Source organism: Bartonella sp. HY038, assembly GCF_014117425.1.
Lineage (GTDB): Bacteria > Pseudomonadota > Alphaproteobacteria > Rhizobiales > Rhizobiaceae > HY038.
The window spans coordinates 3,305,001-3,362,671 of record NZ_CP059725.1; the positions used below are offsets into that span (position 1 = coordinate 3,305,001).

Below are 57,671 nucleotides of genomic sequence, written 5' to 3' on the forward strand. Positions count from 1 at the left end.
CGTGCACCTTTACTATAGCTTTACACTGGCATTCGTGTCGACATGTGTAGGATAGGTGGTAGACTTTGAAGCAGTGGCGCCAGCCATTGTGGAGTCTTCCTTGAAATACCACCCTTATCTACATGGATGTCTAACTGCGTTCCGTTATCCGGAACCAGGACCGTGTATGGTGGGTAGTTTGACTGGGGCGGTCGCCTCCTAAAGAGTAACGGAGGCGCGCGATGGTGGGCTCAGAACGGTCGGAAATCGTTCGCTGAGTGCAATGGCATAAGCCTGCCTGACTGTAAGACTGACAAGTCGAGCAGAGTCGAAAGACGGTCATAGTGATCCGGTGGTCCCGTGTGGAAGGGCCATCGCTCAACGGATAAAAGGTACGCCGGGGATAACAGGCTGATGACCCCCAAGAGTCCATATCGACGGGGTTGTTTGGCACCTCGATGTCGACTCATCGCATCCTGGGGCTGGAGCAGGTCCCAAGGGTATGGCTGTTCGCCATTTAAAGCGGTACGTGAGTTGGGTTCAGAACGTCGTGAGACAGTTCGGTCCCTATCTGCCGTGGGTGTAGGAATATTGATAGGATCTGTCCCTAGTACGAGAGGACCGGGATGGACGTATCTCTGGTGGACCTGTTGTGGCGCCAGCCGCATAGCAGGGTAGCTATATACGGAAGGGATAACCGCTGAAGGCATCTAAGCGGGAAACCCACCTAAAAACGAGTATTCCCATGAGAACCGTGGAAGACGACCACGTTGATAGGTCAGGTGTGGAAGTGTGGTAACACATGAAGCTTACTGATACTAATCGTTCAATCGGCTTGATCGTTCCCATTACCTATATCCAGTTAATAAAAAAGCAGAAAATAATCCAGCTTCAATTCGTTCATGCCTTTCGCCGACCTGGTGGTTATGGCGGAGCGGCTGCACCCGATCCCATTCCGAACTCGGCCGTGAAACGCTCCAGCGCCAATGGTACTTTGTCTTAAGACACGGGAGAGTAGGTCGCTGCCAGGTCTGCAAAATGCATGTATGAATATTTTCTCTTCACCATCAAAACACCCTATTAATCTATCTGATCATGCTTATATAACAACCCAAATACATCAATCAGATAATGACTTTGCTCGATTATCAATAATACTTCTAGCAAAGACTATAGGTGACGCGGGGTGGAGCAGCCCGGTAGCTCGTCAGGCTCATAACCTGAAGGTCGTAGGTTCAAATCCTGCCCCCGCAACCAAATCCCCCCTCAGCAAAATAATAGACACATTGTTAATGCGAGTTATTTTATAATAACGTCAAAATGGCTATATGTTAACATTGATTGGCGCTGAGGTGCTGCTAATATGCTGACACGTACTCCTTCGCAACCAAAGAAAATCATAACCAAGATGTGTAAGTAATATCTCAGCAATAAAACAAGTCAACTAACACCAAGTTATACAATAACCGACAAAGGGGGCTCTTGGCGTTCTTACGATTATGAAAAAGCGGTACATGCACGAAAATGAGTACTGCATGGTTATGACGTAGCTAAATGAACGATGTAGATAGAGCTAAGTTCCAAATTCATTGATGGTAGAGATAAGCTCTTCCTAAAGTCAAAAGCTTTATAAAATAGGTGTAACAGCCTCAAGACATTAATCCTGCGTGTGGTCTCGGTTATTTGGCGTGATAACCTAACCCTAAATTTATTCTATTCTTAATCACCGTAGAATTAAAAGACATTTAAACTAGTTTTTGGTGATCTTAATACGGTGTTGGTGGTCGTTTTTTACGAGATATTTTTAGGTGATATAACGGCGTAAACATTGCGAAATAACCTTAATACAAATTTTTATATCTAATTTTGTTTTTGCACGATGGTGTAAATTTTTGCTTGTTTCATTCAACTTCCTTTGTAGTTTTAAAAGGCAAAGCCAACAAACCGTTTAAAATTGTTTCTACATCTGCATCAAGTTTAAGGTCACGCGTAGTGTGCACGCAATATAACCCCGCACCAACTACAATTTGATTTTTAGGATTGCCAAAAAAACGCGGAGCGAGCTCACATAAATAACGTGGTTCAAGTATATTCTGTTGCTTAGTTTGTCTATCGACGCATTTATATAGCGCATGAGCAACAAGGTCAGCTAACTCTAATAGAGGTTCCTCGCTCTTCTTCTTTACTGTTATTTTTTTAATGTCAATATATTGTAATTTTTGCGTATTTTCATGTCTCGGATTTGATTGGCATGATCGTAGCAAATTACGCATTTTATTGTAGTCCACGTTGGCATCTTCAAAAACAATATCAAGATTTTCCGGCGGAATTTGTCGTGACTCCATAAACCAACCTACGCGCTCCAACACATATTGGACACATTTATTATAGTACATTTTACTATTATCATCAATGCGACTTTTATAAACACCCAAAGTTTCTTTGCGTGATATAACCCCGAATAGGCGCATATTCTGTTTAATAATTTGCCTAGCGAAGTGAATTATTTGGTAATGTTTTAGATCTGAACAGTGAAGAGTTTTTTTTCGTAATTGGGTTCGAACCTCTACTAAAGTATTTTCAATGGCTTCTCGATCACGATTAGCGATAAGGCAAGCGCCTAATGTCATATAAGGGGATGCACCGCTGGAAGATTCAGAGCGAATTTTTTGAATGCCGGCCTCGCCACTTTCATCAATAAAAATTGTATATCTTTCTTCCATAATGAAGACCTTATAAAATTTTGAAATCGATACAAATTATACTACAAATTTGAATTTGTGCGAATATTTAATCTAGATGATTTACTTATATTTAACATGTATTCATTGTGATACGGCTGTGTGTTTCTTTCATGAATTATGGTGTTCCTGATATCTAGATAATCATGCTTGCGTGGCGATCAACTTTGTTAGATCGAGCCGAAAGCCGTTTACTCGTCTGCTATTCAGCGTCTGTGCATTAACTGAATATCTTATCTTTTTTATTATTAATATCAGATAATATTCAATTTTATTCGCGTCTAGGTTCTTATAAATTTAAAAATGGTATAGTATGTTATAAAACTGGACCCTATAAACGGAACTTGGGGAATGAGAGTAAATAACCTTAAAAATTCACGATTAGTAATTGTCGTATAATAAAATGATAACTGTAGAAAAATGGTTTAAAAACAAACAATTTAATTGTGAGTTGGAGATATTTGGTAAATTATTAGATTTTGATTACAAATTAAAGCTATTTGACGTAGATTATTATTATAATAATAATGATGATATTATAAAAAAGAGTGATTACTTTATTACTGTCGATTCCCAAAAGTTAAGAAATTTTTTATATTCCAATATGATGTTACGGGCTGGCGGTTTAACCCAAGTTCCAATTAAAGCAAGTTTAACTGGCATTATTAATTGCGATAATATTTTGACTGATTTAAAATTTATTTGTTTTCCAGAAACACAAGATTTTGGTAAAACATCGCCTCTTAACCAACCACCATTGGTTATAAATATGGATGATATAGAAAAATACGTTGGCAATAGTATTGTGGCGGATACTCACTATGACCCCCGAAAAGACTATTTTAGACTTTTTGCAGACGACTATGATGATGAAAAAGATAACTCTCTTTCTCACTAATTCATTGTCATAAACCGCAAATTTTATTCATGAAAGCTAGGGTATGTTGAGATCCATTTTAAGTTTATGATTGCGGCCCCTAGATTTATTATGGATGAGAAATTTTGATTGGTTTTCCAGATCCCATTGCACAGACTTTAAATTTTTTCAGTTTGCAAAAGAAGTTTTCAATAAGATGGCGCCAATTGTATATTTAAAAATCAATAGAAAGCTGCGCTTTTTGTGAAACTAAGATAGCTTCAATAAATAACTGGTTGTCGTTGCCATGCAATTGAACGCGTGATGTTTGCCTGAGCAATGTGGTACGTTGAGTAATCACTGATGGTCGGTTAAAACTAGCCTAACCTTGATCTTCATCCTAAAAAGATCATGGAAATATAATTTGAATTATTCTGGAATCTGGTATTTCAAAACACCTTAGATTGCAAATGAGGTGCTTTTGGGAAAATAATCTTGGATATCATGGCGAACGGAATAGACAAGGCACAAAACTAATCGTCCTTTGCATTTTTATAACCACATTGCTCCATTATTGCCGATTTTGGATTAGATCGAAACCTAAGATAACTAATTATTATTATTGGTTTTAAACTACATGGAACATTGACGTTATTAGGTTGGTAAATTTGTTATGCTTAAGGCTTTTAATTGTAATAGACTTGGTAAACCTTTGCTTTTCGATTGGTTTTGTTTATCAATAAATCCTTAGACTTTTATATAATCGCAAATAAAATTGCCTTGACCTTGATATATGAATTATTCATTTATGTTGGGCGATATGTCAGCGCTCTCGAGCAACGCTGGCAAGTGCTGCTTTTAATGCTTGAAAGCATAGTTTAGCCGTATGTTCATCAGGAATAAAACCTGACTTCATTTGCTCATAAGGATGGATATAATTGCGAAAATCGCGGAGACCGTGGCTAAATTTTTTAACATCGGGCTTTAATAGACCTAATTGAGAAGAAACATCAATGAGTTGCGCCAAACTCCATTCATTAAAACGTTTCACATCGCCTTGGGCATTGTTAGGACTAGATGAAGTTTGATTAAAGCTGACAGGCTCTCTTTGCGCTGCTCCTAATAATACCGCTTCCAATACACTACCACAAAGAAATATGACTGAAAGATATGCGCCGGCTGCTAATGCATTCTTTGCCTCAGTTAGGCGGCTTTCAATTATTGGAATTGCTTGCGGATTAATAGGTAACTTTTGTATATTGGGGATATTAAATTCATTGAGCAAAAAATCATCTTTTATATCTGTTCTATTGCTAGAAGATGATCGCAGATCGCAAATGCGTTCAATTATCTGACGACATCGATTTAGTACTTTTTCATCAATCTCTTGATTTTTAAAGTCGCAATTGGCTTGATAGGCATCTGTCAGCTCAGAAAGATCCTAGCTACGATTTCATCAAGTTCCTGTTCCCAAAAACTCCGCAATTTCTTTGCTTTAGAGGTACTATAAGTGTGATATTTTTGATGATGGATGTCTATATTATAGCGCTTAAAAATTCTTCAAATGTTTTGTCGGTATAATCAAGTACATATCCGCCCTGCATATCTAATAATTTTTCGAAATATCGTTTTTCGTTGTCTGTGAGTATACTCAATATATGGCTTTCTTTTCGGTGGTTTTCCTGAGGAGTAGTTTTGATAATCTGAAATCAAATTGTAAAATAAGTAAATTTTAACCGCAAGACGCTTTGGATAAGTATGGATTATGATCATTTGTTACTTGGAATGTACAAATTGGTCTAGCGTAAATATTTTTAGTTTAAGGGTTGTCAGTTTTATATAAAGCATCGTTTGAAACAGTTTTTTAAAATTGAAGACACTAAGATTTAACGCGGCCAAGGCGAGATAGGATGATGACTGGTAATATTCCAATAACCACAATAAGGAGTGCGGCGATAGACGCTTCTTCGTAGGTGCCGCGCGCGGCTTCACCATAAAGGTGGGTGGCCAAGGTTTCAAAATTTAAAGGGCGCAATAATAGGGTTGCGGGCAATTCTTTCATACAATCAACAAAAACCAAAAGTCCAGCGGAAGCAAGAGCGGCTTTGGAGAGCGGCATATAAATGCGCACAAAGACACCGGTTGCACTTTGGCCAAGCATGCGCGCCGCATGGTCAAGTGAGGGGGAAATACGACTAAACCCAGCCTCGACTCCGCCGGTTGATATCGCCATAAACCGAACGCTATAAGCAAAAATAAGTGCGGCGCCCGAGCCAAGTAGTAATAAAGATGTTGTGCCGCCCAATAGGCTATCCATCATATCCGCCCAGAAATGATCAAATAGGGCAATTGGCGTTAAAAGCCCAATTGCTAATACCGTTCCAGGGATTGCATAGCCAATGGCGGATAATCTTGCGCAAAAGGCAGTGAGCTGTCCATGATAGGCACGTGAAGCATAGGCAACGAATATGCCACATAAAAGTACCACAATAGTTGCACAAGTAGCAACAAAAACCGTATTGCCGATCTCGCCCCAAATGCGAGGGGAAATTCCTGCAAATTTTATTCGTTTAAAGGCTTCTTGCCCAAGATAAATGGCAGGGGTAATAAAGCCCAATATAATCGGTAAAAAACAATAAATAAACAAAAGAGCCGAGCGCCAACCTTTTATGGTTGTTGGTGTCATAATTCGTGGTCGCTGGGCGGCGGTAGCAAAGCGTTGATGGCGGCGGGCATATCGCTCCACTAAGACCAACGCCAAGACGATGACCAACATAGCCAATGAGATTTGGGCCGCGCCCGGCATGTCAGAGCGGCCAATCCATGCGGTGTAAATCGAAATGGTTATGGTTTGTACGCCTAAAAATTCAGATGCGCCAATATCGTTTAATGTTTCCATCAATGCCAAGGACACACCAACGGCAATGGCAGGGCGAGCAAGGGGAAAAGCAACCCGCCAAAATATCGCACTTCGTTTGGTACCCAATGTGCGCGAAACCTCGATAAGATTGGCTGCTTGGGTTAAAAACATTGCTCTTGTGGTCAAATAGACATAGGGATAAAGCACCAAGCCCAATAGTAAAATGCAGCCAATCATTGAGCGTATATCAGGCAAACGAAAATCGCGTGGGCTGCTATAACCCAAAATCCCTCGTATAAAACCTTGGACAGACCCAACGGGGTGCAGAATATCCAAATAGGCATAGGCAATAATATAGGTAGGTACTGCTAGCGGCAGTAATAAGGCCCATTCCAAATAACGCCGCCCAAAAAAATCATAAGCGGTTACAAACCACGCGGTTGTTGTGCCAATTAAGGTAACAAGACAGCCAACACCAATCAGAAGAATAAGTGTATTACCAAATGCAACCGGTAAGACATTGGCAAACATATGCGCCCAGAGACCTTCACTGCCTTGAAAAGCAATGATGATAAGCGAAATAACTGGAATACATACCAAAATAGCAATAAGGAGCGAACTTAACCGCCAAAATAATCCAGAACGAACCATTGCTATATATTCCTTTAAACATTGTTCACATCAGTTATTATCAATGACGGATCAATGCGTTTTTGATATCAACGCCATTGATCATTCTTGCTCAAGATCATCATAAACTAGACAATCATGCGACATTATTTTTGCTATCTTTGCGGAAATAGCCGTCATGTCAAAATCATCGCCATCAGTTTGCTTGTTTAAATGAAGAGCCATGACATTGCCCAAACCGCCGCCACTATTTGGATAAAAATGCCAGTTAATTTTTTGATAGAGCCGCGGTAATAAAACTGCAAACGGGTTATGCGCTATTTTCTCAATGTCATTGATAGTTGCCATTTCACCTGCTTTTATTGGCAACTTATCGCCGATTTGTTTAACCCATAGATTTAATGGCTGAGCCGTTTTTTTGTCAAAAAGTTCCGTAATCGAGGTTGGCTTTTTAAAAATCATTACTTCAATTGCGGTACAATCAAGCAGCACCTTAAACAAATTGCTGTTTAATAAAAAAAATTCTCTAAACTGACGCAAGGTCATATAGTCTTGATGGGTATTATCACCGGCAGTGATATGTTTTTGGCAATGAAGGCTGAATAATTGCTTAATATCTGATGTGATAGACAAATTACTGTCATCATCAATTTTTAATTGGCAAATATCACTATTTTTAAAACATAAGAATAAAATTTTTAAAAAAGCTTGATATAAATCCCCCGCAAAGCAAAAATTAGCGCCATCAATTCTTATCTCATTGCCTTTGCTGATTGGCTTACTAGACCCCTGTTTTGTTTTATCTTTTGCCATAGACATGCACTCTACTTTGATTGCCATTATTATCGGTAACAATAATATCGGAGATGTCTTTAGATAAAATATCATCTACTTTTTTGATGATTTTTTTAATCTGATAATCATTCGATTTACCAATTCTGATCCGATAGATTGATATAAGACTTGGCTTTTTTTCAGAACTGGAGAGATAAAATTTCGCATGCCATTTCCAATTATACCGAAACAGACTGTTATTACGATAATTCTCAACGAAATAATGCTCACAAGAAGAATTTTTTAAAACACCATGTTGTAACTCAAATGCAAGAACATTAAAATAATTAAGAGTTAAGCTAACATGCTCAGATTTAGATCTATCACGATGATATTTTTCTATATCAGCCGGATTTTTGTATATCTTAATTTCCATTTCAAAATTTTCGATAAGAAGCCGGAATAGATTGCTTTCCTTTAAAAAAAATTTCTTGAAGTTTTTTACTGTCATATATTCGTGGTAATCATATTCAATATCATCGCCATGATAAATTCTTTGGCATTTGGCGCTAAATAAATCTTCGACTTTAACAGCTAATTTATCTGTCATGGTCGATTGGATAATGATGTAGCAAATATCACTATCCTCAAAACACAAGAATAGCGTTTTAAAGCAAATATCATACAAATTACTATTGGAAATGAACTCGCAACCTTTATAAACTTCTTCTAACTTCGTATTTTTCTTCTTCTTTTTTTTCTTATCTGCCATAATAAGCTGATCTTTCACCAAATATATTTTTATATTAATTAATGTAATTCAATGTGTTAAATATGTTAAGTTTATTCATTGATGAAAATTGGATATTTCAAAAAAAGGCAAGGCGGCAGTAAATCTGCCACCTTACAGGATGATAAGCATTTTGCTTAAATTGATGAGGCTTAATTATCAAAGCCTACTTTTTCAGCAAGTTCACTGGCCTTTTTGCGGAAGCTAACGCCTTCCAAAAGGCTAATCGTATCGGGCTTTAAAACACCATATTCGGCGATAAGCGGATCAACCTTGGCATTGGCATTAACTGGATATTCAAAATTTGCCTTGGCATAGATAGTCTGCGCTTCATCTGACACCAAATATTCAAGGAATTTTACAGCTTCGTCCTTGTTTGGCGCATGGCGGGCAACGGCAGCGCCAGAAATATTCACTTGCGTACCGCCATTTTCAAAGGTTGGTAGCACCATTTTAACTGCACTTACCCATTCTTGTTGCTCTGGACCACCGCGGCCACTGCGCATCAAACCAATATAATAGGAATTGGCAATGCCAATTTCACAAAGGCCGCCCTTGATATCACGGGCAACATCACGATCACCGCCGCCAGCTTTACGGGCTAGATTAGCTTTAACGCCTGTCAACCACTTTTCGGCCGCTTCTTCCCCATGATGGGCGATATAAGAACCGGTTAATGCGATATTATAAGGATGCTGAGCTGAACGAATACAAACTTTTTCTTTCCACTTAGGATCAGCCAATTGTTCATAAGTAAATGAAGTTATATCAAGGTCTTTATTGACATATAATGCCCGTGCACGCATGGAAAGCGCATACCAATGACCGTTTTTATCCCGCAAGGTATCAGGAATGGTTTTATCAAGGACATCTGATTTTATGCTTTGGGTCAAACCTTTTTCAACAAGATCAACCAAAACGCCAGCATCAACCGTCATCAAAACATCTGCCGGTGAACGCTCTCCCTCGGCGGTGACGCGCTCGCTTAAACCATCTTTAAGAAAAATGGTATTTATTTTGGTGCCACTTGTTGCCGTATAGGCATCAAGCAAAGGTTGGATTAGCCCCGGTTCACGGGTTGTGTAAATATTAAGCTCTGCGGCTTGCACCATGGGAGCGCCTAAAACAACGGCTAAAGCCGCGCCAAAAATAAACTTCTTAAAGCTTGTTTTTTCCATTGTAATCGTTTTCCTGACAATAAATACAAAAACCATTAAGGGTTGATGAGTGATAGAAAAAAGTTTCAAGTTTAGGTGATATACATGAATAAATTAGTCAAGTTTATGAGCTTGATGCAACCCTTTATTTGTATCAAGCTTGATTTACACAGGTGAAAATTAACATCATCACAATAAAGACTGCAATAACTTGCAATTTTATTATTCTAAAATACAAAGACATCGTCGCTATTAATGCGGATATGAACTTTGTTGCCAGCCTTTAGCTTTTTATGATGGGTTGAACGCATGCGCAGCGGTACATCAATATTTTCGACCTTTAGTATAACCTGTTCAATTTCCCCCATAAGTGTTGAGCTTATAATATTGGCTTCTATCCCTTTGCCATCTGGAGATAAAAAAATGGCTTGGGGGCGGATATAGGCGGTTGCCTTGTCACCATGGTTAAAGCCATCGGCTTTGTAATGCCCCAAGGGGGTGTTCAAAAAGCCATTACTAAAAATAGCTTGCACTTTATTAAAGCTGCAAAAAAACTCTGCTGCATAGACAGAGTTTGGGTGCTGATAAAGATCTTCACCACTACCAGCTTGAATAATTTTGCCATTTCGCATCAATATGACGCGATCTCCGCTTGAAAGTGCCTCTTCTGGATCATGGGTTACCATAATGATGGTTGTGCCAAGTTCACGCAGTAAAGCAATAGTTTCAAGGCGTATGTCATCGCGCAAACCGCGATCGAGATTAGAAAATGGTTCATCCATCAATAAAATGTCAGGCTCTGGTGCAAGGGCGCGCGCCAAAGCAACACGCTGCTGCTCGCCGCCAGACAACATATGGGGAAAACGGTCAACAAGTTTGCTAAGGCCAAGTCGTTCAATAAGCTTTTTACAACGCTGCCGTGCAATGCTTTTATCCACGCGCTTTAGCCCAAACAAGATATTATCTGTGACGGTTTGATGAGGAAATAAAGCATAGTCCTGAAACATAAAACCAATGCCACGCATTTCCGGCTCAATAAAGCAGTTTGGCCCCGACATTTCTTGACCATTAATGATAATATGACCGTTATCTGGGCGCTCAATTCCAGCAATAGCGCGTAGTAGGCTGGATTTACCACATCCTGATTGGCCGGCAAGACAAATAACCTCGCCTCTATTGGCCGTAAAAGAAACTTTCTCTAGTGCATTCACTTTACCAAAGCGGCGCGATATATTTGATACTTCCAAAAACTCTTGGGTCATTTATCGGCATCTTTCTTATAAAGCGTTGCTAAATTTTTAGGCTTAATTCTTTGTTTTTATCTACTATTTGTTACAGCTATTTTGCAGTATATTTATGCAAATTTACAAGTTTTAATTTAATAATAGCACCATATTTATTGAAAAATTAGTTTGGTTATTTTTAAACCATTGCTTACCTAGCTATTTTTTCACGGTTAAAAATAAATACGCTCGCCCAAGTATTTTCCGTAAGGTTCACCACATTTCCATTCATCGCTTAGCAGGTAATAGCCGGTCAAGATATCTGCATATCCCTTTGCCTCCAATTCAGTAAAGCTTGAAGGATAAAACAATTTATTAAATACATCCAAATCAATGAGACAGGAGGGGGTATAATTTACACATTCATCAAGCGATGCAAAGGATACGGAAAATTCGCTATCCCAACCGATTAAACCAATCTTTTCTAATGTCCAAAATTCTATTTCAGCGTTATCAATATTAAAGTAGTAAAAATAGAGTTTCACTATAAAATCCATTTAATGAATAGATGAATTTAATAAAATTGCACCACTTCATCTTTGCTTAGCGGTTTAAGCACAGTTGTAGCTAACTGCTTTTGTAATAAGATTAAAGAAAAATGAAAAAAAGTTTAACAATGCGATGAAAAATTTGCTTTATTGCGCTTCGATTGCGCTATTGCTCTCATTTTCTTTGGCAAGAAAAGCATCAACATTTTTAATGACCTGCCGTGTTACTGCATCACGTTTGCCGCGTGTGCTCATCACTGAAAGATGGGCTTTGGCATAAATTGGATAACGTTCCGCAATTAACCGCTCCATGACGGCGCGGGGATTATCATTTTGCAAAAGTGGCCGATGACTACGGCGTGAAACGCGATCCATCAAAGTATCAAGATCAGCATCAAGCCAAATCGCCAGTGCTTGATCATGAATAGCCTCGCGAGTTTGTTCATTAATATAAGCACCACCACCTGTTGCAAGAACAATTGGCCCTTTATTTAACAAACGCAAGATAACACGTTTTTCAAGATCTCTAAATTCTTGTTCGCCATATTGAGCAAAAATTTCACTAATGCTCATTTGTGAAGCGTGCTCTATTTCGTGGTCAGCATCATAAAAATCAAGATTAAGCAATTGGGCAAGCCTTTTGCCGATTGTTGTCTTGCCTGCGCCCATCAAACCAACAAGCACCAAAGAGCGCTCGCCAATATTGCTGCGCAGTCGATGGATAGCTTTGTGGATCGAAATATTTTTACTCATTTAAAATCTTTCGACATTTATCGCACATCAAGTCAAGAGGGTAGAGGCATTTCTTATGGATTTTAGCCACTGGAAGAGCAGTTTTTTGTGAAAATCTTTAAAATCAGCACGCTCTATTGTTATTTACTTGCCTTTTATCAAAAAATGAAATTTATAAATTGCAAGTCTTAAAACAGATTAGCCTAAGCAAAGATTAGGCGGTTATTGGCTTTAATGGTAAAACATGTTTGACCCGCCAATTTTTAATTGCATTATGGCTAGATGCTGTTGATAATACCAACTGATCAAAAGCCATTGACTTACCGGCAAATATTTTTTGTATTTTTTCAATTTCTTGACGTTTTAACAGGCTATCTTCTACACCATAAGCTAAGGATAGATGCGGCATAAAGCTATCAAAATCATCGGTTTTTAAATAATCAGCAGCTCGCTGTTTTAGAGCTGCCAAATTTTCTACCAGATCAAATGCAAGATAGAAAGAACGGAAGAAAACATCTTCTTGGCGCACATCAATAATTGGTGCAGAAAAAATCGATATATCCTTGGCAATTGCTTCCATTAGCGCAATGAGGCTTGCTTCTCCCTTTTCAATATCCACACTGATATCGCCTGCAAGGGTCATATGTGGCTCAAAATTCTCGCTATTAAAAAGCTGCGAAAAATGTGCGATAGAATCGCTCAAGGATGTAAAATCAACTGATATTGGACGCAGCCAAATAGAATAATAGGATTTTTGCAACGTATTCCCCTTTGTTGAGATCTTTACTGGATTGCTTATAATGAGTGGCGGCTCTAAGCAATAGTTTTAAGCTGCTTGATGAATAATAATTGCTTGGTGATCGCTCGATATTCGATAAGCGATTTTTGCTATAATGATTTAAAAACCATTTATTTACGCTTTCAATAAAAGTTGAAAGCCTTTGTGTTTACGGGTGTTGAGAGTAGCTAAAATTTGCCATGATTGGGTGCAACTATCAAATTTTAAGAACACATTTTTAAACAATGGCAGAATGGGATTTAAAATGACCAACCATTATAAACAAATTTCAAAAAAGGCTCTTGGCAAGGTTCTTGCGCTTGCAGTTTTTGCAAGCCTTGTATCAAGCACAAATGTTTTTGCAGCGCCAAATGACCATATGACGCAGCGCATTGAACAAAGAAATGGGCCGATCAATCAAGGACTTTATAATGGCTATAAGGGCTATCGCCATCATCGCCCAGGTTATCAGCGCCATAGTGATGGTTGGTGGTATCCAGAGGCGGCATTTAGGCATATTCGCCCTGCGCCACCAATTTATGACGGCCCTCATAATAGCGATCGTGGTCCGCGCCCACCGCTTTCTAACCACTTGGATCAACCGCGTCCCAACCATCCAAGTATCAATAGACCGATGCCGCAACGCCCAGTTTTGAACCAACGCCATATTAAGTGGTGTGCGCAACAATATCGCACTTACCGCCCATCCGATAATAGCTTTGCTGTTAGAAGAGGCGAGCGCCGCATCTGTGTATCGCCATTTTCACGCTAAAGCCTATATTTCAATTTTGAAATTCAAAGTTAGCTAATTTTAGTTGTAATTTAAATTTCATTGAAACCGTAATAAGATCCTTTCTTATTACGGTTTTTTATTTCGTTGGTATAAAAACATTCAATGGCAATGGCCAGTTTTGAAAGCATGGTTCTTAGCCAAAAATGCAATAATAAGTGCAATAAATATAAGTAGAAGAGAAAGCGTAGGTAAAGATTTGGCGCTTGTCCAGTCTAATAGATAGCCACCAATACGACCACCACCCGCTACTCCAAGGTTAAACAGCGTTACAAAGAAAAATTGTGCCATATCGGCTTCATTACCAGCGGCATCGGCAAGGGCGGTTTGTAGCAAAGTTAGCGCCCCCCCAAAAAAGTTAGTCCCCAAAGCGCAACACTTATATAAACCAGTGCCAAATGGTTAAAGACAAATGTTAATAAAACCATAGCGGTGGCAAAACGAGTAAGCAAAAAAACGACGAGACTGAAAAGGGGGAGCGATAACGGTTGATGACCGCGCTTATATTGTTCACTTGGTTGATTTAGGTGATGCACCTTTGATTTTATGGTCTTGTTTGACACATCATGTCCCTTATTTGCATTTGCCAAATTGCATTCTTTATTGATCACTAAAGAATGAAAACTTGTTTTATTTTATCAATCGACAAAGAATGGCGTGGGAATTGAAATGCGAGATTGAAAAATGGCAGGTAGACCAAGGGAATTTGATAGAGATGAGGCTTTGAAAGAAGCACGTAATCTTTTTTGGCAATATGGCTTCGAGGGAACCTCTATGGTGGATCTGGCGCAAGCGTTTAATATTGCATCGGCTCGTATTTATGCAGCCTTTGGCTTTAAAGAAGCGCTTTTTCGTGAAGCTGTCGAGCAATATCAGCTTGAAAAAGGCTCCTTCGCGAGTGTAGCGCTTGCGCAAAATAGTGATGCACGTGCCGCAATCGAGCAAGTTTTACGTGGGGCAATAGATGTTTACACCGATAAGTTTATGGGTTGTATGGTTATATCTTCCGCCGTTAATTACTCGCAAAACCATCATAATATCGCACAATGGCTCACCGTTATGCGCAATGAACGCACTGATCTGATTAAATCCTACCTTAAGCAGGCTAAATGTGATGGTACAATTGCGCCAAACTTTAATGAAACTGCTTTTGCTGATTTTTGTTGCACTGCCCTTTGCGGCTTTTCAGTACAGGCACGCGATGGGGTTGATACTAAGCGTTTAAATGCTATTGTTGAGCTGATCATGAAAGCCTATGACAGTGAAGCGCAGCCTAAGATTTAAAAATTCATCAAAATAGCTTATTTTTATTTGGTAAAATAACCCAATATGCAATAAAGCCATTTTCAGCGTGTTTATTCTGTTTTATAAACCAAATGCCCCAAAACTCTGCATTGGAAAAAATAGTGCTTTTTATACGATCGATATTATTCATTTTTGCTTTTTATACCGCATCGATATTGCAGGTTTTTCTTTATACGCCGTTTTATTTTTTCTTGCCGCGAAAAAAAGCATGGATAGTGCCTAAAATATGGGGCCGCGTTACCATGTTTTTATTTAGGCATATTGTTGGCACCAATTATCGCCTTGAAGGCATGGAGAATATACCAAAAGGTGCTTGTATTATCGCACCCAAGCATCAATCCATGTGGGAAACAATCATGCTATGTATGTGCCTTGAAGATCCAAGTCTTGTGCTCAAACGCGAATTAATGCGCTTGCCAATTTTTGGGTGGTTTATGTGGAAAATTGGCATGATTCCTATTGATCGTGGCTCCCCAATCAAGGCGATGAAAGCGGTGATTAATGGGGCGCGTGAAAAGGCTGCCGATGGCCGGCAAATCGTTATTTTTCCTGAAGGCACGCGTCAAGAGCCGGGTGCGGAACCGAGCTATAAGCCGGGAATTATACCAATTTATAGTGAATTATCCTTGCCCGTTATTCCTATTGCGCTTAATGCTGGGCTTTTTTGGCCGCGATCAACTGTCATGCGCTATCCTGGCACCGTTATTATGCGGGTTTTACCTGCCATTGAGCCAGGTCTTAATAAACGTGAATTTTTAAAAAAACTGGAAGAGGTTACTGAAAAAGCCTGCGATGATTTATTGATTGAAGCAGCAAATAGCAAAAATCCACCAGCTATGCCCCAAACAGCTGTTAAAAGACTGGCGGAACTTGGCATTGATTGGCAGGGGCAAATACGGTGAAAATTGCAACTGCCACGGCTTTAGCTAGTCCCACTTGCGATAAGCATATACAGTTGGAAGATGTCACATTAAAGCTTGGCAATAAGACCATCTTACAATCGATAAATGTAACATTACAACAACAGCGCATTGGTGTTATTGGCGCTAATGGTTCGGGTAAAAGTAGTTTTGCAAGATTGTTAAATGGGCTTTTGCTACCTAGTACTGGCACGGTTTTTATCGACGGTTTAGATACGAAAAAGGACGGTAAAAATATACGTCGCAAAGTTGGGTTTATTTTTCAAAATCCCGACAATCAAATCATTATGCCAACAATTGAGGAAGATATTGCTTTTGGGCTTAAAAATATGAAGCTCACAAAGGCGGAAATCCAAAGGCGCAGTGATGATGTTTTACAGCTCTATAATCTTGATGCGATTAAAACATCATCTGCCCATAATTTAAGTGGTGGACAAAAGCAATTATTGGCGATTTGCGGTGTTTTGGTTATGCAGCCTGAAATTATGGTTTTTGATGAACCAACAACCATGCTCGATTTGCGCAATAAAAAGCGCATTGCCGCCCTCATCAACAATCTGCCGCAACGAGTTGTCTTGGTAAGTCACGACCTTGAATTATTGAAGGATTTCGATCGTGTGCTCGTGATCGATGAAGGCAAAATAGCCTATGATGGCAGCGCCTATGATGCAATTGAATTTTATAAAAATTTAATGCAATGATGAGCAATTTTGAAAACAATGAGTCCGCACGTTTATGGGCGAAAAAAACACCTATTTGGGTGAAAATTATTTTCCTTTTTGCCCTTGGCTTATTTGTATTTTTTTTCACGCGCATCGATATTATGGCAATTGCCTTCCTATTGGCGCTGCTTGCTTATCCAATAGTTGGATTTAGCTTAACACTGCCAATTAAAAATCTTGTAAAATTATGGTGGCTGTTGCTTGGATTATTTTTGGTGCAATGGCTAACTATTCCATGGGCAGCTAGTTTAGCAATTACTTTGCGTCTTGCAATTTTATTACTTGCCGCAAATTTGATTAATGCAACGACCAAAGCAAGCGATATGCTTGACGCATTTGAGCGATTCTTTATGCTCTTTAAACCGCTTGGCGCTAACCCCAAAAAAATTGCATTGGCCTTGTCGTTGACCTTGCGATTTGTACCAGTTGTGAAAACGATTGCCGATGATATTTATGAAGCACAAAAGGCTCGCGGTTTAGAGCGTAGCTTTTTAGCACTCTTTATCCCTTTGCTTATTCGCATTATAAAAATGGGTGATGATGTTGCGCAAGCAATTTTGTCGCGCAGCTATGACAATGAATGACTCGATCAAGACATTTTTAAGCTTGAGCATAAGACTTAGCAAAGCCAAAAATACCCAATAAAATATATAAAAAATGGCAAAGAAAGAAAGCGAAAAAATATGCGCCATGCTTTAGCCGTAATGCAAACCATTTTTTATCAGATTGCGGCAAAATTAGGCCTTTATGAAAGAAATATGACTAAAAAAGGCGCTTTTTGCATGCTCTTCGCAGATCAGCTATGCAAAGTTAATACTACTCAAATTATCGTGAAAAACCTATATTGATTTTAACAAAACAATAAAACGTAACAAACAATATCTAGGTGATTAAAATGAATTTGGTTCGCTCTTTCAATAACTGGCGTCGTTACCGTACAACGGTTAATGAGTTAAATAGCCTTTCTGCTCGTGAGCTTAATGATCTTGGCATTAACCGTGCTGAAATTCCATCAATTGCTCGTCGCGCAACACGTTAATATTCAAAATTGATCATAAAATTTGATCTAGGCGCTTGCTGCTTAGTTGAGAGCTTTTAAATTGAAATTTAAATTTTTAGGGTAAATCTCCTCCTCCTATACCCTGAAAATTTTGGAAGACCGACATCTCCTCCTCCCAGTCGGTTTTCAATTCAAACACCTGCTGCATTTCCTCCCGCAGCAGGTGTTTTTTTATGGCAAAACGCATTGCCTAAAGAGCTATTTAATAAAGCCTATATTAGGAATTTTTTTAGAAATCTTTGTGAAATGGCTAGGGCAGCTATGCAAACTTGGCACTACTCAAATAAATGTGAACAGCCTATATTCAGGTTAACAAAGCAATAAAGCTTAACAAACAAAATCTAGGTGATTAAAATGAATTTGGTTCGCTCTTTCAACAACTGGCGTCGTTATCGCACAACAGTTAACGAGCTTAGCCGTCTTTCCTCTCGTGAGCTCAATGATCTTGGCATTAATCGTGCTGAAATCCCAACAATTGCTCGTCGCGCAACACGTTAATAAATTATTCATAGGCGCTCTCCAAAAATGGGTTGAGAGCTTTTGAGTTAGAAATTAGTATTATTACAGTTTTTTCAGGGGTCTCCTCCTCCTATACCCTGAAAATTTTGGAAGACCGACATCTCCTCCTCCTCCCAGTCGGTTTTCAATTCAAGCGCCTGCTGCACCTCCTCCCGCAGCAGGCGTTTTTTTATGCGTAAAATTTAGTGTTAAGCAAAGCCACGCATAAAAAAAACGCATATAATATGCGGCTTTTTGATCAAAAATTACGAAATATCAGTATATTAAAAAGGTGAGATATTTAAACCAACTCTTATCCTGATATATGTTTGCTATTCCATTTCTTCGCGCAGCATTTCAAGCTCCAACCATTCTTCTTCTTTTTCCATTAGCGATGTTTGCTTTTGCTCAAGCTTTTTAGAAAGGTCATGGAAACGGTCGGCATTTTTGCTATAAAGATTAGGATCAGATAATTCTTTTTCAAGAATCGCTATTTCACCATTGAGCTTTTCCATCTCAATCGGCAAATTATCAAGCGCGTATTTTTGTTTAAAAGAAAGTTTCCGTTTTTGTTCCTTTGCCGGCGCATTATCGTTTTTTTGTCCAGCATTTGCCGTGTCATTATTTTTGGTTGCTTTTTGCTCTTTGCGTATGCTTAGCGCCTTATCTTTACGCTGTGCTAACATATCACTATAGCCACCGGCATATTCCAACCAATCGCCATCACCTTCTGGCGCAATAACCGATGTGACGGTGCGATCAAGAAAGTCGCGATCATGACTTACAAGAATTACAGTGCCGGGGAAGCCGGCAACGAGTTCTTGCAAGAGGTCGAGGGTTTCCATATCAAGATCATTGGTGGGCTCATCGAGGATAAGCAAATTTGCAGGGCGTGCCAAAAGCCGTGCTAGCATTAATCTTGCGCGTTCACCACCCGAAAGCTCGCGAATTGGCGTGCGTGCTTGCTCGGTTTGAAAGAGAAAATCTTTCATATAGGATACAACGTGTTTTTGTTCGCCATTAACAATAACGCTATCGCCGCGCCCGTCAGTCAAATAATCTTTAAGGCTTTCATCAAGATTAAGGCTGCGTTTTTGGTCAAGCATTGCCACTTCAAGATTAACCCCAAGGCGCACACTGCCTTTATCAGGCTCTATAAGGCCGGTTAAAATTGAAAGCAGCGTGGTTTTGCCGGCACCATTAGGGCCAACAAGTCCAATACGATCACCACGATTAATACGGGTAGAAAAATCTTTAATCAAAACACGCTCGCCATAGGCTTTAGCAATATGTTTGGCTTCAACCACTAATTTACCCGAATCGCGGCTATCGGCGGCTTGCAATTGCACAACGCCTTGTGGTCCTTGATGGCTACGATGGCGGGCGCGTAAATTATGCAATTCATCAAGACGGCGAACATTTCTCTTACGCCGCGCTGTCACACCATAGCGCAGCCAATGCTCCTCACGCTCGATCTGGCGGCCAAGCTTATGCTGATCGCGTTCTTCTTCTTCTAAAACCTTATCGCGCCATTCTTCAAAAAATTTAAAGCCTTGATCCAAGCGACGGGTAACACCGCGATCAAGCCATACGGTTGAGCGGCTCACGGTTTCAAGAAAACGCCGATCATGGGAAATAATTACCAATGCCGAGCGAATTTGCGCAAGTTCATTTTCAAGCCATTCAATGGTGGTAAGATCAAGGTGGTTGGTTGGCTCATCTAATAATAAAACATCGGGTGAGGGCGCAAGTACACGGGCAAGGGCTGCACGGCGAGCCTCACCACCAGATAAATCACGCGGATTAGCTTCACCACTTAAACCCAAATGATCCAATAAATAACCAACCCGGTAATGGTCATCAGCTGGCCCAAGTCCTGCCTCAACATAGGCCTCCACCGTGTCAAAACCATCCATATCAGGACTTTGTGGCAAATAGCGAATGGTCGCACCTGGATGACGGAAAATTTCGCCATCAGTTGGCTCAACAAGACCAGCTGCTATTTTTAAAAGGGTGGATTTACCAGACCCATTGCGGCCAACTAATGCAATGCGCTCCCCCTCGCTAACACTTAAATTGGCATTGGTTAATAAAGGAGTGCCCCCGAAGGTAAGCGATAATTGATCAAGGGTTAAAAGAGGAGGATTGGCCATAATATCTCATATTGTTAAGCAGCTTTAAAACTTTAATAGCGGTGTATAGCATTTTAGCTCTAAGTGGAAACCGCTTTTATAGGAACTAGCAAAATAAAAGCAAAAAACCGGCTTTTTAAAAACCGGCTTTAAAGCAGTGAAGTAAATTAAGCTTTATTGTGCATCAAGTTCTTTGACCTTGTCGATGAACTTCATAGCATCTGCATCGCCCCAAGGAGCAGAGCCGATAAGGCTAGCCGTCAAACAACCATCCTTGTCAATAATCAATGTGGTTGGAAGCCCGAGTGCCAAACCTTCACGGCGTAATTTATAAAAAATTGCCATTGAAGTATCGCGATAAAACGGCAAATTATCAGCTTTATATTCTTTTAAGAAGTCATGCACATAGCTATCTTCTTGCTTATCAACATTGACTGCAACAACAGCAAGAGAATCATCTGCTTTTTCGTCTTGCACCTTGGCAATATCGGGCATTTCCTCACGGCATGGCCCACACCACGTTGCCCAAAGGTTTAAGAAAACTGTTTGTCCCTTAAAATCAGAAACTTTAACTTCTTTACCATCCGCGTTTTTAAAGGTTAAATCACCGGCATAAAACGGATCTTGCGCCATAATAACATTGGTAAACTCGCCAGAACGACTTTTTTTCAACGAGCTTAATTTTTGTTCATTTAACGCACAAGACTTATTTTCTGCCATTGAGGGGGCGGGGAAAATCGCGTATAGCAAAAATGGTAGAAGGGCAAAAATATACGAGCTTTTAGGTTTAAAAATAGTTTTTATTGCTGTTTTAATCCTTTTGCCATAAGGTTTTTCTTCAAGCATTTTATTATTCCTTTAATTCAGGGCCAAGATTATGACTGAGACCGATAAAAGCAACCAGATGTGGGGTGGACGTTTTGCCTCTGGCCCCGACGCTATTATGGAAGAAATTAATGCTTCCATTGATTATGACCGCAAACTTTATAAACAAGATATCAAAGGTTCCCTTGCTCATGCAGCGATGCTTGCTAAACAAGGTATTATTTCTGCTCATGATATGCAAGAGATAGAGCGCGGATTGCATATTATTTTGAAAGAAATTGAAAGCGGTAGCTTTGTTTTTTCACGCCGCCTTGAAGATATTCATATGAATATTGAAGCGCGTCTTAAGGATCTTATTGGCGAACCGGCAGGGCGTTTGCATACCGCGCGTTCGCGTAATGATCAGGTGGCGGTTGATTTTCGTCTCTGGGTTAAGGATGAAACGCAAAAGACCGCTGCTAGCCTTCATAAATTAATTGTTCTTTTAGTAAAGCGTGCGGAACAATTTGCTGGAAATTATATGCCGGGCTTTACTCACTTACAAACGGCGCAGCCAGTTACCTATGGTCACCACCTTATGGCCTATGTTGAAATGTTTGGCCGTGATTTGTCGCGTATGCAAGATGCGGTCAATCGCATGGACGAGTCACCCCTTGGTGCCGCAGCCCTTGCCGGTACGGGCTTTCCAACCGATCGTTTCATGACCGCTAAATTATTAGGCTTTCGTGAACCAACCCGCAATTCGATTGATAGCGTATCTGATCGTGACTATGCGCTGGAGTTTTTAAGTGCAGCCTCGATTTGCGCCACCCATCTATCCCGTATGGCTGAGGAAATTGTTATTTGGTCAACACCACAATTTAATTTTGTGCGCTTGTCTGACAGTTTTTCAACCGGCTCATCAATTATGCCACAAAAGAAAAACCCTGATGCCGCAGAGCTTATCCGTGCAAAAACGGGCCGTATCAATGGTGCATTAATCACATTGCTGACCGTGATGAAAGGCTTACCGCTTGCCTATTCTAAAGACATGCAAGAAGATAAGGAAGCAGTATTTGACGCGGCTGAAACCTTAGAGCTGTGCATTGCTGCTATGACGGGTATGATGAGCGATATTCACATTAATACCGATGCTATGGCAAAAGCTGCAGGCTCTGGTTTTTCCACTGCTACCGATCTTGCTGATTGGCTAGTGCGCGTGCTTGGCTTACCCTTTAGGGAGGCTCACCACGTTACTGGACGTGCGGTTGCACTAGCTGAAGAAAAGAAAGTGGAACTTGGTGCGCTAACCTTGCAAGACTTACAATCTATCCATAAGGATATTACCAGTGATGTATTTGGTTACCTCACCGTAGAAAAGTCGGTTGAAAGCCGTCAATCTTACGGTGGTACAGCGCCAAATCAAGTGCGCCAACAAATCGAAAATTGGAAAAAGCGCTTATCATAAAATTGCAATCTACTTTTTTAAGATTGCATGGTGCAACAGCATGGCGGACTCACATTTTAAGTCCGCCTGACTTAGCCTTTTTGATAAAAATCAATTTTAAAATACCTCATTTTATCAATCGCGTGTAAAATTAATATGCGTGTGAAATATATTAGTAAAATAGATGCGATGCAGTTTGATTTTTTGTCGCGAAACTTTGTTGAAATTGATTAAAGTATTTACAAATAATTAAAATTGAGGTTATCTATTTACTCAAGTAACCTGTTTAATCAGTATTCAAATACAACTTAAGCGCGATTTAGAGAATTATAAATATATTTAATCAAAAAATAATGGCTCGAAATGGAGCTAGTTTATATTTTCTAATATTAATTTCTTGGAAATTATGTAATTTTTAGTTGTATTTTTCTTGAGAATTTAAAACAAAACAGTTTTCCACCACATTCTAGCCATAAACTAATTAGCCGGTTAATTTTATTTGACATGAATCAAAATACACCATATAGTTGTATTGCTATCATATGATATCCTGCATGTGTTAGCGGCAGAACGGTGCCCCGCAATTAGCCGTCTGTCATCCCGGCCTCAGGACGTAATCCGGATGCTTCTGCATCCGGATTATTATTTTATAGAGATATTGGTTAGCAAGAAATTATTGCCGTTGCTGAGTAGTTGTATTTAAACCAACATAGCCGTATCTCTTGCCAGTATTTTCGCAAAAATATTAGTTTAATCCAAAATATCCAAAAATCTTTCGTAATACCGACTATAAGCTTTTAAAAAAATCTAAAATTTATTCAACAAAATCGAACTAAAAACTAATTTAGCAGTTTGTGTAGAGTTTTACTTGAGTTGGTTTGGCAAAAATTCAGATTAGTTAATATTATGGACATAGAACTTCTGCAGTTATAATAAGTCTTTCGTAAAATGCTTATGACAAAATATTCTATTAAGTGTTTGCTGCGACATTCATGCTATTTAAAGCGCCAAGGATATCAATATGGGCTTTGATGGGTAGGTGATCTGATGCAATGCGGGCCAAAGCACTTTTGTGCACCTCAACAGAATTTATTAGATTTTTAGGATAAGCAAACACGCGATCCAAAGCTAAGACGGGAAAACGCGCAGGAAAACTTGGTAAAGTTCCCATTGCAAGGTCAAAAAGCGGTGATAGGCTGGTGAGAGATGAACCTTTACCAATACGCCATTCATTCAGATCACCAATTAATAAAGTTGGCATGTCTGGGCGCGTTTCAAGATAGCTTAAAATAGTTTTTGCTTGCTGTATACGCGAACGGTGTAATAAACCAAAATGCGCACCAATAACTCGTAGGGGGCCATAAATTAACTCAAATTCAACAATGACAGCGCCGCGGGGCTCTAATCCTGGCAATTTTATTTGATGTACATCACGCACTTCGCCATTACGAAAAAATAGCCCATTGCCGTGCCAACCGTGACCAAGCGATGACATGGCTTGTATTGGTACCGGCTTTAATCCGGTGCGCTCATTTAAATAATCCAGATCCAAAAGGCCTATGCGCTCCCCAAAGCGTTTATCGATTTCTTGCAAACCAATAATATCAGCATTAAGTTCGGAAATAACATTAACAATTCTTTCAGGATTAAATATCTTGTCAAGGCCCACACATTTATGAACATTATAGGATGCGATAACCGTATCGCCACCCTCCCTATCTGCTGATAGTGGCCGATGTCCGCGACGATTTCTAATCGCAGAATCGACATTCTGGCGTAGTGTTTTATTGTTGAGCTTAGGAAAGGAAAATCGCTTTTTCTTTTTATCCATTTTTCACTTCCTCATAGATCATTTTTAGCAACTAATTTTCGTCACCGTTATTTTATCCATTATGATCCCAAAAAACATCAATTTACTGTTCGTATTGTTAAAAAAATAATCAATTATCTGTGTAACATTGTCGTTTTGCAATTTGTCATTTTGACATTACAATTTTATGAAAGGTTAAAGGCCGTCTAAAATGTTTCATTGTAAGGCAAATTCTAGCAACTTAAATCAGTTGCCTTTATTCAATTTATAAAGGTTTCTTTGACCCGTTTGGAGCAATATATATAAATTAATAAAATTATATCTATGAATAAAATCAAAAGAATCTCAAAATAAAATTTAAAAAATAATTCAAATATTCAAAATTTGGTATTTGCTTTATATAAGCTGCATTATAAAGAAAATTACTTATTAAAAATAATATAAACATAGTGGGGAAATAATAGTATTTTTTGAAATATCCAATTGCAATGATAAAGAGCATCACAAATTGGAATAAAAATAATGGAAACAAAAAGCTAGTATTTAATAGCTTCGCTACAACGAAATTATTTGAAAAAGCAGCGTTAAAGAAATAAGTTGAAAAATCACTATTAAAAATTGCAATAATGTCGCGTATACATGAAATTGTAAATAAACTAAGATAAAGGGCAACCAAGTAAAGCGCGCCGCCAATTTTAGTATTTTTTACAATTTTTCCCTTCTTTGCGGTGATATTGCTACTTGTATTTATACCATTCATAACGGTTCCAAACTCAATCTAAGAATTGAAATAACTATATTTAAAAAACAATTAATTAACGAAGGTGTTTTTTACTCGCTTAGAAAAAATAATATAGAATAGAAAAATAACAGCTATAAAACAGCCTAGCCAATAAATAGGGGACGTAAACACTTCATCTTTTTTAAATCTATATTTAAAAAATAAGGCATAACCAACATCCAAGCAAATTCGATAGATCAAAAATGCAATAAATACATATGGGAAGGTTCGTTTTTCCTTAAGTAACCCTATGAAAGCCATTGTCATTAAGACTAAATCAAATAAGAATGGAGCAGAAAGAAATGAGACTAAAACTTGGGTGAAGCTGTCAAAATCGTAAATAAATTGAACCTTATTTAAAATATAGCTTACATTATAAACCACGTGATATGTTAAGTATATTGCAACGAAATAAAGCAATCCACCAATTTTAAGGTCACTTTTTTTAAATTTATTTTTCACTACTAAATTACTTGAAGCGTTCAATATGTTTTCCTCGATTGGAAGCCAATTATAAATAAGTTCGATATAGTTAAAATATTAGAATTTTTTTAAGATATGACTTAGGCGGGATTTTATAGTCAACACCGTTACTATAAACAATGTAATGGCGATTATTCAAGTACTGGTTATTATATATATTATAAAATCATTATTTAGCTTTAATATCTGCTAAGGTGGATGTTGTTTAATATGATTATGCTGATGGTTAGACAAAGAAAACTATCACAAATTTTGATAAATTCATTCAATTTATTTGCTGTTGCTAGTGAGCACTTTTGGCTCGTACGCTTAATGTAAATACAAGACGCCAGCCATTAGCTTGTATTCTGGCAAAAATTGAGCGCTACAAATGAGCTCTTTATGATTTTTCAATATACTAGCTTGGCTTTGCTTGGAAATGGTGTGGCGTTTTCAGTATCAAAATAGCGTTTAGCGCTTCAATATCGGTATTTGGATAATTTGTTCAGGTTATTTTTCTTGCAAGAAATAGGTGCTAAACATGGTTGATGTTAAATAGGCTGCTATAAAGTTTACCGCCTGATTTAGTCATAAAAATACGCAAATGAGTGATCCGCGAGGATATTAGCGATTGGGTTCGGGTAATATCGAAACTCAAACGAATTCTCGCACTTCGCGTTGATGGAAAAGCTCATAAATGGTTTAGCAGGCGTGAAATTATTAAAATTTTACGGCAGATTAAAAAACTGTTTAGATGAAAAAATATGAAATCTCATTGCACATTATTGAGTGAGATTATTGTGAATATGTAAATGCATCAAGCTCTCAGTTAGATAATTAAAAATCTATGTTTTTTTTATCGCTCCCTTAATTGCCAGATGGATAAGAGTAAAAAGGCTAATGAGGGCAGCAGCATAGATCAGATAAATAGAAATGCCAAAGGTTTGATTAATGTCAACGCCGTTTTTGGCAAGGCATGAATTAAATGCTGTATCGACACGTTTTGCTATCACGAAGAATATGCCAAATAATGAAGCAAAGCTGCAAACTATGTATGCGAAAATAGTGCTTAAAATTTCGTAGGCCGACATGATGATAAAAATAATGCCAAGGAGGATGCTTGCCCACATCATCGAATAGGAGCCAATACGCCACATCTTATACTGGTTGCGAAAAAGAAAACTAACACTGAGCACCAGTGGCAAGGCGACAAAAAGCAGCCAAATAATTGGACCAAATGTTGTTGCCCAAAGTGGGGTGCCGCCCCAAATAGTCAATTCGGGTTGGTTTTTTGGGTAATGATAGGTGGTGAATGCTGAGGCTATTATACAGATGATGACTGCAAAGCTTGCTACATTAAAAAAACGTTGTGATGGATTGTTCTCGGCTTTAAGAGTTTCAAGATCGTTTTTTTCTTGCATTTTCGCCTCCTTTAATATATTTGAACATAATTCAATGTTGAACGATGTTCAATATGAAAGAGAAATAAAGCAAATTTATGATATTATAATTTGAAATGTGTTGTGGAGTATTTAAAATTTTACATAATAAACAATTTGTTATATTTTTTAAGGAAATTAAGTGATTGTTTTGTGTTAAATGGAATCAAATAGGCGGATTGTTTACTTGGCGCTCGTCACTTGGTAAAAACCACTTATCATCTACGGATAAAGCGTGAATGCATATTAAGTCGAGGCAAGCACTCTAATCTTTTTTTAAATGCTATTGGCAGCAAAATTTAGGAATAAATTTTAACCCTTTGGAAACCATAAAATAGAAGAAAGCATTTTTGGGCTCAAAATATAAAACTTGATTTCATTGTTTAAATCAAATTTTACACTTATTGCCGACAATGATGCTGTTTTCTTTTAAACTTTCAGGTAATATGGTTAATCTTGACCACTGGAAATGTGAAAACAAGGCGGGGTTTATATTGGAGTTTTATAACGTGTTTTTAGGTCATTACATACGAAGCGGCACAAAAAAAATAATTACTGCTGCACTTTTATCAGCCGCATCATTTGCTGCGCTACCCGCTATGGCTGCCGATTATAATAGTGGCAATGGCTATAATAATAATGGCAGTGGCTATAATGATGGCATTGCTATGCCGCAAGAAAAAGCACATTTTTGGTCTGGTAACTGGTCGCTCACCTTAGGCGGTTCTGCTTATAGTGCGCCGAGCTATGAAGGTGATTCTAAAAACGAACTTAAGTTTGCGCCCATTTTTTCGATCGGTCGTACTGGTTCTGAAGCACGCTTTTCTTCACGAAATGATAATCCTTCCTTTGGTCTCATTTCCTCTGGCCCATTTAATGCCGGTATTGTTGGCAAGATTATTTGGCAACGCGATGGTGGCACATCCGACGATCTTAAAGGCATGAAGCGCGTAAAACTTGGCGGCGAAGCAGGTCTTTTTGCTGAACTTTATCCAGTTGATTGGATGCGCGCCCGTGTTGAAGTGCGCCATGGTATCCGCTCTCACCAGGGTGTTGTTGCCGATATTGCTGTTGATGCTTTCCACGATGTTACGCCAACCGTTCGCGTGTCGGCAGGCCCAAGAATGTTTGTTGCTTCAAAGGATTATTATAAAGCCTTCTATGGTGTCGATGAAATTCGTGCACCATTAACCGGCCTCAAGCCCTATAATCCAAAAGGCGGCATTGGTTCTGTTGGTGCTGGCGGTGCTGTGACTTGGAAAACCACTGATAAGATTACCACCAGTCTTTTTGCTGAATATGATCGCTTAACTGGCCCTTCTGCTGATTCTAGCCTAGTTAAGCAACGCGGCTCTAAAAATCAATTCACCGTTGGTGTATCAGGCAGCTACCGTTTTGACTTCACTCTTGATTAAGAGTTAAACATTAAGGCATAAATAAAGCGCTTGTGTTTGTTGAACACAAGCGCTTTATTTATTTTTGAGATATGATTACCGCGATTATTAGACTTAATGGGCGGTATTTTTTTCTCTATAGGCATCAATGGCTGTTTTAATCGCTATACGAGCAGCTCTCGCATCCTCAAAGCCATTTAACTCGACTTTTTTGCGCCCTTCGGGTAAATTTTTGTAAATGGCGAAAAATTGCTCAAGCCGCAAAACTTCTATTTTTGGCAAGTCTTTAAGGTCTTTTATATTGTCATAGGTTGGATCAATTTTTGATGTTGGTACGGCAACAATTTTATCATCGGCTTCACCGCCATCAATCATTTTTAATATGCCTATGGGGCGTACTTTAATCGCTGCACCTGGCATAATTGGGCTGCGAGTATAAACAATGACGTCAAGAGGATCGCCATCACCTGCAAGACTGCTTGGCACCGAACCATAATTGGCAGGATAAACCACAGGCATAGATTGGAAGCGGTCAACAAAAATAAGCCCGCTTTCCTTATCAATTTCATATTTTACATTACTGCCTTGCGGTATTTCAATGACGGCGACAAATTCGTCTGGAACCTTGTCACTTTGCGGTAAGCGGTCAAGATGTACTTGTGCAAAAGCAGATAAAGCAGACATAGACAGCAGCGCCCCAATTGCGCAAATACGAAAAATTTTTAACATAATAACCTCGACATTCGAAATACAGTCAAGTGTTATCGTTACGACATTGCAGTTTCATGACAAAACTAGGTGGCGATGGGGCAAGCTTGTTTATATGGAGCTGTTGTGACAACTATTGCAGCGTGATTATTATCATAATAGTCAGATTTTCAGCCTGTTTAGCTTCTTCCTCTTGAAAATTTATTTAACCAACGACGTATGAGATAATTAGCAATAGAGCCTGTAGGAGGAAGACTAAAGTTCTGCGGATGCTCTTCAAGCAGCATGGTCTTCACTTCACTGCGGTCAAACCATTGGGCCTGCTCAATTTCACTATCGTCAATTATAATATTATTATCAAGGGCATCAGCAAAACTACCAAGCATTAAGGCTTGGGGAAAAGGCCATGGTTGGCTTGCAATATAAGTGACTTCACCAATTTTAATCTGCACTTCTTCAAATACTTCGCGGCGTACCGCTGCTTCAAATGTTTCACCCTGTTCAATAAACCCTGCAAGACAGGAAAAGCGCTTTTCAGTAAAATTATGATTATGGGCCAAAAGGCATTTATCGCGTCGTGTTACCAACATGATGGCAATAGGATCAACCCGTGGGAAATGCTCCGCTCCGCAACGGCTACAACTGCGACGATTGCCGCCACAACGCATCAAGGTTTCATTGCCGCAACTCGCACAAAAGCCATTATTATCATGCCAATTTAAAAGCGATGAAGCTTGCGCCAAAGCACCCACCAATGGTGGTGCAATTTTTGTATCAGTATAAAGACTGCGCAAATTACTGGCAGTAAACGGCTCGGTTAAATCATCAATCTTGATATCACTATGGGCCGCGAGAATCGAACGGCCACGATATTGCCCGAGATAAACGGCACTTTTCCAATTGGGATCAAATTGCTGGACTTCGCCAAGAGTAAGTAATGGCGTATCTTCCTTTTGTACAGCAAGACCATTTATAAACAATATTACTAAGCTTTCGTCAGATTTTAGCGCAAGCTCCACACAATCATCGCTGCGCTTTTCACTATCGCGGATAATTGGATTGCCAGTAAAAGCAATATTTGAAAAAGAAATTGGTGCTGGCATATCATTCCCCCGAAAACTGCGATATCACAAATAAAAGAATGCCTCGATGTTGACAGGCCAACTTGAAAAAGCCTACTTGGTCCGAAGCAAAGATGAACAGATTTTACAGAGCAAAGCATCTTGTGTTCGCTCGTTCTATTCTACATATGGCAGCATTTAAAAATTTCATCAGCAAAGACAAAATTTTTAAAATGATCGATATTTAAATGTTATTAAATAGGTTAGTTGTTTTTTTTGGCTATAAATTAACATCTTGTAAATTATATTTAAAATCATATAATCTTTGCTTCTCATAGCTATGCTGCAACTTTATTTTTCTTTTTTAATTAAGCACATCTTTGCCTAAAGCATGTTTGATTTTATCCATTATAGTAAAGGCAGCCTCATCATCATAAGCTATTTTTCCTGCAACGCCCCAAACTGGTCCTGGCCAATTTACATCATTTTCATGGCGGGCAATAATATGAATATGCAATTGGCGCACAATATTGCCAAGCGCACCGGTGTTGATTTTTGCATCGGGGAAAATATTATGCAAGGCTTGCGATACACTCATCATCTCAGCAAATATCGCGCTTTGGCTGGTTTGATCTAGCATGTGTAATTCAACCACATTAGCGATTCTTGGAATAAGAACTAACCAAGGCCAACGGCTATCATCAAGCAGGCGTAAATCACAAATTTTTAAGGAACATATTAGTTTTGTGTCGTTTTCTAAGCGTTTATCAAGGGAAAATTGGCTATTCATTGTATTTTCTTACCATTTTTTAAAAATCAATACTTGCTTTTTGCGCCCAAATTGACGATATGACAAGTGGGAAGCTGGTGGTGGACGAACCACTCGCCAATCGGGTCAGGTCCGGAAGGAAGCAGCCCTAACGAATCTGGGTCGGGTCACCGTGCCAGTTTCCCACCTTTGTAAGGTTTGCAGCAAATCAAATATTCTTTAGGATATCGATATTTCAGCTGTGTAAAGCGCATTTTTTTTGCAAATAAATAAATTGCAAAGCTGTTGGCAAAATGCCATAAATCTAGAAATATTTTAGCCAACCTTTTTTCAGATATTTGGATTGATAGCATGGACAATAATACGGCAGAACAAGCTTATCGCGTTCTTGCCCGCAAATATCGTCCGCAAGATTTTTCTGATCTTATCGGTCAAGAGCCGATGGTGCGTACCCTAACCAATGCCTTTGAGGCGGGGCGCATTGCGCAAGCATGGATGCTGACTGGTGTACGCGGTGTGGGTAAAACCACTACAGCTCGTATTTTGGCGCGCGCTCTTAATTATAAGACCGATACTATCGACCGCCCAACCATTGACCTATCAGTGATGGGTGAACATTGCCAAGCAATTATGGAAGGGCGCCATGTCGATGTGGTAGAAATGGATGCTGCCTCCCATACCGGTATTGATGATATTCGTGAAATTATTGAGCAAGTGCGTTATCGCCCTGTTTCAGCACGCTATAAAGTCTATATCATCGATGAGGTGCATATGCTTTCAACGCAGGCCTTTAATGGTCTGCTTAAAACATTGGAAGAACCGCCACCCCATGTGAAGTTTATTTTTGCAACCACCGAAATTCGTAAAGTTCCAATTACAGTATTAAGTCGGTGTCAGCGCTTTGATTTGCGCCGCATTGATTCTGCTACCTTGACGCAGCATTTGCAAAAAATTTCGAGTGCCGAGAATATCACTGTTGATAGTGAAGCTTTGGCGATGATTGCGCGCGCTGGTGAGGGATCGGTGCGCGATGCCTTGTCTATTCTGGATCAAGCTATTGCTCACGGTGCTGGCAGTGTTCATATTGAAGCGGTTCGCTCAATGCTTGGCCTTGCTGATCGCGCTCGTATTATCGATTTATTCGAGCTTATTATGAGCGGTAATATTGCCAGTGCTTTGCAAGAATTTAAAGGCCAATATGATGCAGGTGCTGATCCGGTAGTGATTTTAACCGAGCTTGCGGACTTCAATCACTTGGTAACCCGCTTGCGCTTTACCCCGCAATTGATTGATGATGTATCGCTTTCCGAAGAAGAGCGCCGCCGCGGTGCAGATTTTGCAAGCAAGCTTTCTATCCGCACTTTGTCACGTAATTGGCAAATGTTGCTAAAAGGCATTAGCGAAGCTGACAACGCGCCGCGCCCATTGCAAGCGGCAGAAATGCTGCTTATTCGGCTGGCTCATGCTGCCGATTTGCCAACAATTGATGAAGCTTTAAAAGCTATTACTGACGGTAAAACCCCTGATATTGCATTGAGCCAAATGGCTGTCGCCATGCAAAAGGCAGCGCCCCAACAACTAGCTGCACCACAAAGCGCAAACGTAATAAGTCCAAATGGGCAAAGCAAAATTGAGCAAAATCCCGCTCTACAACCCTTACCAGCTGTTGATAATGCTGCAAATGTAGTCATAGAGGCAACCACTCAATTAGATAATACTGGCTTAGATAATAAAAATCATGAGCAAGCACCGGTGGATAAGCAATCGGCTTTAATCCCACCAGTAGAAGACAAGGTTGAAGAAAAGAAGCAAGTTGCTGACGCAGTGAAAGATGAAGGCGTTGCACCGCTTTCCACCGTTGATGAAGTAGACAGCTCTTTATCAATTGAAGCAACCGCGCCTTTAAGCGACAAGCAACAAGCTGAAAGTCAAGCGCCTGATGTTGACGTTTTAAAGCAAGCTGAAAATCAACAGCCTGAAAGTCAAAAGCCTGAAAATCAACAAATTGAAAGTAAAGCGCAGGGCGAAGATGAAGCCTCTATTGATGGGCAAGTAAAAAGCGAAAAAAAAAAGCCTGAAATTAAACGCTTCAATGATTTAATCGCGCTTGCTGATGAAAATCGCGATCTACATTTTAAATTTTATTTAAAAGAATATGTTCGCCCAATAACCGTTAAGCAAGGCGTGTTGGAATATGTACCAACCGATGATGCACCACGTAATCTCTCAACCATTATTACCAAAACATTATTGGAATGGACGGGAGAGCGTTGGGCGGTAACCGCCTTGCGTGATGGTGGTGGCATGACAATTGCCGAAGCCGAACAAGCTCACCGCGATGAGCTTTTATCAGATGCCGAGGCTGATCCCGATGTTGGTCGGATTTTATCACATTTTCCTGGTGCTAAAATTGTTGATGTGCGTTTAAATAATATCGAGCCGGAAGATGAAAGCGATGACGATATTGATTTAAGCGATGAACATGCCGATATGGAAGAGGAATAAGCTTTAGCGTTAAGCTATGGTTCGTTGATTATTTTAAGGAGTTATTAATGCGCGATATGATGGGCATGATGAAAAAGGCCAAAGAAATGCAGGCCAAAATGCAAGAAATGCAAGACGAAATGGCCAATATGGAAGTAACCGCCACATCTGGCGGTGGCATGGTCAGTGTCACATTATCTGGTCAAGGGCTGATTAAGGGCATTAAAATCGATCCTTCGCTTAATAAGCCTGAAGATACCGAAATTTTGGAAGATCTTATCATGGCTGCCCACAATGAAGCCAAAGGCAAGATCGAAGCTGCAATGGCGCAAAAAACACAAGAAATGACAGCAGGTTTGCCAATTCCTCCAGGTTTTAAATTGCCATTTTGATTTTTCAATCAAATAATTTTTACAAAGCCCATCTATTGCTAAGCAATTGGTGGGCTTTTTTATAATAAAGGCAGTTGTTTGTGCAGCGCATAAAAAATGCCATTGATTGAATGGACCGATGATGGCACAGTTGATGGAGTAGAAAAAAGCGTTTTCAATTTGTACTTTAGGCTTCAGTGAAGGGATAAATCACCGGCATTATAGCTCTATGGTAATCATTATCGTTTTTTTAGAAAAGAGTGTTTATGTCTCAGTTTCAAACTTCTTTGCCCAGTTCATCTGTTGTCATTGCATCGGCTGCACGCACGCCGGTGGGGTCATTTAATGGAGCTTTGTCGTCTCTGCCAGCCCATGAATTAGGTAAGGTGGTGATTGAAGCTGTGTTGGAGCGCGCCAAGATTGCCGCTGAGGCAGTTGATGAGGTTATCCTTGGGCAAGTTTTAACCACTCTTGGGGGGCAAAATCCCGCACGTCAAGCGGCGCTTTTGGCAGGACTTCGCCAAGAAAGTACGGCTTTTGGCATGAATCAGCTTTGTGGATCGGGGCTTCGCGCCATTATTCTTGGCATGCAACAAATTGTAACAGGGGCGGCCGATATTATTATTGCTGGCGGTCAAGAATCTATGTCTCAAGCACCCCATGCAGCCTATTTGCGCCAAGGTATAAAAATGGGCGATGGTTCCTTTGTTGATACAATGATTTATGATGGCTTGCGTGATGCTTTCCACAATTATCATATGGGCATCACTGCAGAAAATATTGCTCGGAAATTGAATATTAGTCGTGAAGAGCAAGATCAATTTGCGCTCCACTCCCAACATAAGGCAGAAGCTGCCCAAAAGGCTGGACGCTTTGACGCGGAAATCACACCCGTTGTGATTAAGGGGCGTAATGGCGATATAGTTGTTAGTAAAGATGAATATATTCGTCAGGGAGCAGTAATTGAACAATTGCAAAGATTGCGTCCCGCTTTTGATAAAGAGGGCAGCGTAACTGCCGGCAATGCATCTGGCATTAATGACGGGGCGGCAGCGGTTTTATTGATGAGTGCCAATGAGGCGCAGCGCCGTAATATTGAGCCACTTGCCCGCATTGTATCATGGGCAAGCGTTGGGGTCGATCCAGCGATTATGGGCATGGGACCAATTCCAGCTACAAAAAAAGCTTTACAGCGCGCTGGTTGGAGAATTAATGATCTTGATTTGATTGAGGCGAATGAGGCTTTTGCATCGCAAGCTTTGAGTGTATGCCGCGGTCTTAACTTTGATCACTCTAAGGTTAATGTCAATGGCGGTGCAATTGCGCTTGGCCACCCAATTGGTGCATCTGGCGCACGTATATTGAATACTTTATTGTTTGAAATGCAGCGACGCGATGCCAAAAAGGGCTTAGTCACTTTGTGTATTGGCGGCGGCATGGGTATTGCTTTATGTGTTGAGCGTTAAATAATTATTTTGGCTCAATGATCACTATTTTAAAAAATTGATAGGCGGATAGATGAGCGTTGTAAATGCTTTTTCATCGCTTTCATTGCAGCACTACTATCACTTTCAATAATCGCCTTAACTATGGCATCATGTTCGCCCTCAGCTGCTATAAAAGTGCCTTTGACTTTGCTGGCATTATCATGGGCAAGATATAAAAATTGCGTAAAAAGCGGATAGAGATTTTCAATGACCGATGCAAAAAGCGGATTTTTACTGGCTGTTGCAATGGCTGTATGAAAACGCATATCGGCTTGTGTGCGCTCATGAAGTATATCGCCAGCATTTTTCATAATGGCAATTTCTTTTTCTAAGGCTTCAATATCGCTTTCATTACGCCTTAATGCGGCAAGCCCAGCAATTTCAGGCTCTATAATCCGTCTTAGCTCCATTATATTGGCAGGGGAAATGGAAGGCTGCAAAGACGAAGCCAATATATCAATTGTGGTTTTTTGCTCGACCACAAAAGCTCCGCGCCCTTGTTGGGTTTCTATATTGCCAGTTTGTTTAAGGCGGGCAATTGCTTCGCGGATGACAGATCTACTCACTTTAAACGCTGCAGATAGCTGCTGTTCGGTTGGTAGTTGATCGCCGGGGCGCAGACTTCCCGTGGTAATGCGTTCTAGTAATACATCGCAAATCTGCCCTGCCAAACTTTGTTTGCGTTTGACAGGAGCAATATCAAGGCCATTGGTTGTTGGCTGGTTTTCTTGCGTCAATGATATATTATTTTTCTTTGCCATTGCCTATGCTCCCATGCCATAGAAACATACACTATCTGAAAAAAATAATTCAATGAAAGAATTCAAAGGTCTTATTTCATTGATCGCTTTTGCACCATTTATTGTAATTTTTCTAAATTTCAGATCTCATATTCTAGTTTTGATCATTAATGAGAGAGATAATATGACGACCAATGGGTAGTGATGCGGTGGCAGCCGGCGATGGCGCATTGCAAATATGGATACTGCGCGCCGTCTGCTTGATAAGAAAATCATGCACAAGGTCGCCATTTGCCAAAACTGCTTGTGCACGAATGCCACAAGGATAGGGTTGCAGATCAGAAAGTTTTAAGCTTGGGCAATATTTTTGGCATAGTTTTAAATATTGGCTACGCATAAAGGCGCTTTTTAATTCAGATATTGCTGATTTGCGATTCTTCCACACCACATGCCAAAGCCCCGAAAAGCCAATCATGGTGGCAAAATCTTTAAGGCTAAAGCCAAAGCGGCTATATTTTTCACGTGCTAAGGCAAGACAGGCATTAGGACCAACAGTTATAGATCCGTCAATCATGCGGGTTAAATGCACACCCAAAAACGGTAGATCAGGGTCAGGAACAGGATAAATTAAATGCTGGGTGATATTGTTGCAAGAAGCTGGCAGACGGTAATAATCGCCGCGAAAGGGAACAATTTGAAAATCAACATCAAGGCCAGCCATTTTAGCGAGCCGGTCAGCTTGTAATCCAGCACATACAATCAATTTTTTGCAACAAATTTCAAGCTTATCAGTGGTAACGGTGACATTTTCAGTGGTTTCTTTAATGTCAATACATTGATTGGCAAAGGCAATCTTACCACCAAGGCGGGTAATTTCCTTAACCATGGCTCTTGACATGCCCGGATAATCAACAATACCGGTATCCTTAACCAATAGGCCACCAAGTCCAGTAATATGGGGTTCACGCTCGCGCAATGCCGCGCTGTCAAGCCTTTCTAAATCAAGACCATTTTGCTCGGCGCGTTTTTCCAAGGCATCAAGGCGCTCTAGCTCTAAAGGCGAAGTTGCAACGATTAGTTTGCCGCATTGATCATAGGCAACATTATGAGTTTTGCAAAATTCAATTGTGTCGGCAAGTCCCTCGCGGCAAAATTTAGCTTTCATACTGCCCGGCGCATAATAAACACCAGCATGGATGACACCGCTATTATGGCCGGTTTGATGAAAAGCGGGCGTTGCCTCTTTCTCAATAACAATCAATGATGCATTTGGCTTGGTTTGCAAAAGTTGCATGGCTGTTGATAGGCCAACAATGCCGGCGCCAATAATACAAAAATCAAAATTTTCCAAAATATCCTCCCAATACCGCCCATAATCTTTATATTTTTGTGATGTCAAAACAAAAATGCCCAAAGGTGATTTTCGTTATAAATCGAAATGCTGATCTATCTTAATGCAAATTATCGAACTTGCATGTTATCAGACAACATGATAACTAGTCAAATAATTCTTTGCATCAGCGTTGAGAATGATTTCAATAAAATTATTGTAATATACTGTTTTTACATGGCTATTTTTTCTCATTGAGGGTGAGTTAAACAATATGCAATGTGCTGATGCAATATTGGTTTAAATTTTTTGTAGGTTTTACGACAAATTTTTAAACAAAGCACATAGTGGAGTGTTAGGAGGAGGAAGTAATATGGGTGCAATAAATCAGCCCGAAACAGCGCATGAAGAGCGCAAACGTATTCGCAAAGTTGCAGTTGCAACTATTGTTGGCTCAATGTTGGAATGGTATGATTTTTATCTTTATGCGACCATGGCATCAATTGTTTTTGGCCGTATCTTTTTTGATAATACTGATTCCAAAACAGCAACATTGAAAGCCTTTGCCACTTTTGCCATTGGTTTTATAGCCCGCCCATTTGGTGGCATTTTCTTTGGTTATCTTGGTGATCGTTATGGACGTAAAAAAATGCTCATGGTGACTTTTTGTCTTATGGGTGTTTGTACGGCATTAATTGGTGTTATCCCCGGTTATGAAGTTATTGGTATTTGGGGCGCGGTTTTTCTTGTTATTATACGTATCTTCCAAGGTTTGGGCGCAGGTGCAGAACTTGCCGCTGCCGCTGTCACATCTTATGAACATGCAAATAGCAAAAGGCGCGGTCGTCAAGGGGCTTGGCCGGCCTTGGGATTAAATCTTGGCTTGTTACTATCTTCAGCGACTGTTTATCTGTTGACGATCAATGGTGATGAATTCTTATTGTCTGGTGGTTGGCGTATTCCATTTCTTTTGTCGATTGCTTTAGTGTTTGTTGGTTTGTGGGTGCGCAAAAGCTTGCCTGAAACACCTGATTTCGTGAAGCTAGAGCAAACCAAAAAGGAAAATAAAACGGCAATCCTAGATGTTTTCAAGTATAATCTTAAAGGTTTGCTCGTGGTGTTCGCCATTGCTATCGGTTACAATGCTTTGAGTTATATTTTCAAAACATTTTCCCTTGCTTATTTAACCCAATTTCAAAATGTTAGTGCGTCTGTCACCTCGTTATCGGTAACGATTGCCAGTTTTGTCGCAATCTTTGCAGTACCGGCACTTGGTTGGTTATGTGACCGTTGGAGCTCTAAAAAAGTGCTTATAATGGGTGGTGTGCTTTCTATATTCTTCGCCTATCCATTTATGGCTCTTTTGCAAACGGGGCAAGCGCATTTAATTTATCTCGCTCTTGCTATTGCAACTGGTGTTTTAGCGCCAATGATGTTTGCACCGCAAGGATCATTTTTAAGTCGGCAATTTCCTGTAAATACCAGATCAACAGGCTTTGGCATGGGGCGTGAAATTGGAACGGCGATTGCTGGTGGTTTAGCACCCTTATTAGCATTGGGGTTGGTTACGGCTTCGCCCACTAATTCGGTAACAGGGGTTATAGTAATATTGGTAATCTCTGCAATTATCCTTGTTGTTGCTGCCTTGTTTGACCAAGGTGGGCGCTATTCAGGCGATAAGAACTAAAGCATTTGTTTATTATGCACCTTCAGCAAAAGTTGTATCGACTTTTGTGTTCGAAGAATGCGAAATAATAGGAAATTTAGAGTACGGCTAAGCTTTACCAATAAATAGATGTGCTCTAAAAACGCTAATTTACATAAAATATTTATATTGAAGCTTAGCCCTATTTACTTACGGCTAAGCTTTGTTGTTATTTTATCATTTAAATATATAAATCTTTATTGTTGATTTTTGCAAATAATTATGTTAGCCGTTTGCCATCAAAGGAACGGGATAATGTAATAGATATTTTTTTGCCACATAATTAATAATAAAGAAAAGAAATCAGCTTTGATTTCTCAATGAATTATTGTTGGCACATTTCTCACAAAATATGAATATTGGTTGTCAAAGAATGTGATCTTTGTCAGGAACCTTTTTGCTTGAGTTTTATGCAAACATGCATGAGACAATGGTAAATTGTGTTTTTGGTAAAAATCAGTTTATTGAAGACAGATTAACTTCCCTTAAATATTGGGGCGATTAGGCACTTGCCATCATGCTTGGCAAGGATTGGTTTATTGCGTCTTTATGCGCGTAACTGATGGTGCTTTTGCTTGTCTTTATAATAGTTTTCTTTGCGCAACTCTTAGAGCATTTTTAACTAAGGCCGTTTTCACGCTTTTAGCTAGCAATACTCTGTGTTTAAAAGAGTTATCTATTATGTCTCATTTATTCAATTCCATCCGCAAATATCCCTCGACACCGCATCTTGATGGATCAGGCTTGCAAAAAGGCGATAAACAAGCGGATATTATACCATTTTCAGCGCTTTTGGGGCGCAATGTGATTTATGAAGAAAAACTGGATGGTGCTAATACCGGCTTTGGTTTTCATGATGATGCAACGCTTTTTGGTCAAAGCCGTGGGCATTATCTGGATTTAGCAAAGCGCGGTGGCCGTGAACGACACTTCAACCGCTTCAAGGATTTATTGCTTGCAATAGAAGACGCGCTTTTTGATCGTTTGGCTGGCCGTTATATTGTCTATGGTGAGTGGCTTTTTGCAGCTCATACTTTGTATTATGACCGTTTGCCGCATTATTTTCATGAATTTGATGTGTTTGATACGCAAAACCAAGTCTTTCTTGATACGCCCTCGCGCCATCAATTATTACAGGATTTGCCATTTTGCCATGTGCCGGTTTTATATCAAGGGCCAGCTCTAAGTCTTGACCATCTTAAAAGCTTTATCCAGCCATCGCTTTATCGCAGTTTAAATTGGCAAGACCATTTGGTTGCAACTCTAAAACGCGAGGGGCTTGATGAGGCACGCAATATGTCGCGTTTTGAAGCCAGTGAGTTGTCGGAAGGTATTTACGGCAAGGTGGAAGAAAATGGCATTGTCACCATGCGCTTTAAGTTTGTGCGGCCAAATTTTGTGCAAACGATCATTGACAATAATAGCCATTGGCATTCGCGACCGATTGTACCAAACGGCCTCATTAAGAATGATGCACTTTATCAAATGAAAGGAGATGAGTGATGAAATCTTGGCTTAAAAGCATTTTTGATGGTGATATCCAATTAGCAAAAGACATATTTCCCTTTGCTGATCTTCTTGCTAACTGCCCTCATGATCCAGTCTATCATGGTGAAGGCGATGTTTGGATTCATACGCAAATGGTGGTTGATTGTATGATCAATCACCAAGGTTTTCAAAAGAGTGACAAAGAGCAACAAATTATTTTGCTGCTTGCTGCCTTTTTGCATGACCTTGCCAAACCGCGCACAACGGTTGAATTGTGGGATCCGATTGAAAAACGTATTCGCATCAGCCAGCCGGGGCATGCACTTAAAGGCGCTCATCGGGTACTTGATCTTTTATGGCATAATGGCGTTGCTTGGCCAATTATTGAAAAGGTCTATTGGCTGATTGCTTGGCATCAAAAGCCGTTCCATATTTGGAAAAGCGATAGGATGAAGCGTCAAGCAATTGAGTTTTCATGGATTTATGATTGGCGGCCGCTACTTATTTTAGCAGAGGCTGATAATCTTGGTCGCATTTCGCCACAGGTCGAACAAACCGCATTTGAGCTTGAACTTTTGCGGCAATTTTTGAATGAAGAATCTATGCTTCATGCGCCATATCCTTTTGCTAATGATGAAAGTCGGATTTCATATTTTGAAAAGCCTGACCGCTATGAGGGCTATCAAGAATATCAAAAGCCAACGGCAACTACTCATATATTAAGTGGTTTGCCGGGGGCGGGCAAAGACACCTATATTGGCAAGCATTTGCAAGAATTGCCAGTCCTATCGCTTGATGCTATCAGGGAAGAAATGGGAATTCTTCCAACCAAAAATCAAGGGAGAGTGGTGCAAGCAGCGCTTGAGCAAGCAAGGGAATATTTGCGGCGTGAACAAAGCTTTGTTTGGAATGCTGTTCATATTAGCGAGCTTAATCGCGGCCGCGCCATCAAGCTTTGCCGCGACTATGGTTTCCGTGTTGAAATTCATGGGCTTGTGACCAATAGTGTTCAGCTTTATAGCCAAAACAAAAAGCGTGAAGCTAGGGTGCCAGAAAACATCATTGCTGGTCTTGCTGCCAAATGGGAGCCGGCAACATTGCTTGAGGCGCATCACGTCCATTGGATCATTCAGTGATTGACCATAATAGCCGAGTGTTTTTAAAAAATGCTCGGCTATTTAATTGAGTTTTGCAGCAAATATTATATGCTTGTTAAAAATTTTATTATTGGGTGTCAAATGAAGCACATTAAAGCAAGTGATTATAAAGTAATGCCATGGAAAAATGGCGGTGGTGAAACCCGTGAAGTGGCATTCGGCAATAGTGAAAAAAGTACCCAACAAGCTCCAGATTGGCGGGTGAGCATTGCTACCATTTCAAAGTCTGGTCCATTTTCCACCTTTTTTGATATTGATCGCACCATTGCTTTAATAAAAGGCGATGACGTTGTTCTAACCATTGATGATACGGATAAGGTTGTCCTTAATCAAAATGGCGATTGTTATTCATTTAAAGGTGAAGCCAAGGTTTATGCAGAGGTTAGCGGCGGCGCATCGACTGATCTTAATATTATGACCAATCGTCATTATTTCCAGCATCATATGCAGCGTTTAAGCCAGCCTTTACCATCACTTAATGCGGCTCAAATTATCAAAATATTTCTTATAGCAACCGCTGCCACAGATTTAACCATTGGTGAAAAATTAGTAGCTTTAGGCGAGTTAGATACGCTTATTTGGGATGGTGGCGATGTGCTTGATAATTTGCCACAAAATGCCAATGTCATTGCCATATTTGTTATGAACAAGGCCTAAAATATAGGCTTAAAATTTATCTGCCAAAACTTAATGCAACGCGCCTTACTTCATTCATAAAAAATTCAACGGCAGGGGATATCGCCCCTTCCGCTCTCAAGGTCATGCCAACTGGCCCCAAGGTTGATGAGGTATCAATCGGCAAAGCGGCTAATGCACCGCTCGCAATATCTTCTAAAACAACGCCTTCCGATATCACCCAAACCGTATCACTTGCCCGCACATATGAACGGCTAAAGGCAGTTGAAACTGTCTCGGTAATGATGTTAAGGCGCGGTAAATTGGCAATCAAAATTAATTTATCCACTGCAGGGCGAATAATTGATTGCTCGGATGGCATGATGAAATCATATTGGGCAATTTTAGCCATATCAAAAGTTTTAAGGGCTAAAAGTGGGTGATCGGGGCGCACCGCAAAGCATATTTTTTCCGAATAAAGATGCTCGAAATGTAAACCCATCATTTCTGTTGGTTCCCCCATGCGGCCAAGGACAATATCTACCTTACCTTCGCGCAAGTCGCGGATAAGATAGCCATTAGAGCCAGTTACAATCACTGGCTTACCCCCAAGTTTCTTGGTGTTGTAGCGCAAAATTGCCCTTGGTAATAGCCGAGCTGATACGGTTGGCAAAGCCCCAATTTTTAAAGGAAGTGCATTGCGTTCTTTAGCTTCTTGTATTTCTTCAATACCTTGGTTTAATGCCAGCATCGAATTTTCAATATGGGTTAAAAATCGTTTGCCAATTGGGGTTAGCCGCAAAGTGCGGTGGCTACGGTCAAATAATTCGGCATTTAATATGGTTTCCAGCTCTTTAATGGTTTTAGATACGCCAGGCTGGGTAATGGCTAGCACATTAGCCGCGCCGCTAATACTTTTTTGCCGAGCAACTTCTTGAAATGTTTTTAAATGACGGAGCCGAATAAGATCGCTGGGTAGCATTGTATCACCGTTATTGAATAACCTATAAGTTATATTTCTTGTATAATTTATCATTTTACATAATCTGTCAATTCATTTAGAACAATTATTAGGAGGACAGACCAATGCAATTTACCATCGCCAATGATATAGTCATGCATTACCAAACTGCTGGTCGTCAAGACGGCCAGCGCCTTGTCTTTATCAATTCGTTGGGAACAGATTTTCGTATCTGGAATGATGTAATTGCTGGTCTTGAAAAAGATTATGCTTGTCTTTGCTATGATAAACGCGGGCATGGTCTGACAGATCTTGGTTTAGTTTTGCAAGATGACAGTTACTCGATTGATCTTTTAACTGATGATTTGCATGCTTTGTTGCAAAATATTGGTTGGGATAGCGATATAACGCTTATCGGCCTATCGGTCGGTGGTCTTATTGCTCAAAATTATGCCTATCGTTTTAAGGATAAGGTTAGCCGTTTGGTGCTTATGGATACGGCGGCAAAAATTGGTACTGAGCAATCTTGGAATGAGCGGATCACTACCATAAAGGCGCATAGTATTGCAGCTATTGGCGAACAAATCATGGCGCGCTGGTTAACCGATGATTTTAAGAATAATCAGCAAGCTGCCTATCAAGCCTATCGCAATATGTTGGAGCGTACACCAAAAGTCGCCTATTGCGCGACCTGCGTGGCTTTGCGCGATAGCGATTTACGTGAGCAAACGGCTAAATTATCGCTTCCTGCTCTTGTTATTGCTGGTGCACAAGATGGTTCGACACCGCCAGAATTGGTGAAAGAAACCGCACGATTGATTAAGGGCGCGCGGTTTGAACTTATTGACGCATGTGGCCATTTACCGTGCATCGAACAGCCGCAAGCAACAATAGAATTATTAAAAAGTTTTCTTTCGGAGGAAGTCCATGGGTGATAATGAGCATAGTGAACGCTATCAAAATGGCTTGAAAACACGCCGGCTTGTGCTTGGCAATGCTCATGTTGATAAGGCTTTGGCAAGTGCCACACCGTTTGATGACGCTTTTCAAACCTTTATTACTGAAGGCGCATGGGGAAGCCTTTGGTCGCGCGATCATTTTTCTAAGCGCGAGCGTTCAATCGTGACACTTGCCTTGCTTGCCGCCCTTGGCCATGAAGAAGAATTTGCCATGCATGTGCGGGCAACGCGTAATACGGGTGCAAGTCCTGAAGATATTCTTGAAGCTTTAATGCATGTCGCAGTTTATGCCGGTGTTCCTGCCGCCAATAGCGCTATAAAAATCGCTAAAAAAGAATTGCAGGAAGTGGAGGAAAATCAGGAAGTGGAGGAAAATAATGACGAATAATTTTTTTGAACGGGGTGGAAATTATTTTCAACGCGATAGAGAATGGCACCCAGCCGCCTATACGCCAGATTATAAAACCAGTATTTTACGCTCGCCGCGTAATGCACTTTTATCCTTGCCTGCCACCATATCTGAAATAACCGGCCCAGTTTTTGGTCATGATATATTGGGGCAATATGATAATGACCTTATTCGCAATTACGCCAAGGATGGCGATCCAATTGGTCAACGTATTGTAGTCTATGGTCGTATTTTGGATGAAAATGGCAAGCCGCTACCCAATACTTTGCTTGAATTTTGGCAGGCAAATGCTGGTGGACGTTATCGTCATAAAAAAGAAACTTATCTTGCTGCAATTGATCCCAATTTCGGTGGTTGTGGGCGTACCATTACCGATGAAGAGGGACGCTATATGTTTCGCACCATTAAACCTGGTGCTTACCCTTGGCCAAATGGCGTTAATGATTGGCGCCCCGCACATATCCACTTTTCGCTATTTGGCCATGCCTTTGCTCAACGTCTTATTACCCAAATGTATTTTGAAGGTGATCCGATGATTTGGCAGTGCCCGATTGTTAAGACAATTCCTGATCCCGCGGCTATTGATCGGCTTATTGCAGCTCTTGACCGTAGTGCCACTATTCCAATGGATAGCCTTGCCTACAAGTTTGATATTGTCTTGCGTGGACGACGTTCAACCATGTTTGAAAACCGTATGGAGGGCAATTAAAATGGCACAAGAATTAAACTATTTAAAAGAAAGCCCTTCGCAAACGGTTGGCCCTTATATCCATATTGGTGCAACGCCTAATTATGTTGGTATTCATGGCGTTTATCCTGAAGATTTAGGCAATAAAATGATTAATGCGCACACCAAAGGCGAGCGTATTATTATTGAGGGGCAAGTTTTTGACGGGGGCGGCGAGCTTATCAAAGATGCTTTAATCGAGATCTGGCAAGCCGATGCGGATGGTCTTTATAATTCGGTTAATGAAACGCGTGGCGCAGCTGATAGCAATTTTACTGGTTGGGGACGTCAACCAGCGTCAAGCGACGCAGCTTTCTTCCAGTTTGAAACCATCCGCCCAGGTGCGACGCCCTATCCTGATGGGCGCAAACAAGCGCCGCATATTACCTTTTGGATTGGTGCGCGCGGTATTAATATGGCGCTCCATACCCGTGCGTATTTTTCTGATATGAGCGAGCAAAATGAGCAAGATCCGCTCTTAAACCGTATTGATGCCAAAAAACGCCGTGAAACATTAATTGCGCAAAAATCGATGCGTGATGGCGTGCCTGTTTTTACCTTTAATATTATTGTTCAAGGTGAAGGCGAAACTGTGTTTCTAGATATGTAAAATCTTGCCCTTGCAAAGTATAAGTATTTGTAAATTTTAAGTTTTTCAAGACTTGAATTTTGTAAGGGCAAAAATAACGGGAGATGAGGCGCTTAAGCCTTTTGGGTAGATTTTTGCCCCTATCAAAATTGGGAGGTTTTGATGACAAAATTAGATGGATCAACACGGCTTTATTTTGTGGTTGGTGATCCAATAGCACAAGTACAAGCGCCAGTTGGCGTCACCGCAACTTTGCAAGATTTGGGGCTTAATGCGGTTTGCGTTCCAACCAATGTTGCAAGTCAAGATATAGCAACATTTTTTAATTCCGCCAAAACGATTAAAAATCTTGATGGTATTTTAGTCACCATTCCTCATAAAATTTCAGGTTCGCAATTTTGCGACCATTTAAGCGATAGGTCGAAATTTTTACATGCGGTTAATGTTGTGCGGAAAGATGGAAACGGTCTTTCAGGCGATATGGTTGATGGCCTTGGCTACATTGCTGCTTTAAATGCCAAGGGTTGTGAGTTTGTTGGTAAGCGCGTTTTATTATGCGGCTTGGGCGGTGCAGGCAGTGCTATTGCTCATGCCCTTGTTACCAATGGCGTTGGCGAACTTGCAATTTTTGACATGGATGAAAACCGTCAAAATGATAATATCGCACGTTTAAATGCTTTGGGGCTTTGCCGTGTTGTTAAAGGTAGCCGCGATGTGAGTGGTTTTGATGGCGCCATTAATGCAAGCCCAGCCGGCATGCGTGAGGATGATCCGCTACCCTTTGATGTAACAACCCTTAGCGCTCATACTTGGGCTGGCGATGTGATTGCAAAACCAGTTGAAACAGCTTGGATTATTGAGGCTAAAAAGCGCGGTTCAACAACTGTGCTTGGTGTTGATATGTTTGCCAAAGTGCGTGATCTTGTTGTCAATTTCCTATTGTCAAAAGATAAAAACGCGTAAATTGAAAATGCATTGCTCATTTAAGGATGCAATAAAATGCCCCATTATTTTTCGCTTGCTTTTCTAACTGTTGGTAATATTTCACCGGTTGAAACTATTAAAATTGCTGCTCAATATGGCTATAAAGCGGTTGGTTTGCGCATGTTACCTGCTGCTCCAACCGAGCCTGCCTATCCATTATTAACTGATAAGCAATTGCTAAATGATACAAAACAAGCATTGCTTGATTATAATATGGCCGTTGGCGATGTCGAAATTATTCGCCTTAAGGACAAAACCAATATTGCTGATTTTAAACCCTTTATCGAACGCGCTTATGAATTGGGTGCAAAAAATATTTTGGTTGCTGGCGATGATTTTGATGTCGCACGCCTTAGCGATAATTTTGCCGAATTTTGCCAGCTTGCTGCAACCGCCAATCTTACCGCAGACCTTGAATTTATGCCATGGACGGCGGTTAAATCTTTAAACGAGGCTCGTAATATTGTTGAAAACGCGGGCGAAAAAAATGGCGGAGTGCTGATTGATGCCTTGCATTTTGACCGCAGCACGTCAAGCCTTGATGATGTGGTGGCGCTTCCCCCAGCAATGATTCATTATGTGCAATTATGTGATGGGCCTGTGCCTTATGGCAAAAGCGATGAAGAGTTAATTGCCATTGCAAGGAGCGCACGGCTTATGCCCGGCGATGGTGGCATTGATTTACCAGCTTTGATGCAGGTTGTGCCGCAAAATACCCCAATTAGCATCGAAGTTGCTAGCCATGAAATTATCAATGCTTTTGGCGTTGAAAACTGCGCGCGTATGGCGATTGAATCTGCACGCAAGATTTTAGACCTTGCACAGCCAGACTATGTCTAAAACGCGTCTTTGGGAGGCAAAAGGGAGAGAGAAATGGGAAGTAAAATTCGCGTGGCAGTTATGGGCGCAGGTCTTATTGGCAAACGCCATGTCACTATTATTGCACAAGATAAAAATGTGGAATTATCGGCAATTATTGATCCTGTTGATGCTGCAAAAGACTATGCGATAAGCCTTAATGTTCCGTGGTATCCCGATATTAAAACCATGCTATTAAGTGACCGCCCTGATCGCATTATTATTGCAACCCCTAATCAATTTCATGTGGCCAATGGGCTTGAAGCAATAGAAGCCAAAATTCCAGTTTTAATGGAAAAGCCGATTGCAGATAATGTCGATGAGGGCTTAAAACTGGTTGAAGCGGCAGAAAAAAATAATGTACCGCTTATGGTTGGCCATCACCGCCGCCATAATCCCATGCTGCAAACGGCTAAAAATATTATTGACTCTGGTAAGTTAGGCCAAGTCCTTGCTGCTCATTGCATGTTTTGGATTTTAAAGCCTGATGATTATTTTAATGCGCAATGGCGGCAGATAAAAGGGGCAGGGCCAGTTTTTGTCAATATGATCCATGATATTGATTGTTTGCGTTATCTTTTTGGCGATGTCAAAACCGTACAAGCGGTTGAAACAAAGCAAATTCGTGGTTTTGAAAATGAAGAAAGCTGCGGTGCATTATTGCATTTTAAAAATGGTACTATTGTCACCCTTTCCATTTCTGATGCGATTAGCGCGCCTTGGAGCTGGGAACTTACCGCACGTGAAAATCCTGACTTCCCCCCAACGCAGCAAAATAGCTATTATATTGGTGGCACCCATGGTTCTCTTGCACTGCCAAGCCTTGAATTATGGAGTTATACCAATGAGCGCACTTGGCTTAAACCAATTGATAAAAGCGACAATGACCGCCCATTGATTGATCCATTCATTTTACAATTGGAAAATTTCCGCGAGGTTATTTTAAAAAAAGCGCAACCTTTGGTGTCTGGACGTGAGGGATTGGAAACTTTGCGGGTTACTTTTGCGGTTAAACAAGCAGCACAAAGCGGCCAAACCATTCATCTTGAGTAGAGCACGTCTGTTTATTGTTCAAGCAACATCGTGCTTTAAATTCTTCAATTTGACGCATTATCCGTACGCTAAAGTTGACCCAACTTTAGTTGGAAATGCTCAAGTTATTAGTTTTTGCAGATCAGCAGAAAAGAGCAGTTATAATGCAACACCATCCTTCTAGCGATATGGAACAGATAGAATGTGACCTACTGGTTATCGGTTCTGGCGCTGGTGGTTTATCAGCAGCAGTTACTGCCGCTTATCACGGACTTGATGTCTTGGTGGTGGAGAAAGACGCCTATTTTGGTGGTACTACGGCTTTTTCTGGTGGGTGGCTATGGATACCACAAACATCGCATGCCAAAAAAGCTGGTATTATTGAGGGTGATGATGCGCCAAGGCTTTATTTGAAAAATATTATGGGCAATCGCTATGATGATGTGATGGTGGATACTTATTTGAAAAAAGCACCTGAAATGGTGGATTTTTTTGAAACAAAAACCGATGTTGCTTTTAATGGCGGCAATGCCGTTCCTGATTTTCATGGCAAGATAGATGGCGCAGTCATTGGCGGTCGTTCGGTGGTTGCAGCACCTTTTGATGGTCGAAAATTAGGAGATCTTCTTTATAAATTGCGCAAACCCATTCCGCAAATGACGCTTATGGGCATGGCCATCGCATCAGGCGCTGATATGCGGGCATTTTTAACAACTTTACGCTCAATATCGTCCTTTAGCCATGTAACAAAGCGGCTTATGCGCCATTTTTATGATTTGGCGTTTTATCGCCGTTCAACGCAAATTGTTAATGGCAATGCGCTGGTGGCACGTTTGTTAAAGTCGGCCCAGCATTATAATGTCAGGCTTTTATCTGATACACCAGCTTTATCCTTGATAAAAAATAATGATGATATTTGTGGCGCAATTATTGAGAAAAATGGCGTAAAAAAACAAGTCTTTGCTAAATATGGCACGGTGCTCGCAACGGGCGGCTTCCCTCACGACCAATTAAGAAAGAAACGGCTTTTTGACCATGTGCAAAATGGCTCGCCGCATGAAAGTGCCGCACCTTTAAGCGTTGATGGTGATGGCTTAAAAATGGCTGAAAATATTGGCGCCTTGGTTGATGAAACATTGATATCATCAGGGGCTTGGGCGCCGGTGTCCTTAGTATCTAACCGGCAAGGTGGCTTTAACCGTTTTCCCCATTTGGTGGAGCGTGGTAAGCCAGGGCTTATTGCCGTCCGACAAGATGGCAAACGTTTTGTTGCAGAGGATATATCTTATCATGATTTTATGGTCGGGCTACTTAATGCAACCCCAAAGGGCGAGCCGGTAACAGCTTGGCTGCTTGCTGACCATAGGTTTATCCGCCGTTACGGGCTTGGTGCGGTCAAGCCTTTTCCGGTGCCTTTTACTAAATGGCTTAAAAATGGCTATTTAAAACGCGCTAATAGTGTGGCAGAACTTGCCCAAAAATGCGGTATTGATGAAGGTGCCTTACAAAAAACCATTGCCAATTATAACCGCGACGCCGCGCAAGGCATAGATAATGAATTTCACCGTGGCACAACGCCTTATCAACTAGCGCAAGGCGATAAGGATCATTTACCCAATCCATGTATTGCGCCCATAGTGAAAGCTCCATTTTTTGCCGTTGAAATTACTGCTGGCAGTTTGGGAACTTTTGCTGGGCTTATTTGTGACGATAAAGCGCGGGTACTTGATGGGCATGGCGAGCCAATTAATGGGCTATTTGCAGCAGGAAATGATATGAATAGCATTTTTGCCGGAACCTATCCAAGCGGGGGCATAACCCTTGGGCCTGCAATGACTTTTGGTTACATTATTGGTGAAAGCGTTGCAGCTGCACGCAATAAGGTCCAAGAAAATAAGATATAAGGGAGGATTAGCAATGTTAGCAAGTGAGCCAAATGCGCCTTTATCTCAAAACACCATTGAGGAAGTAGATGTTTTGATTTTTGGTGCTGGTGCTGGTGGCATGAGCGCAGCGTTAATTGCTAAGATTGAAGGGCTTGAGGTTTTGCTATGCGAAAAAACAAGCCAAGTTGGCGGCATTACTGCAACATCAGGCGGTACAACATGGGTGCCGGGTACTAGTTTAAGTATCGCGGCGGGTGTCGCTGATAGCGCCAAAGACGCTGAAAAATTTTTAAAAGCCATTATTGGTAATCGTGGTGGTGAAGCTAAGCGATTAGCTTTCTTGCGCTCTGGCGCTAGCGCCATTGACGATTTTACGCAAAAGACTGAAGTGCAATTTGTGGCTTCTAAAGCCCATCCTGATTATCTTGATGGTGACGGTGCTGCCTTTGGTGGTCGTGCTTTATCGCCTTTGCCGTTTGATGGCCGCTTGCTTGGCAAGGATTTTGAGCGGGTGCGACAACCGCGTCCTGAATTTATGGGGCTTGGCGGCATGATGGTTGGCCGCGATGAATTGGATATCATCTTAAATCGCTTTAAAAGCCTTGCCAATTTAAAAACAACATTAAAAATTGTTAGTCGTTATTTTAAAGATCGTTTGCGTTTTTCACGCGGTACTCGCGTATTAATGGGTAATGCGTTGGTTGCACGGCTATTTTTTAGCCTTAAACAGCAAGGCTGCATGCCAGAATTTGAGCATAGCCTTAAAGAACTTATACAAGAAAACGGCCGCATCATTGGTGCTAAAGTCGCAACGCCCAACGGCATACGCATTATTCATGCGCGTAAAGGCGTTGTTTTAGCAACCGGTGGCATTGCTAATAATAAGGAGTTGCGCCAATCGCTTTATCCTGAAGGGACAAGGGAGCAGTGCCTTGCACCTTTAAGCAATAATGGTGATGGTGTTGAAAATGCGATTAAAATTGGCGCGCGGCTTGATGATGGCTGCGATAGCCCTGCTTTATGGATGCCATGTTCATCTTATAAAAATCCAAATGGTGAAATGGCGGTTTGGCCGCATATTATTCTAGATCGCGCTAAGCCTGGGCTTTTGGCTGTAAACCAAAAGGGCGAGCGGTTTGTAAATGAATCCAATAGTTATCATGATTTTTGTATGGGAGCGTTGCAACGAAACAAAATGGTGTCAACTATACCAGCCTATTTGATTGTTGATGATGCTTTTATCCACCAATATGGTTTAGGCCTTGTATTGCCGGGTGGGGTTGGTCTTAATCGACTTATCCAATCGGGTTACATCATTAAGGCCGATACATTGGCGGCTTTGGCGCAGAAAATCGATGTCGATCCTCAAGGGCTCATCAATACCGTAAAGCAATATGATGACGATGCATTAACCGGCGTCGATCAAGCTTTTGGGCGTGGAAGCAGTGTTATGAACCGCTTTAACGGCGATAAGGACAATAAGCCAAATCCTTGTATGCGCGTTTTAGGTAAAGGGCCATTTTATGCGGTGAGCGTTCGCCCCTATGATCTTGCTAGCAGTGGCGGCATTGATTGCGATGAATTTGGCCGCGTTGTTGATAATGATCAAAAGCCGATAGAAGGACTTTTTGCTTGCGGCAATGATGCAACCTCAATATTTCGTGGCACCTATCCAGGCCCTGGCACAACCCTTGGGCCAGCGATGGTTTTTGGGTGGCGCATTGCCAAATATCTTGCCGGTTCACTTAAAAACTAAAGTCAGTTTTACGGCCGGCTTATCGTGATAAGTCGCTTTAATTTATACAAACCAAAAAAGAATTTATATAACCCAAGAAAGGTCAATTATTATGGAACGTTATGAAATTGCAACATTGCAGCTTGCCATGGGCGGCGCTGCCAAGGCCGCCCCTGCGATTGAAGAATTTTGCTCGCAATCAGGGGCAAGGGGTAAGCTTTTAGGAGCTTTTGCCACTGAAGTTGGGCCATTAAACCAAGTTATTTTATTGCGTGGTTTTGATAGCGAAGATGATTTTAATAGTGAGCGTCAGCGCACCTTAAATGCCGCTAATCCTTTTGGCGCTTCAGAATGGATGAGCAATTTGGTTTTGGATAGCTACATTCCTTTTCCATTTTTAAAGCCAGTTGAAGCGGGTGAGTTTGGCCCAATTTATGAAATGCGCAGCTATGTCTATAAGCATGGCGGTTTACCGCATATTCTAAAAGCTTGGGAAAATGCCGTGCCAGCGCGTGAAAAAATATCGCCCCTCACTATTGCGCTTTATAGCATTGATGGCGAGCCAAGGATTACCCATATTTGGCCATTTAAAAATGCGAGTGAGCGTTTTGATTTACGCAGTGAATCGGTCAAGCAAGGTGTTTGGCCACCAGTTGGTGGGCCTCAATGGCTAACGAGCGATATGCGCTCGCTTCTTGCTGTACCGCTTAGCATTTCCCCCTTACGCTAAACTATATTAAGTGCAAAATTAAAAGCATGAAAAAAGCAGCCATTATATCAATGGCTGCTTTTTTAAATTTTAAAAAAACTATTAGAAGCGGAACTGGGTTGAAATGAGGAATGTTCTACCCTGACCGGAATTCGCCGAGCTTAAGAATGGCGTATAAGTTTTGTTAAAGAGGTTGTTGACCTTGAAGGATAATTCAATATCTTCTTTGAATTTATAGGTGGTGAAGATATCAACAAGGCCATAGCTGCCATCTGATTTATCAACGCCTGTATAGGTTGAAACCTTGCCTGATGATACATACCGATAACGACCACCAACAGTGAGTTTACGCTCGAATAGACGTGCACCACCGCCGATTGAAAAGACATTATCTGGCAAATATTGGCTAGCACCAAGGCCAGGTAATATGCCGGGAAGATCGGATTTTGTATGGGTATAGCTTAAATTGGCAAAGGCAAAGCCAGCATCATAAAGTGCTTCAGCTTCAAAGCCGCGGACGCGGGACGTACCGGGCACATTATTATACCAAGTTTGGCAGCGACGGTTTGCCAATGGATCACAACCATCACGCCCTTCACTGACGATATAATCTTTAATATCCATGTCATAATAAGCAGCTCTTGCACGGAAGAAATCGCCTGCAGTAAAGACATCAGCCTTTTTGACATTTACACCAAGTTCCCAACCTTTTTGCTTTTCTGGCTCAAGATTAGGATTGGCAATAAAGCCAAAGGTTGTGCTGCCTGGATGAATGCCGCCAACCATAGTTTCTTGTAAAGTGGGGCTGCGCATGGATTGTGAATAGGTAACATAAGGTTGCAACCAGTCGGTAACATTAACCGCTAAGGTAATACGCGGGTCAACCGAATTATGCGATTGGTCAACAAGGGACGTACCATCTTTTGCATCACCATTCATTTTATAGAAATTATAACGCAAACCAGCAGTTAGATCGACAATCTTATAGGAGAAGGTTGCATCAGAAAAAACGCCGCCACTGCTTGCTGTACCATTACTTGGATTAACGCCAGAATTAGCTCCTTCAATCTTATCGCGGAAATACTCAACGCCATAAAGCCATTTGACGCCAACCTCTCCAAGATTAAAGCGCGATGTATTGGAAATATCAAAGCCAACACCACGATCTTCAATTTCACGGCCGCTAGAGCCTCCCCATACACCGCGTAAATTTTCAAAATATTCCATTTTTAAGCGGTTATAATAAGCATTGACATGCAAATCGACCCAATCATTATCCGCAGGATTATAAGAATAATTGGCGGTTAATGTAGTATTTTTGACATTTTGATTATAGGAATTTGCACCAAAATCATTATTATAGAAAACGCCACCAAGATTAAGACGATGATCGGTACCATAGCCAAATTCGGCTTTAACCAAACCCGAAGTCAATTCTTGGCCGGTATTGCTTTGACGGTTGCCATCACCATCCTTAAAATCGCGTGAATCTCGGCGGCTGATTGCTGCTGCAACACCAGCAATATCATTGCGCGCACCGCCAGCAATCATCTCAGAAAAGCCAACACCGTTGCTGCCCCATGATGCCTTGCCAAGAACGCCATAATTTTGACCGGGCTTGATAATATCTTCAACGCTTAAAGTACGCAAGTTAACGCTACCAGCCAAAGCACCGCCGCCAGCGCCAACAACGGCACCGCGCTCTACATCTATTTCAGTTAATAGGTTTGAATCAACATAGGAATAGCCCGAAGCATCATGGCCGGTAAAGCGGAAGTTTTGACGCACGCCGTCAATCATGGTGTTAACGCGGCCAGAGCCTTCAAAGCCACGAATATTAATTGCAAGGCCGGGCTGGCTAGGATTATCCCAAGTGAAAGTACCAGGAATATCACGGATAACATCCTGTAAATTGCCACTACCATAGCGGTTAATGTCTTCAGCCGTAACAACACTTACGCCAGCTGGTGTCATTGCTCCATTGCTGCCGGTAACCGTTACGGTTTGCAATGTATCACTATTTTCGCCGCTATGACTATCTTGGGCATGGGCAATATTGGCCACCAAAAGCATGACCGAATTAAGTGCTATACCAGCCATTAAAAGATGCTTTTTCATTTTAAAAGCAACGCGCATAAGTATTCTCCAAAAATAGAAAAAATTTTAATTGAACCATTTTTATTAAATGAACAAATGCACCAATCATAAAAATCGAAATTATTTTTAGAATCATTCAATTTAAAGGAAGTTAATACTTGCCTTTAAATTTTAATAATAGGATTTAATATTTTAAGATGGTGCAGATATAATATGGCTGGCTATTTTTTTAAATTTTTGCTGGCTTTATACTGTATTATACCTATGTTCTACATAAACAGATTTTTTCTATCAAACATGACTATAATAATCAAGTATTAATTCACGGAAAATTTATCTTAAGTGTATAATTTGGAATAATTGGAAAATTGGCGCCAATAAGGGGGCTTCTGCTTGCAAAAATTTTTAAAATTACAAACGCAATTGGAGCATTGGCAAGCATGGATTTATTTTGCCAGTGTCTTGGTGGCACTTCTCATTGTTTGGGGTAATCCCAATAGTCAAAAATTTACACCATTTTTGGAAAATCTTATCAATCCAGCCCTTGCTCTCATGCTTTTTGTCACATTTTTGCAAGTACCGCTTGCGGCTCTTGGTGGGGTGTTCAAAGATTTACGCTTTTTGTCAGTTTTGCTATTTGGCAATTTTATAGTCATTCCATGCCTTGTTTTTGGTTTAAGTCAGATTTTCCCTTTGGATTTTTTAATGAAGCTTGGCGTTTTAATGGTATTATTATCACCTTGCATCGATTATGTGGTGACTTTCACTCATATGGGTAAAGGTGATGCGCGCGCGCTGCTTGGTGCAACGGCACTTTTATTATTATTGCAAATGATGTTTTTACCGCTTTATTTATCACTTTTTTTGAGTAAAGAAGCAGCAAATTATATCCAAATTACTCCCTTCATAGATGCATTTTTATGGCTGATCATTATGCCCTTATGTCTTGCAATTCTTGTGCAGATTTGGGCAAAAAGGCAAAAATTCGGCTTTCGTTTAAAACAGTATTTTGATTGCCTTCCTGTTCCTGCTACCGCCATGGTGCTATTTATTGTCATTTTAGCTATTGCACCCCAACTAGGCTTGGCTGGCAAAGCGCTGCTTACTGTTTTACCTATTTATATCAGCTTTGCAATTTTGGCGCCAATTCTGGGGTTAATTCTTGGCAAAATTTGCAAGCTAAATAAACCACAAAAACGCAGTATTGCCTTTAGCATGGCAACACGTAATTCTTTGGTGATTATGCCGCTTGCCTTAACAATTCCCAACGCCGTGCCATTATTACCGGCGATTATTGTTACGCAAACCCTCATCGAATTAATATGCCAATTGATTTATGTTGAGATAAGCAAACGTCTTTAGTGTGCAAAATATAGGTTTTATTTCTTATAAATATCATTATTTATTCGTGTTATTTTTCTGACATAAATATGTCATTTATCTGTAACATCGCTACTGCATTAGCACCCTTAATAATTAACTTTGGCAACATTGGATATTGAGGGCAGCTTTGATGCTAAAAACGACACAGAAATTTTTTTCCTATCTTTTATTGAGTTCGGCTTTAGTGACGATTGCAGGGGTGCAAGCACAAGCGCAAACCAATACAAATATTAAAGCGACAGAATTGCTTATGGGTTTTAGTCAGCTAAATTCAACCGAAGCTGGCCGCAATGCCTTACGTGAAAACTTGGAAACAACGTTGCGCATTAATAATCAGGCAACAGCAGCAGAGCGCCAACAGGCAATTTATGATGATACTACCGGCTATCTTGTCGGCTCGCTCTATAATGGTCTTTTAGCAGCAGATGCGTTGGGGCCGCAGCTTGCACAAGTCTATAAGGACAATAATTCCGTTACTGAGCGCTTTCAGGTAACGACTTTTTCACCAAACTTTTCCAAATATATGAGCGCAATGAGCGCGATTGTTGTTGGCGGCGATTCTGCAGTGGCAAAAAATTATTTTGCCAATGGTAGTTATGATGGTAATCCCGATCATCCGCTAACCGGCATCACAATGCCAAGTGATGGCATATTTAATACCTATGATGTTGCTTATAATCCATTGCCAGAAAACGCCAATAGCGTTGGTGACAGCCGACCATTGCAAGTTGCACCAGACCGGGTTGTGGCTTTTGATGGCGTTAATTATTTTGGCAAGCCAGTTAATACCGCAAC

At 40.6% G+C, this 57,671-nt stretch carries 53 protein-coding genes, 1 tRNA gene, 2 rRNA genes and 1 other RNA gene (2 of these 57 cut by a window edge); 33 read left to right on the forward strand and 24 right to left on the reverse strand.

Features of this window, described 5'->3' with window-relative positions; translation table 11 throughout:
• The 3 genes from H3299_RS14185 to H3299_RS14195 all read left to right on the forward strand — a co-directional run.
• A 23S ribosomal RNA gene (locus H3299_RS14185) occupies nucleotides 1-822 on the forward strand (it extends 1,989 nt beyond the left edge of the window).
• Nucleotides 823-895: 73 nt separating this feature from the next.
• A 5S ribosomal RNA gene (gene rrf / locus H3299_RS14190) occupies nucleotides 896-1,010 on the forward strand.
• A gap of 149 nt (nucleotides 1,011-1,159) precedes the next feature.
• Nucleotides 1,160-1,236 (forward strand) — tRNA-Met (locus tag H3299_RS14195).
• 644 nt (nucleotides 1,237-1,880) lie between these two features.
• On the opposite strand, the gene H3299_RS14200 is transcribed toward H3299_RS14195, so the two are convergent.
• Nucleotides 1,881-2,702 (reverse strand): DUF3800 domain-containing protein, encoded by an 822-nt coding sequence (locus H3299_RS14200; protein WP_182418267.1) that lies wholly within the window; start codon nucleotides 2,700-2,702, stop codon nucleotides 1,881-1,883.
• A gap of 421 nt (nucleotides 2,703-3,123) precedes the next feature.
• Here H3299_RS14200 and H3299_RS14205 point away from each other — a divergent pair, with 421 nt between their 5' ends.
• Nucleotides 3,124-3,618 (forward strand): hypothetical protein, encoded by a 495-nt coding sequence (locus tag H3299_RS14205; protein WP_182418268.1) that lies wholly within the window; start codon nucleotides 3,124-3,126, stop codon nucleotides 3,616-3,618.
• 781 nt (nucleotides 3,619-4,399) lie between these two features.
• Here H3299_RS14205 and H3299_RS14210 read toward each other — a convergent pair.
• From H3299_RS14210 to H3299_RS14250, 9 genes are all read right to left on the reverse strand, one after another.
• Nucleotides 4,400-4,861 (reverse strand): hypothetical protein, encoded by a 462-nt coding sequence (locus H3299_RS14210; RefSeq protein ID WP_182418269.1) that lies wholly within the window; start codon nucleotides 4,859-4,861, stop codon nucleotides 4,400-4,402.
• 594 nt (nucleotides 4,862-5,455) lie between these two features.
• The gene (locus tag H3299_RS14215; RefSeq protein ID WP_182418270.1) at nucleotides 5,456-7,087 is read right to left on the reverse strand and encodes an iron ABC transporter permease; all 1,632 of its coding nucleotides are present in this window, start codon (nucleotides 7,085-7,087) and stop codon (nucleotides 5,456-5,458) included.
• Between the two features lie 81 nt (nucleotides 7,088-7,168).
• Entirely contained in the window at nucleotides 7,169-7,879 is a 711-nt protein-coding gene (locus H3299_RS14220) for a hypothetical protein (RefSeq protein ID WP_182418271.1), read from the reverse strand.
• Nucleotides 7,866-8,612: a hypothetical protein gene (locus H3299_RS14225; protein WP_182418272.1), complete on the reverse strand. Its 747-nt coding sequence runs from the start codon at nucleotides 8,610-8,612 to the stop codon at nucleotides 7,866-7,868. Before H3299_RS14225 ends, H3299_RS14220 begins: the two co-directional genes overlap by 14 nt.
• Nucleotides 8,613-8,782: 170 nt before the next feature.
• Nucleotides 8,783-9,808, reverse strand: coding sequence for an extracellular solute-binding protein (locus tag H3299_RS14230; RefSeq protein WP_182418273.1), 1,026 nt, complete (start codon nucleotides 9,806-9,808; stop codon nucleotides 8,783-8,785).
• Nucleotides 9,809-10,014: 206 nt separating this feature from the next.
• Complete coding sequence (locus tag H3299_RS14235) at nucleotides 10,015-11,049, reverse strand: ABC transporter ATP-binding protein (protein WP_182418274.1); 1,035 nt, start codon at nucleotides 11,047-11,049, stop codon at nucleotides 10,015-10,017.
• Nucleotides 11,050-11,243: 194 nt separating this feature from the next.
• Nucleotides 11,244-11,555, reverse strand: a complete 312-nt coding sequence (locus H3299_RS14240; RefSeq protein ID WP_182418275.1) for a hypothetical protein — start codon at nucleotides 11,553-11,555, stop codon at nucleotides 11,244-11,246.
• Between the two features lie 150 nt (nucleotides 11,556-11,705).
• Nucleotides 11,706-12,311 carry a shikimate kinase gene (locus tag H3299_RS14245; RefSeq protein ID WP_182418276.1) on the reverse strand — a complete coding sequence of 202 codons (606 nt, stop codon included), beginning with the start codon at nucleotides 12,309-12,311 and terminating at the stop codon, nucleotides 11,706-11,708.
• A 193-nt stretch (nucleotides 12,312-12,504) separates the two neighbouring features.
• Nucleotides 12,505-13,050 carry a hypothetical protein gene (locus H3299_RS14250; protein ID WP_182418277.1) on the reverse strand — a complete coding sequence of 182 codons (546 nt, stop codon included), beginning with the start codon at nucleotides 13,048-13,050 and terminating at the stop codon, nucleotides 12,505-12,507.
• Between the two features lie 283 nt (nucleotides 13,051-13,333).
• Between H3299_RS14250 and H3299_RS14255 the strand changes: the two genes are divergently transcribed.
• The gene (locus H3299_RS14255; protein ID WP_182418278.1) at nucleotides 13,334-13,840 is read left to right on the forward strand and encodes a BA14K family protein; all 507 of its coding nucleotides are present in this window, start codon (nucleotides 13,334-13,336) and stop codon (nucleotides 13,838-13,840) included.
• A 120-nt stretch (nucleotides 13,841-13,960) separates the two neighbouring features.
• Here the strand turns inward: H3299_RS14255 and H3299_RS14260 are convergent, their stop codons facing one another.
• The gene (locus tag H3299_RS14260) at nucleotides 13,961-14,194 is read right to left on the reverse strand and encodes a hypothetical protein (RefSeq protein ID WP_182418279.1); all 234 of its coding nucleotides are present in this window, start codon (nucleotides 14,192-14,194) and stop codon (nucleotides 13,961-13,963) included.
• A 348-nt stretch (nucleotides 14,195-14,542) separates the two neighbouring features.
• Here H3299_RS14260 and H3299_RS14265 point away from each other — a divergent pair, with 348 nt between their 5' ends.
• The 6 genes from H3299_RS14265 (at nucleotide 14,543) to H3299_RS14290 (ending at nucleotide 18,363) form a co-directional block, all read left to right on the forward strand.
• Complete coding sequence (locus tag H3299_RS14265) at nucleotides 14,543-15,142, forward strand: TetR/AcrR family transcriptional regulator (RefSeq protein WP_182418280.1); 600 nt, start codon at nucleotides 14,543-14,545, stop codon at nucleotides 15,140-15,142.
• A gap of 92 nt (nucleotides 15,143-15,234) precedes the next feature.
• A complete protein-coding gene (locus H3299_RS14270) occupies nucleotides 15,235-16,065 on the forward strand; it encodes a 1-acyl-sn-glycerol-3-phosphate acyltransferase (protein ID WP_182418281.1) in 831 nt (276 codons plus the stop codon).
• Nucleotides 16,062-16,784 (forward strand): energy-coupling factor ABC transporter ATP-binding protein, encoded by a 723-nt coding sequence (locus tag H3299_RS14275; protein WP_246708089.1) that lies wholly within the window; start codon nucleotides 16,062-16,064, stop codon nucleotides 16,782-16,784. Before H3299_RS14270 ends, H3299_RS14275 begins: the two co-directional genes overlap by 4 nt.
• Nucleotides 16,781-17,389, forward strand: a complete 609-nt coding sequence (locus H3299_RS14280) for an energy-coupling factor transporter transmembrane protein EcfT (RefSeq protein WP_182418282.1) — start codon at nucleotides 16,781-16,783, stop codon at nucleotides 17,387-17,389. Before H3299_RS14275 ends, H3299_RS14280 begins: the two co-directional genes overlap by 4 nt.
• A gap of 311 nt (nucleotides 17,390-17,700) precedes the next feature.
• Complete coding sequence (locus tag H3299_RS14285; RefSeq protein ID WP_182418283.1) at nucleotides 17,701-17,844, forward strand: DUF1127 domain-containing protein; 144 nt, start codon at nucleotides 17,701-17,703, stop codon at nucleotides 17,842-17,844.
• A gap of 375 nt (nucleotides 17,845-18,219) precedes the next feature.
• The gene (locus H3299_RS14290) at nucleotides 18,220-18,363 is read left to right on the forward strand and encodes a DUF1127 domain-containing protein (protein ID WP_182418284.1); all 144 of its coding nucleotides are present in this window, start codon (nucleotides 18,220-18,222) and stop codon (nucleotides 18,361-18,363) included.
• A 332-nt stretch (nucleotides 18,364-18,695) separates the two neighbouring features.
• Here H3299_RS14290 and H3299_RS14295 read toward each other — a convergent pair whose 3' ends face one another.
• Both H3299_RS14295 and H3299_RS14300 read right to left on the reverse strand, forming a co-directional pair.
• Nucleotides 18,696-20,516 (reverse strand): ABC-F family ATP-binding cassette domain-containing protein, encoded by a 1,821-nt coding sequence (locus H3299_RS14295; protein WP_182418285.1) that lies wholly within the window; start codon nucleotides 20,514-20,516, stop codon nucleotides 18,696-18,698.
• A gap of 153 nt (nucleotides 20,517-20,669) precedes the next feature.
• Nucleotides 20,670-21,341, reverse strand: coding sequence for a TlpA disulfide reductase family protein (locus tag H3299_RS14300; RefSeq protein ID WP_182418286.1), 672 nt, complete (start codon nucleotides 21,339-21,341; stop codon nucleotides 20,670-20,672).
• Nucleotides 21,342-21,372: 31 nt separating this feature from the next.
• Here H3299_RS14300 and argH point away from each other — a divergent pair, with 31 nt between their 5' ends.
• On the forward strand, nucleotides 21,373-22,767 hold the full coding sequence (gene argH, locus H3299_RS14305) for an argininosuccinate lyase (protein WP_182418287.1): 1,395 nt from the start codon (nucleotides 21,373-21,375) through the stop codon (nucleotides 22,765-22,767).
• Between the two features lie 949 nt (nucleotides 22,768-23,716).
• Here the strand turns inward: argH and H3299_RS14310 are convergent.
• The 4 genes from H3299_RS14310 to H3299_RS14325 form a co-directional block, all read right to left on the reverse strand.
• Complete coding sequence (locus H3299_RS14310; RefSeq protein ID WP_182418288.1) at nucleotides 23,717-24,577, reverse strand: endonuclease/exonuclease/phosphatase family protein; 861 nt, start codon at nucleotides 24,575-24,577, stop codon at nucleotides 23,717-23,719.
• 313 nt (nucleotides 24,578-24,890) lie between these two features.
• Nucleotides 24,891-25,316 (reverse strand): DUF2569 family protein, encoded by a 426-nt coding sequence (locus H3299_RS14315; protein ID WP_182418289.1) that lies wholly within the window; start codon nucleotides 25,314-25,316, stop codon nucleotides 24,891-24,893.
• 51 nt (nucleotides 25,317-25,367) lie between these two features.
• Nucleotides 25,368-25,823 (reverse strand): DUF2569 family protein, encoded by a 456-nt coding sequence (locus H3299_RS14320; protein WP_182418290.1) that lies wholly within the window; start codon nucleotides 25,821-25,823, stop codon nucleotides 25,368-25,370.
• 821 nt (nucleotides 25,824-26,644) lie between these two features.
• A complete protein-coding gene (locus tag H3299_RS14325) occupies nucleotides 26,645-27,220 on the reverse strand; it encodes a hypothetical protein (RefSeq protein WP_182418291.1) in 576 nt (191 codons plus the stop codon).
• A 617-nt stretch (nucleotides 27,221-27,837) separates the two neighbouring features.
• Between H3299_RS14325 and H3299_RS14330 the strand changes: the two genes are divergently transcribed.
• Nucleotides 27,838-28,653, forward strand: a complete 816-nt coding sequence (locus H3299_RS14330; RefSeq protein WP_182419789.1) for a MipA/OmpV family protein — start codon at nucleotides 27,838-27,840, stop codon at nucleotides 28,651-28,653.
• Between the two features lie 93 nt (nucleotides 28,654-28,746).
• On the opposite strand, the gene H3299_RS14335 is transcribed toward H3299_RS14330, so the two are convergent.
• The 3 genes from H3299_RS14335 to H3299_RS14345 form a co-directional block, all read right to left on the reverse strand.
• Nucleotides 28,747-29,316: an inorganic diphosphatase gene (locus tag H3299_RS14335; RefSeq protein WP_210276117.1), complete on the reverse strand. Its 570-nt coding sequence runs from the start codon at nucleotides 29,314-29,316 to the stop codon at nucleotides 28,747-28,749.
• Between the two features lie 203 nt (nucleotides 29,317-29,519).
• On the reverse strand, nucleotides 29,520-30,443 hold the full coding sequence (gene nudC, locus H3299_RS14340) for an NAD(+) diphosphatase (protein WP_182418293.1): 924 nt from the start codon (nucleotides 30,441-30,443) through the stop codon (nucleotides 29,520-29,522).
• A 322-nt stretch (nucleotides 30,444-30,765) separates the two neighbouring features.
• Nucleotides 30,766-31,191, reverse strand: a complete 426-nt coding sequence (locus H3299_RS14345; RefSeq protein WP_182418294.1) for an HIT domain-containing protein — start codon at nucleotides 31,189-31,191, stop codon at nucleotides 30,766-30,768.
• Nucleotides 31,192-31,260: 69 nt separating this feature from the next.
• Here H3299_RS14345 and ffs point away from each other — a divergent pair.
• From ffs to H3299_RS14365, 4 genes are all read left to right on the forward strand, one after another.
• An RNA gene (gene ffs, locus H3299_RS14350) (signal recognition particle sRNA small type) lies at nucleotides 31,261-31,357 on the forward strand.
• Between the two features lie 164 nt (nucleotides 31,358-31,521).
• The gene (locus tag H3299_RS14355; RefSeq protein ID WP_182418295.1) at nucleotides 31,522-33,675 is read left to right on the forward strand and encodes a DNA polymerase III subunit gamma/tau; all 2,154 of its coding nucleotides are present in this window, start codon (nucleotides 31,522-31,524) and stop codon (nucleotides 33,673-33,675) included.
• A 47-nt stretch (nucleotides 33,676-33,722) separates the two neighbouring features.
• Nucleotides 33,723-34,046: a YbaB/EbfC family nucleoid-associated protein gene (locus tag H3299_RS14360; RefSeq protein ID WP_182418296.1), complete on the forward strand. Its 324-nt coding sequence runs from the start codon at nucleotides 33,723-33,725 to the stop codon at nucleotides 34,044-34,046.
• A 245-nt stretch (nucleotides 34,047-34,291) separates the two neighbouring features.
• Nucleotides 34,292-35,491, forward strand: coding sequence for an acetyl-CoA C-acetyltransferase (locus H3299_RS14365; protein ID WP_182418297.1), 1,200 nt, complete (start codon nucleotides 34,292-34,294; stop codon nucleotides 35,489-35,491).
• A 29-nt stretch (nucleotides 35,492-35,520) separates the two neighbouring features.
• On the opposite strand, the gene H3299_RS14370 is transcribed toward H3299_RS14365, so the two are convergent.
• The gene (locus H3299_RS14370; protein WP_182418298.1) at nucleotides 35,521-36,273 is read right to left on the reverse strand and encodes a FadR/GntR family transcriptional regulator; all 753 of its coding nucleotides are present in this window, start codon (nucleotides 36,271-36,273) and stop codon (nucleotides 35,521-35,523) included.
• A 133-nt stretch (nucleotides 36,274-36,406) separates the two neighbouring features.
• Nucleotides 36,407-37,603: an L-2-hydroxyglutarate oxidase gene (gene lhgO / locus H3299_RS14375; RefSeq protein ID WP_210276119.1), complete on the reverse strand. Its 1,197-nt coding sequence runs from the start codon at nucleotides 37,601-37,603 to the stop codon at nucleotides 36,407-36,409.
• A gap of 352 nt (nucleotides 37,604-37,955) precedes the next feature.
• Here lhgO and H3299_RS14380 point away from each other — a divergent pair, with 352 nt between their 5' ends.
• The 4 genes from H3299_RS14380 to H3299_RS14395 all read left to right on the forward strand — a co-directional run bounded on the left by H3299_RS14380 (nucleotide 37,956) and on the right by H3299_RS14395 (nucleotide 42,589).
• Nucleotides 37,956-39,269, forward strand: a complete 1,314-nt coding sequence (locus H3299_RS14380; RefSeq protein WP_182418299.1) for an MFS transporter — start codon at nucleotides 37,956-37,958, stop codon at nucleotides 39,267-39,269.
• A gap of 567 nt (nucleotides 39,270-39,836) precedes the next feature.
• Complete coding sequence (locus H3299_RS14385) at nucleotides 39,837-40,790, forward strand: RNA ligase family protein (protein WP_210276121.1); 954 nt, start codon at nucleotides 39,837-39,839, stop codon at nucleotides 40,788-40,790.
• The gene (locus tag H3299_RS14390; protein WP_182418300.1) at nucleotides 40,790-41,911 is read left to right on the forward strand and encodes an AAA family ATPase; all 1,122 of its coding nucleotides are present in this window, start codon (nucleotides 40,790-40,792) and stop codon (nucleotides 41,909-41,911) included. The genes H3299_RS14385 and H3299_RS14390 overlap by 1 nt, the downstream gene beginning before the upstream one ends.
• A gap of 102 nt (nucleotides 41,912-42,013) precedes the next feature.
• Nucleotides 42,014-42,589: a HutD family protein gene (locus H3299_RS14395; protein WP_182418301.1), complete on the forward strand. Its 576-nt coding sequence runs from the start codon at nucleotides 42,014-42,016 to the stop codon at nucleotides 42,587-42,589.
• Nucleotides 42,590-42,605: 16 nt separating this feature from the next.
• Here the strand turns inward: H3299_RS14395 and pcaQ are convergent, their stop codons facing one another.
• On the reverse strand, nucleotides 42,606-43,529 hold the full coding sequence (gene pcaQ, locus H3299_RS14400) for a pca operon transcription factor PcaQ (protein WP_182418302.1): 924 nt from the start codon (nucleotides 43,527-43,529) through the stop codon (nucleotides 42,606-42,608).
• A 104-nt stretch (nucleotides 43,530-43,633) separates the two neighbouring features.
• Between pcaQ and pcaD the strand changes: the two genes are divergently transcribed.
• From pcaD to H3299_RS14450, 10 genes are all read left to right on the forward strand, one after another.
• The gene (pcaD, locus tag H3299_RS14405; RefSeq protein ID WP_182418303.1) at nucleotides 43,634-44,443 is read left to right on the forward strand and encodes a 3-oxoadipate enol-lactonase; all 810 of its coding nucleotides are present in this window, start codon (nucleotides 43,634-43,636) and stop codon (nucleotides 44,441-44,443) included.
• A complete protein-coding gene (gene pcaC / locus H3299_RS14410; RefSeq protein ID WP_182418304.1) occupies nucleotides 44,436-44,855 on the forward strand; it encodes a 4-carboxymuconolactone decarboxylase in 420 nt (139 codons plus the stop codon). Before pcaD ends, pcaC begins: the two co-directional genes overlap by 8 nt.
• Nucleotides 44,845-45,585 (forward strand): protocatechuate 3,4-dioxygenase subunit beta, encoded by a 741-nt coding sequence (gene pcaH / locus H3299_RS14415; protein ID WP_182418305.1) that lies wholly within the window; start codon nucleotides 44,845-44,847, stop codon nucleotides 45,583-45,585. The genes pcaC and pcaH overlap by 11 nt, the downstream gene beginning before the upstream one ends.
• A gap of 1 nt (nucleotide 45,586) precedes the next feature.
• Nucleotides 45,587-46,213, forward strand: a complete 627-nt coding sequence (gene pcaG, locus H3299_RS14420; RefSeq protein WP_182418306.1) for a protocatechuate 3,4-dioxygenase subunit alpha — start codon at nucleotides 45,587-45,589, stop codon at nucleotides 46,211-46,213.
• A gap of 141 nt (nucleotides 46,214-46,354) precedes the next feature.
• Entirely contained in the window at nucleotides 46,355-47,155 is an 801-nt protein-coding gene (locus H3299_RS14425; RefSeq protein WP_210276123.1) for a shikimate dehydrogenase, read from the forward strand.
• Nucleotides 47,156-47,191: 36 nt separating this feature from the next.
• Nucleotides 47,192-48,016, forward strand: a complete 825-nt coding sequence (locus H3299_RS14430; RefSeq protein ID WP_182418308.1) for a sugar phosphate isomerase/epimerase — start codon at nucleotides 47,192-47,194, stop codon at nucleotides 48,014-48,016.
• Nucleotides 48,017-48,049: 33 nt separating this feature from the next.
• Nucleotides 48,050-49,087 carry a Gfo/Idh/MocA family protein gene (locus H3299_RS14435; protein ID WP_182418309.1) on the forward strand — a complete coding sequence of 346 codons (1,038 nt, stop codon included), beginning with the start codon at nucleotides 48,050-48,052 and terminating at the stop codon, nucleotides 49,085-49,087.
• A gap of 143 nt (nucleotides 49,088-49,230) precedes the next feature.
• On the forward strand, nucleotides 49,231-50,970 hold the full coding sequence (locus H3299_RS14440; RefSeq protein WP_182418310.1) for an FAD-dependent oxidoreductase: 1,740 nt from the start codon (nucleotides 49,231-49,233) through the stop codon (nucleotides 50,968-50,970).
• A gap of 13 nt (nucleotides 50,971-50,983) precedes the next feature.
• Nucleotides 50,984-52,708 carry an FAD-binding protein gene (locus tag H3299_RS14445; protein WP_182418311.1) on the forward strand — a complete coding sequence of 575 codons (1,725 nt, stop codon included), beginning with the start codon at nucleotides 50,984-50,986 and terminating at the stop codon, nucleotides 52,706-52,708.
• Nucleotides 52,709-52,799: 91 nt separating this feature from the next.
• A complete protein-coding gene (locus H3299_RS14450; protein WP_182418312.1) occupies nucleotides 52,800-53,417 on the forward strand; it encodes an NIPSNAP family protein in 618 nt (205 codons plus the stop codon).
• A gap of 81 nt (nucleotides 53,418-53,498) precedes the next feature.
• Here the strand turns inward: H3299_RS14450 and H3299_RS14455 are convergent, their stop codons facing one another.
• Nucleotides 53,499-55,532 (reverse strand): TonB-dependent receptor domain-containing protein, encoded by a 2,034-nt coding sequence (locus H3299_RS14455; RefSeq protein WP_182418313.1) that lies wholly within the window; start codon nucleotides 55,530-55,532, stop codon nucleotides 53,499-53,501.
• 354 nt (nucleotides 55,533-55,886) lie between these two features.
• Here H3299_RS14455 and H3299_RS14460 point away from each other — a divergent pair, with 354 nt between their 5' ends.
• Nucleotides 55,887-56,855 carry an arsenic resistance protein gene (locus H3299_RS14460; RefSeq protein WP_182418314.1) on the forward strand — a complete coding sequence of 323 codons (969 nt, stop codon included), beginning with the start codon at nucleotides 55,887-55,889 and terminating at the stop codon, nucleotides 56,853-56,855.
• 151 nt (nucleotides 56,856-57,006) lie between these two features.
• Nucleotides 57,007-57,671, forward strand: partial view of an autotransporter outer membrane beta-barrel domain-containing protein gene (locus tag H3299_RS14465; RefSeq protein ID WP_182418315.1) — the start only. It continues 2,281 nt past the right edge of the window; only the first 665 of its 2,946 coding nucleotides appear in the window; its start codon is at nucleotides 57,007-57,009; its stop codon lies off the right edge, out of view.

Coding starts and splice junctions, on each gene's coding strand:
- H3299_RS14290 (WP_182418284.1), top strand. CDS start 18,220: ATGAATTTGGTTCGCTCTTTCAACAACTGGCGTCGTTATCGCACAACA.
- H3299_RS14295 (WP_182418285.1), bottom strand. CDS start 20,516: ATGGCCAATCCTCCTCTTTTAACCCTTGATCAATTATCGCTTACCTTC.
- H3299_RS14265 (WP_182418280.1), top strand. CDS start 14,543: ATGGCAGGTAGACCAAGGGAATTTGATAGAGATGAGGCTTTGAAAGAA.
- H3299_RS14310 (WP_182418288.1), bottom strand. CDS start 24,577: ATGGATAAAAAGAAAAAGCGATTTTCCTTTCCTAAGCTCAACAATAAA.
- argH (WP_182418287.1), top strand. CDS start 21,373: ATGACTGAGACCGATAAAAGCAACCAGATGTGGGGTGGACGTTTTGCC.
- H3299_RS14355 (WP_182418295.1), top strand. CDS start 31,522: ATGGACAATAATACGGCAGAACAAGCTTATCGCGTTCTTGCCCGCAAA.
- H3299_RS14230 (WP_182418273.1), bottom strand. CDS start 9,808: ATGGAAAAAACAAGCTTTAAGAAGTTTATTTTTGGCGCGGCTTTAGCC.
- H3299_RS14285 (WP_182418283.1), top strand. CDS start 17,701: ATGAATTTGGTTCGCTCTTTCAATAACTGGCGTCGTTACCGTACAACG.
- H3299_RS14280 (WP_182418282.1), top strand. CDS start 16,781: ATGATGAGCAATTTTGAAAACAATGAGTCCGCACGTTTATGGGCGAAA.
- H3299_RS14425 (WP_210276123.1), top strand. CDS start 46,355: ATGACAAAATTAGATGGATCAACACGGCTTTATTTTGTGGTTGGTGAT.
- H3299_RS14370 (WP_182418298.1), bottom strand. CDS start 36,273: ATGGCAAAGAAAAATAATATATCATTGACGCAAGAAAACCAGCCAACA.
- H3299_RS14395 (WP_182418301.1), top strand. CDS start 42,014: ATGAAGCACATTAAAGCAAGTGATTATAAAGTAATGCCATGGAAAAAT.
- H3299_RS14200 (WP_182418267.1), bottom strand. CDS start 2,702: ATGGAAGAAAGATATACAATTTTTATTGATGAAAGTGGCGAGGCCGGC.
- H3299_RS14440 (WP_182418310.1), top strand. CDS start 49,231: ATGCAACACCATCCTTCTAGCGATATGGAACAGATAGAATGTGACCTA.
- pcaH (WP_182418305.1), top strand. CDS start 44,845: ATGACGAATAATTTTTTTGAACGGGGTGGAAATTATTTTCAACGCGAT.
- H3299_RS14335 (WP_210276117.1), bottom strand. CDS start 29,316: ATGTCTGCTTTATCTGCTTTTGCACAAGTACATCTTGACCGCTTACCG.
- H3299_RS14380 (WP_182418299.1), top strand. CDS start 37,956: ATGGGTGCAATAAATCAGCCCGAAACAGCGCATGAAGAGCGCAAACGT.
- H3299_RS14270 (WP_182418281.1), top strand. CDS start 15,235: ATGCCCCAAAACTCTGCATTGGAAAAAATAGTGCTTTTTATACGATCG.
- pcaC (WP_182418304.1), top strand. CDS start 44,436: ATGGGTGATAATGAGCATAGTGAACGCTATCAAAATGGCTTGAAAACA.
- H3299_RS14325 (WP_182418291.1), bottom strand. CDS start 27,220: ATGCAAGAAAAAAACGATCTTGAAACTCTTAAAGCCGAGAACAATCCA.
- H3299_RS14300 (WP_182418286.1), bottom strand. CDS start 21,341: ATGCTTGAAGAAAAACCTTATGGCAAAAGGATTAAAACAGCAATAAAA.
- H3299_RS14345 (WP_182418294.1), bottom strand. CDS start 31,191: ATGAATAGCCAATTTTCCCTTGATAAACGCTTAGAAAACGACACAAAA.
- H3299_RS14255 (WP_182418278.1), top strand. CDS start 13,334: ATGACCAACCATTATAAACAAATTTCAAAAAAGGCTCTTGGCAAGGTT.
- pcaQ (WP_182418302.1), bottom strand. CDS start 43,529: ATGCTACCCAGCGATCTTATTCGGCTCCGTCATTTAAAAACATTTCAA.
- H3299_RS14205 (WP_182418268.1), top strand. CDS start 3,124: ATGATAACTGTAGAAAAATGGTTTAAAAACAAACAATTTAATTGTGAG.
- H3299_RS14245 (WP_182418276.1), bottom strand. CDS start 12,311: ATGAGTAAAAATATTTCGATCCACAAAGCTATCCATCGACTGCGCAGC.
- H3299_RS14450 (WP_182418312.1), top strand. CDS start 52,800: ATGGAACGTTATGAAATTGCAACATTGCAGCTTGCCATGGGCGGCGCT.
- H3299_RS14215 (WP_182418270.1), bottom strand. CDS start 7,087: ATGGTTCGTTCTGGATTATTTTGGCGGTTAAGTTCGCTCCTTATTGCT.
- H3299_RS14360 (WP_182418296.1), top strand. CDS start 33,723: ATGCGCGATATGATGGGCATGATGAAAAAGGCCAAAGAAATGCAGGCC.
- nudC (WP_182418293.1), bottom strand. CDS start 30,443: ATGCCAGCACCAATTTCTTTTTCAAATATTGCTTTTACTGGCAATCCA.
- H3299_RS14385 (WP_210276121.1), top strand. CDS start 39,837: ATGCGCGTAACTGATGGTGCTTTTGCTTGTCTTTATAATAGTTTTCTT.
- H3299_RS14430 (WP_182418308.1), top strand. CDS start 47,192: ATGCCCCATTATTTTTCGCTTGCTTTTCTAACTGTTGGTAATATTTCA.
- H3299_RS14225 (WP_182418272.1), bottom strand. CDS start 8,612: ATGGCAGATAAGAAAAAAAAGAAGAAGAAAAATACGAAGTTAGAAGAA.
- H3299_RS14315 (WP_182418289.1), bottom strand. CDS start 25,316: ATGAATGGTATAAATACAAGTAGCAATATCACCGCAAAGAAGGGAAAA.
- H3299_RS14365 (WP_182418297.1), top strand. CDS start 34,292: ATGTCTCAGTTTCAAACTTCTTTGCCCAGTTCATCTGTTGTCATTGCA.
- pcaD (WP_182418303.1), top strand. CDS start 43,634: ATGCAATTTACCATCGCCAATGATATAGTCATGCATTACCAAACTGCT.
- H3299_RS14455 (WP_182418313.1), bottom strand. CDS start 55,532: ATGCGCGTTGCTTTTAAAATGAAAAAGCATCTTTTAATGGCTGGTATA.
- H3299_RS14330 (WP_182419789.1), top strand. CDS start 27,838: ATGGCTGCCGATTATAATAGTGGCAATGGCTATAATAATAATGGCAGT.
- H3299_RS14235 (WP_182418274.1), bottom strand. CDS start 11,049: ATGACCCAAGAGTTTTTGGAAGTATCAAATATATCGCGCCGCTTTGGT.
- H3299_RS14390 (WP_182418300.1), top strand. CDS start 40,790: ATGAAATCTTGGCTTAAAAGCATTTTTGATGGTGATATCCAATTAGCA.
- H3299_RS14435 (WP_182418309.1), top strand. CDS start 48,050: ATGGGAAGTAAAATTCGCGTGGCAGTTATGGGCGCAGGTCTTATTGGC.
- H3299_RS14220 (WP_182418271.1), bottom strand. CDS start 7,879: ATGGCAAAAGATAAAACAAAACAGGGGTCTAGTAAGCCAATCAGCAAA.
- H3299_RS14445 (WP_182418311.1), top strand. CDS start 50,984: ATGTTAGCAAGTGAGCCAAATGCGCCTTTATCTCAAAACACCATTGAG.
- pcaG (WP_182418306.1), top strand. CDS start 45,587: ATGGCACAAGAATTAAACTATTTAAAAGAAAGCCCTTCGCAAACGGTT.